This window comes from Tranquillimonas alkanivorans (genome assembly GCF_900115595.1).
GTDB lineage: Bacteria > Pseudomonadota > Alphaproteobacteria > Rhodobacterales > Rhodobacteraceae > Tranquillimonas > Tranquillimonas alkanivorans.
The window spans coordinates 1-50,254 of sequence record NZ_FOXA01000018.1; the positions used below are offsets into that span (position 1 = coordinate 1).

The following is a 50,254-nucleotide window of genomic DNA, read 5'->3' on the forward strand; positions in this document are numbered from 1 at the left end:
GCAGCTTCTGGAACCTGATGGTGGAAACGGGGCAGATCACCGTGTCCGTCCTGTTCCTGATCATGGCGGCGACGTTCTTCTCGCGCATGCTCGCGCTGTCGGGCCTGCCCAATGCGCTGGCCGACACTTTCCTGTCCGGGCCGATCGGGCCGTACGGCTTCCTCTTCGTCTTCCTGGCGCTGGTGATCGTCATGGGATGCCTGATCGACTCGATCTCGATCATGCTGATCCTGCTGCCGATTGCCCTGCCGATCGCAAATGCAGCCGGGTTTGACATGATCTGGTTCGGAGTGCTCACGGTCGTGGCCGTCGAGATCGGACTGCTCACGCCACCCTTCGGCCTGTCCGTCTATACCATCCGCTCGGCGATGAATGACTCGGACCTCGCCGTGGGCGACATCTTCCGAGGCGCGTTTCCGTTCGTGCTGACCATGATCCTGTCGCTCGTCGTGATCGTTGCCTTCCCGGGCATCGCCACCTACCTCGCCCGTCTCTGACCGCGAAAGTTCACATGACCAAGCTACTCTTCGTCTCCGGCAGCCTGCGCGCCGCCTCCTCCTCCACCGCCACCTGCCGCGCGTTCATCGAGGCCCTTGGCGCGCGGGCTGACTGCAACCTCGCAGAGATCGGGTCGCTTCCGCTCTACAACGCCGACCACGACGGCGGCGCGCCGGTGGCGGCGTGGAAGGATGCGGTCGAGGCGGCTGGCGGGCTCGTCTTCGTCACGCCGGAATACAACTACTCGGTGCCCGGCGTCCTGAAGAACGCGATCGACTGGGCTTCGCGTCCGGCCTACGAGTCTGTGTTCAAGGGCAAGCCGTGCCTCGTCGTTTCGGTCTCGGGCGGCGCTTTGGGCGGCGTGCGCGCGCAGTCGCACCTGAAGTACATCCTGCACGGCATGCTCGCCGACGTGTTCCCCTGCCAGGAGGTCGTGATCCCGCACGCGCCGAAGAAGGTCGAAAACGGGGTGCTGGCGGACGAGGCGGCGGTGTCGTTCGGAACGCGAGCGCTTGAGACCTTCATCGCGAGGGTGTCGGATGACGTTCGCCCCGGCGTTAGATCTCAAAAACCCGCCGGGGGCCAGTTTCCCGGTTCCGTCCGCGAAATTCCACGGATGGCAGAGCGCCGGGCATAAGCTAGCGCCTCGGAAGCGCTCTAGGCGACAGTCCGCTCGTCAGACGCCCCGCCATCGTAAGCGGGATAGACTGGTTGGACCGCGGCATTTGCGGCGGGGGTACCAAACGCCGCGTTCTGGTGCAAGCGTCACTCCGCCTCGCCTAAGGCTTCATGCCAAGCGGATGGCGTCGCTAGCCAACGGGCCTTTTCCGTGGAGTCAAAGCGCGCGAACGCGCGCCACGATGTGTGCATGCTGGCGAGTTTGACAGCCCCAACATTAGCGATCTAAAATTTCTAATCAAGTGGCGCGTCCAGTCCAAGGGAGAAGATTGTCATGCCAAGCTTTTGCACTCTACGGCGCTCCTGCCGCCTCGCTAGTTTCACAATGGTTTTACTTTCGGCAGTAAGCCAGGGCTCCGCAGCGGGCGCCCAAGGTGAAGCCGGCTATGATGAACACGAGGGCACCTTGCCCGACGGAACGTCTTGGCTAATTCGTGTCCCGGAAAACTGGAACGGGATTCTCCTTCGCGATCTGGACTTTGCCAGCTTTATCAATGTGGACAGCTATGCGCCGCGTTATGACGATTTAATGGACCGCGGCTACGCCTTCGCTGGACTTGCGCGGCATCCGCTCCGGCTCTGGCAGTACGATCCCCAGCAGGAGATCAAAAACTTAGAGCAGGTTCAGGAGATCTTTCTTGAGCGGTTGGGGGAGCCCGAACTGATCCTGCAATACGGTTGTTCGGGAGGCGGATTGGATAGCTTGGCGTCGGCCGAGGCATTCGCGGGCCCAATCGACGGCTCGGTGGTCTTGGCGGCACACACCCCGGTTTGGATCATGAGTAGCTTTCTCGACGGCTGGTTTGTCATGCAGGCTCTGTTGAGTGAAGAGTACGAGGCGCGCGGCCTCGGAGACGCCTCTGACCTGCAGATCGTGGGGCTGCCCAATGCCGGAGCAAGCGGTTCACGCAGCCTGGAGGATATCCAGTCGGCTTGGCGCGCTGCGGTGGAGGTCGCTGGCGAGACAGCGGAGGGTCGTGCACGGCTCGCTTTGGCCTTCGCCGTGGGACAGTGGTCTCCTTGGATGGTCGAAGGGACAGAGTTGCCTGATGTGGAAAACGCTGACGCCATGGGTGATATGATCGCAGCTTCCGCAGCGAGGATCTCTGGGAACGTAGGTGGTAGTTCGCGACTTCTGTTCGAGAACGCAGCATCTGGCCAGCAACTCTCAGGCAACGAGGAGATCGATTACCGATCACTCTTCGACAACGCGGCGCCAGCGATGAAGCGGATCGTTCAAGAGCTTTACGAGGAGGCCGGAATTGACTTGGATTCCGATCTCGAGAAGGTCAATTCTTCGCCCCGAATTAATGCTTCGGAATATGCTCTGGAATTCTGGTCCCAGCCGGGCCGGACAACGACCGGCGCATTGGAGGTTCCGGCAATTAGGATTCACATGCTGGGCGACTGGGCGATTCCCTACTCTCTGATGCAGGGCTACGAGGCGCTCGTTGACGAGGCAGGCACAGCGGAGCTTTACCGAAAGGCGCTCGTGCAGGGCACAGGTCATTGTGAATTCACCCCGGCCGAGAGTACTGCGGTCGTGGAGATCCTCGTCGACAGGATAAATTCAGGGACTTGGCCTGACGCTTCTCCCAGTGCATTGAACGCTGTGGCCGAATCGCTCCACACTGGAACAGAAGCCCGTTTCATCCCATTCGGCGAATGGCAGGTGGAAGAGTACAACCGTGCTTGGGTGCCGGATCGCGAGTAGAAACGTCTGATAACTGGCGGTTAAGGAGCCGCCGGTTGCTCTGCTCAACTTTCCAGTGTCGCACGTCTGTGAGCGCGTAGTCACCCACGGCCTTGTACGCCGAAACCTTGTGTCGTTCGACCAACGGGCGATGGCACGGAAAGAGTGTGCCGGTACCGCGTTGGCGGCAGATGCATCGTGGTTGCTCCAGCTGGGTGACCCTTCAGCGTATCGATAACCTTCTTTTCGCTGAACCTCCTTCGCTTCGGTTGCGGCGGCGATGGCGATGGCGCCAAAGTCAGCAGCATGGTTGCTGGCACCAGTTCCAGCATACGAAAGCGGTGCAGAGGGAGGTTGTCGGCGTTCGAACGGACGCCTCCTTCCTGACGAGCTAATCCGCGCTGTAACGGCTGGATGCGACCGAGAACTCTGTGCGGCAGCTTGTATCGGATGTACTGCCCGGGTGGAACTGGCTTCCAATCTCGTTTGAGAAGCCAGCTTATTCGAGCGCCACCAATACGACACCAACTGTAGCCAGGAGTGTTGCAAGTACGAGCCCTACACTTGGCGGCGGCTCCGTTCGGAACAGGAACGCGGCGAGGTAGGCGCCGATATAGAGTTCAGTCGTACCGATGATCGCGACAACAGCGACTTCGGCATGCTTCAGGGCGAAGAAAAGCAGGATTTGGCCCATGGACAGGGAGGCGGCTGCCACCCATTGCCAAGGCCCTGACTTCGACAGGAGCCCGGTCAACGCATCTCGATAGCGAAGGCTGAATTGTGCCGCAGCGGCGTACCAAACAATCCCCGTCACGGCGCCAACGAAGGCCCCGAAAGCCGCATCGGGAACGTAATCCATCGCGAGCTTGCGCGCGACATAAGCTGCGGCATAGCAAAAGGCGCAGACCGCTCCGAATATTGCGCCGAGGCGCAGGTCGGTCGGAGGGAGGATATTTGGCCTTGCCGCCGCCGGAACCCGTTCGCGAAGAGTCATCGCGACGCTGCCGAGAATGAGTATCATTCCGCTAACTGCGACAAGGCCGTAGCGTTCGCCTAGGAGCGTAAATGCAAGGAGAATTGAGAAGACGGGGATCAGCCGGCGATACAGGCTCGCCCGGATTGCACCGGAAAGGGCAATGGCGCGGAAGTTTGTTATGCGGCCGAACACAGTGGCCAGCATCCCGGACGCCACGAAGAATGCGACTCCCGTCGCAATCGCCGTCGAGGCGTTTGGCCAGCGTTCCTCCCGTTCGACCACGAGCCAGATCGCGCCGGCGAAGGCCATCGTCAGGACGATGGAAAGAAAAGCCCCATTATCACCGCGGGCGCCGGGGGCACCCTTTGCAATGGCGGCGCCCGCTAGGCCAAAACAGAACGCGGAAAGCAGCGCGATGAACTCTCCGACCATACTAATTCAACCTATTGATGCGTGCTGGTCTTGGCATTACGCGGAACCCGTGGTGGCCATATTGCGTTCCGCAGCGTATTTGAATCCGCCGTCTTTGAATTTCGCGCCGATATCAGACAGCGCTTGTTCATGCGCGGCCTGCCACAGATCGCCGTCCGCCTCGCGTACGACCATGGGGCGAAGGCGGCGCTGGATCGCATCAACGGTCAGATCGGTGCCGAAGTAGCATGAGGCATATTTTCTTACGAAATAGCATTCGCGCGAAGCGCAACGCTGGCGCGCTTCGATGTCAGTCCCGTCTGTAACGAACCGAAGATCAGACTGAGAACTCAACTTCTCCGTCCAGCGGCCTGAATCTCCTAAACCGTCGCATTCGCGGCCGATGGTGGTGTACGGCACTGGTATAGCGCGTGTTCGCCAGGCGGCGATAAGCTGGTTCCACGCTGCGGTCACTTCGGATGTCTCGCTCGCCACAGGCCGCGGAGGCTCCGTAAAGGCGTGGGAAAGGCCCACCAACTGAAGCACGGGCGCACAGCCGAATCCGATGCGCCGCCCGCAGATCTTTTTTTGCCGCTCACAGGAACACTGTACCTCCGTCGACCACCAAGCTTTGACCGGTTACGAAACGGCTGTCCTCGGAGGCGAAGAAGCGGACCACGCCGGTCAGGTCGTCCGGGGTGCCCGCCCGCCGGATCGAGCGGCTCGCGATCAGCGCCTCGCGCTGCTGCGGCGACACAGTCTCTCGCTCGATCTCGGTCTCTGTGGCGCCCGGCAATACGGCATTGACCGTGATGTTCCACGCGCCCAGCTCGCGCGCCATGCCGCGGGTCAAGCCGATCACGCCCGCCTTGGACGAGACATAGTGCAAGTAGTTCGGTCGGCCCATTGGCACGACGGCAGAGGCGATATTGACAATCCGGCCGCGGCCGGCGTCCTGCATCGCCGGAACGGCGGCACGCGAGGCCAAGTAGACACCTGTCAGATTAACGTCGACCACCTTTCGCCATTCTTCGACCGGGATCTTGAAGAAAGGCCGCATCTTCAGCGACGAGAAAATCGAGGCGTTGTTGACCAGAATATCTAGCCGCCCGAAAGCGGAAAGTGCTGCGTCGCACATTTGGCTAGTCGAGGCCTCGTCGGTGACGTCCACCGCGACCGCTCTGGCGGTGCCGCCAGCCTCCTGAATCTCGCGTGCGACAGACTCGGCGGAGTCGGCGCGAATGTCGCATACGAGAACCTTCAGTCCCTCAGCTGCGAAGCGGAGGGCGAAGGCGCGGCCAAGGCCCTGTCCGCTTCCGGTGATTATAACGGCCTGATCGGCCATGGTTTCGGTCATGGGGTAACTCCTGTCAGATCAAGCTGGGCAAATAGGTGGCGATGCCCGGGAAGACGGCGATGATCACCATGCCCAGCACGAACAGCCCCACAAAGGGCCAGGCAGCGCGGAAGACCGTGCCCAAACTACCGTCGGTCCACCCGCTCTTGAGGGCGAACAGCGTGTAGCCGAATGGCGGTGTCATGCCTCCGATCGTGATGTTTACGAGGAACAGCAGCCAGAACCAGATCGGGTCGTAGCCGAGCGTCGCGATAATCGGTCCGTAGATTGGAATGACAATCAGCATGAGCGCAATCTGGTCGATGAACATGCACAGCAGGAATGGCAGGGCCATCAGTACGAGCAGCATGCCCCACGAGCCAAGGTCGAGCCCAACGACCATCTGGGTCAGTGCCGTTGCGCCGCCAGTGAAGGCTAACAGCTGGCTGAAGAGCTTTGACGACGCCATGATGATCAGGATCATCGCCGAGATGCGTGCGGTGGCACCGAGTGAATCCCGTATCATCGCAAGACCAAGACGCCGATAGATCGCCGCGGTCATCAGCGCTCCGAGGACGCCCATTGCGCCGGCCTCGGTGGGGGTGGCAACCCCCAGTAGGATGAGGCCCATCACCATCATGATCACGATCGAGAACGGGATTAGCCGGACCAGCGCGATTGCGACCTCGCCCACGCTCGGGCGAGTCGTCGTATCCTCGTCGGTAGGCGCAAGCCCAGGGTCCCGCCAGACGCGCAGAAATGAATAGGTCAGAAACAACGCTGCAAGCATCAGGCCCGGCAGGATGCCAGCGACAAGTAGCCCTGCGATGGAGACCTTGGCGATGGTACCGATGATGATGACCAGCACGCTCGGGGGGATTAGCGGCGCGAGGCTCGCACCAGCAAGGATGTTGCCGATTGACAAACCAGGGTCGTAGCCGCGCTTGATCATTGTCGGCAGCAACGACCGGCTTAGCATCGCGGCGACGCCCATCGCGGCGCCGGACAGGGTACTGAAGACCGTCGACAGCACGATCGCCAAGACGTACTGGCGCCCGCGGACCGTGCCCACCAGCGTATCAATCGACCGGAAGAGCACGTCAACTGCATTGGAACGGAACAGCACCTCCCCCATCAGAATGAAAAGCGGGATTGTGACCAGCGCACCTGTGGTCGTGGTGTCGTACACGCTGTTGATGAACATGCCGTAGCCGGCGGGGCCCATGATCGCGCCGACCGCGACTAGGTTGACCAGCATGAATGCGACGAAGACCGGCAGACCCATCGACATGAGGAACAGCAAAAGTCCAATGCCCGCAGCGACAGCGGGGATGCCGTCAAGCATGACGGGCCTCCCCATCATCAGCCGCATTCGGTCCGAAGACTGCCGCCAGCAGGAAGTAGACGCCCGAATTCACGAGGCCATACGTGATGAACACCGCGAGTGTCCATTTGGGGATGCGGATCGTGGTGAGCGTCGACGTGCCGCGGTCATAGAGCACGAAATTCTCTTGCAGGCTGATCCACCCCGACCAGAAGCAAGCGACCGCCCCGGCGAAGAAACCTAGGCGCAAGAGCGCGGTGCCAGCCCTTCGCGGCAGCAGGTCGGGCACCAAGGTGACGGCTACGTGACCGCCTTCCTTCGTCAGCCACGGTATCACCAGGAATACGGAAAGTAGCAGCAGGAAGGTCACGAGATCGCTCGCCCACGTGGTCGGCGCGATGAAGAAATAACGCATGGTGACTTCGTAGGCGTAGATGACGACGATCAGCCCCAGCGCGCCCGCGCCGCACGCGAAGCCTATGAAAGAAATTGCATCGTGGACCCGCGCAGCGCGTCTGCCCGCCCGCGTGGAGTCATTACCGCTCATGTTCATTCTCCATCGGAAAAAGGCGCCCCCGCTACTTGCGGGGACGCCGGAATTGGTGCCGGGTCTGGGCTCAGGGAGCGAGGCCGGCCTCGCGTGCCATCTCGCGAAGAGTCGCGATCGCCTCGGAGCTTTGCTCAGCAGCCAGCTCCATCACGCCGCTGTACCATGCCTCGTTTAGCTGTTCAGCATAGCTGTCTGCCAGCTCGGTCACGGTCATGCCCTCCTCGGCCAGTACAGCCTCCTCTTCCGAGACCACCTGATTGAAGTTCTCAACCGCTTCGGCCTCGTAGGCCTCGGCGGCGCGGGCGATCGTCTCCTGGGTTGAAGCATCAAGGCTGTTCCATGTGTCCAAGCTCATGAAGACAGGATGTCCGACCTGCCCGAAGGACGGCCGGATCATGTGGTCTGCAACCTCGAACCAGCGGAATCCAACGGCGCCGACGGTCGGCCATGCCGCTCCGTCGACTACACCGCGCTCGAGGGCGGGATAGATCTCGCTTCCCGGCAGGACCACTGGGGACCCGCCAAGCGCTTCGATCACCGGATGGTAGATCGGGGTGCCGCGAATACGACGACCGGAAAGCGCATCGTCGCCCAGCGGCTCCTTCAACATGATGTGATATCCGTTCAGATCGTAGAGAACTGCGATTAGCTTGAGGCCTCGGTCTTGGTAGTGCTGGTCCACGAAGTCCCAGACACCGGCCTCGCGCAGATCAGACGCAGTGCCATCAAGGGCGTCCAGTGACATGCCGACGGCCGTGTCGTTGTAGTGATAGGCTCCGTTGGTGAAGAGCATGTCGAACAGCCCGCGAGACACCGGGTCCAGTTGCTCGAAGGGCGGGACGGTTTCCGGTCCGAACCTGGTCAAGGTCATTGAGCCGCCGGATTCCTCCTCCAGCTTCTCAAGAAACGGGTCGAGCACCTCGGTTACCGGCGCGTAGCTTTCGCTCCAGCTGCTAAGCACACGCAAGTCTTGGCTGTGCGCGGCCATTGGTGCGACCGTCGCCGCGACAGCGATCCCTTGGAGCAGTTTCGTAAGTGTTTTCATTTTCTTCCTCCCGGTGGTTTAGGCAACTTTGTTCGTTGCCTCGAAAAATGGTATTGTGGTTCTTGCGCACCGCGTCGGACGGGCCTTCTGCCCGCTGCGCTTACTGCTCCGGGCTGCGCTGCGGCGGGCCGGTCTCAGCCGACTTGCGCAGGGTCACGGAGACGTCACCATGGAGCACCGACACGACCCTGCGGTTCTCGACACGGCTGAGGCGCGCCACGAGCTCGACGATCGAGTGCCCAGGCAAACTGTCCTCGGTCGGTGGGGGCAGACGCCTCACCAGATCGACCGCGTCGGCATCCACGTAGGTGCGAAGAATTAGCTCTTCGTCGCTGAGGCGTTCGCCGTACTGCCTGCGCAATTCGTCGAGACCGGGTTGCGGGTAGTCCTGTGCTGCAATTTCGCGCGCTCTGGGGCGGTCGAGGATACGGTCCCGCACGTCAGGGTCCATGTGCTCCAGGGCTTCGCGCCCCCAGAGCCCGAGTGCGTACTGGATTGAGGGATCTGTTACCTGAGCATAGCGCTGGCTCGTAATCACATTTACTACCGCCTGCGTGCCGACGAACTGGGACAGGGGCGTAATCATGATCGGGTAGCCAAAATCGGCGCGCACCCGCGCCGTTTCTTCTAGAACCTCAGGCAGCCGATGTCCCATCCCGACCTTTCGAAGCTGGTATTCGAGGTTGGATATCATTCCCCCAGGCACTTGGTGCTCATAGATGGTCGCATCGAAGGCGCGGGGCCGGCCGACGGGCATTTCCTCGATCCGGGCCACCGCCTCAAGATGAGCCTGCGCAGCTCCGATCTCGGCAATGTCAATAGGTATATCGTATCCCGCGGCCTGCAAATTCTTTGCGACTGCTATGACGGAGGGCTGCGACGATCCGTCGGCCAACGGTGGCACCGCTGTATGCACGTGCCGTACGCCCAGCTCGACGGCTTTCTGCACGTTGTAGGTGGCCAGCCCGTTATTGCAGTGCCCATGGAACTCGATTGGAATGTCGCCGGCGATGTCGGCGATGCGCGGCAATAGTTGCGCCATCCGTTCGGGCGTCATCAGCCCGCCTACGTCTTTGAGGCACAGTCGCCACGGATGCAGACTCGCCGCCTTGGCGACGCGGTCTAGGAAATACGCATCAGTATGCCGTGGAGAAACCGAGTAAACGATGTTAACGACAGATTCCATTCCCATCGCGCGCAGGCCGTCATGCTCCTCGCGCAGCAGGTCAAAATCGTTCCAAGGGTCCGAGATCCGGGCCACCGTGATCCCGTTGTCGATCACTTTCTGTACCAGCAGTTTGCCAACGGATTCGGGCACCTTACCCAACCCGCTGCGATAGCCGGCATGCAGCCGCAGCGGGGTCTTACGGGCCTTGCGTGCGCCGAGGCGGAGCCACTCGAACGGATCTTCCTTCAGGTCGCGAACCATTTTCTTGATCTGAACGACCGGAACGAAGAACTCCATTGCTTCGAAGCCTGCCCGGTCGAGATGCTCTAGCGCCGCCAACATGGTGCCGGTCCGCATATTTAGCGCCCAAAGGCTCTGCTGACCGTCCCTCAGTGTGGTGTCGATCAGGTGCACACGGCTGTCGGGCATGTCATGCCTCCGCTGGCTCCACTTCGAACAGGGGCTGGTCGAACTCCACGCTCATGCCATTCTCGACACGGCACCGGACGATGGTGCCGACGCACCCAGCCTTGACGTCGATGAAAGTTTTCATGACCTCGATGAGGCCGACAGTCGTGTCCTCCGCCACGGACTGGCCGAGCTCGACAAAGGGCCTCGCGCCTGGTTCGGGCGCCACGTAAAACGTGCCGACCACCGGTGCCTTTACGGATTTGGTACCAGCGGGCGGACCCTCCGTTAGCGGGCTCCCCGTCGGCGGCGTCTCGCCATCGCGGGAAGATGGCGAGACAGGCTGCTTGGGCTCTTTCGAGATATCCTCGGCCACTGTCGCGCGCGCCGAAGACGGCTCCGTCATCGTCGGTGCCGCACGAAGATCCGCGGTCTTGCTCGCGAAGATCCGCGTCTGACCCATCGAGATTTCGATGCTATCGAAGGCCGATCTCTCGACGAGCGACAGGATCGCTTCGATTTCAGCCTGTGTCATGACTTCGTCTGAAGAATTATCCATATGCTCCGTAACCTCAACGTACCCGTCATCCCGAAACCGGCTCTACGTCGGGTGACGTCCCCGATGGCGGACAACGACGTCTCGAAAGGTCCAATGGCCACTTGCTCTCAAGACAGACAGCTTCATCGGTAGCTCGGGCGCAGTGCCGCCGTCAAGAAATTAGATATCTTACTTCACGGTGTGCCGGACACCCTTTGGGATAGAGGAGAGTAGAGTGATCGGAGGCTTGCTGTCATCGTGCAAGCACAAGAAATCGTCCTCCCATTAAAGGCACGTCAGACGCCGTCCGAGCGACTGACCTGGCTCTGGCAGAGGTCGCCGCCCAAGGAAGTTGCTCGGACTGAACGACGGGGGCCATTCTGGTCATGAGAAAGACGACGGTCCGCGGTGGAAGCTAGGCGTGGCACCGATGCGATCAGTTTTTGCGTGTATGCCTCAGATGGGTGATCCAATACAGCTTGGGCTGGCCCGTGCTCTACGACCCGACCATCATACATGACCATTACGCGATCGCAGATGTATTCTACAACGGAGATGTCGTGCGTGATAAAAATAATCGACAGTCCGATGCGATCGCGAAGGTCAAGGATCATATTTAATATCTGCATCTGAACGGAGACATCCAGCGCTGAAACTGCTTCGTCGGCAACAAGAAACCGCGGCTCCATCACCAGAGCACGCGCGATGCAAATCCGTTGTCTCTGACCGCCGGAGAACTGGAAGGCATGCTTCTGGGAATCTGCTGCGGAAAGTCCGACCAGCGTGAGCGTCTCGGCGACCCGCCTTTCACGCTCCTCCCGTGGAACGCCCGCAATGGCGAGTCCCTCGGCCACAACGTCACCCACCTTCATCCTAGGGTTCAGGGAAGCATATGGGTCTTGGAAAACCATCTGGATGCCTCTTTGCACCGGCGGAAGCTCTGGACCGTCCGCACGAAATAGCGTCCGGCCACTGATTGAGAGGCTTCCACCATCCGCATTCTCCAAGCCGACGAGGATTCGGGCCAGGGTCGACTTTCCGCAGCCGCTTTCTCCGACAATCCCGAAGATCTCGCCTGCCTCTACGTCGAAGCTGACGCCTTTCAGTGCATGGGTCTCCGAGGCGCGGGCGAACCAGCCGTTCGACCGTACGAAAGTTTTGCGAATGTCCCGTGCGGAAAGTCTCTTTTCGTGCTTGGAGTGGATCATGACAGCGGCCTTATACAGCGAGTGAACCATCCTGCCTTAAGCTCAGTCACTGGCACTGGAGCGGCAGCACACTTGGCGTCGGCGTATTTGCAGCGGTCGCGGAAGCGGCAACCCGTCTCCCAATTCAACGGCGACGGCACGACGCCAGGGATGCCCTGTCGCCGCTCGCCATCAATGCGTCTTCGCGGCGCACAGTTCAGCAGCGCCGCCGTGTAGGGATGGGCGGAGCTGCCGATCACGTCCCGCTCGTCCCCGCATTCCATCAGCATTCCGGCATAGAGAACGCCGACCCGGTCAGCGTATTGATGAACGAGCGACAGGTCGTGCGAGATGAACAGCACCGAAAGGTCGTGTTTCTCACGCAGCCGCTGGATGATCTCCATCACCTCGCGCTGGATGGTCACGTCCAGTGCCGTTGTCGGTTCGTCTGCAATCAGCAGCTTCGGGTTGTTGGCCAGCGCCATCGCGATCATAGCACGCTGACGCATACCTCCTGAAAGTTCGTTCGGATACATCCGCGCGACCTTGGCGGGAGCGTCGAAGCGTACCTCGGAGAGTAGCTGCTCGACCCGTTCCTGCCGTTCCTTGCGGCGCAGGTCACTGTGCACTTCCATTGTCTCTTCGATCTGGCGCCCGATCTGCATGAGTGGATCGAGGGAAGTCATCGGCTCCTGGAAGATCATCGAGATCGCGCCGCCGCGCAGGCCGCGCATGCGAGCCTCAGGCAGATCGGTTAGCGGAACGCCGGAGAACGACAGTTCACCCTCGATCTCCAGCATGCGTTTCGGCAGCAGGCGCATGATGGCACGGGCCATCATCGTCTTGCCCGAACCGCTCTCACCGACCAGAGCGAAGAACTCTCCGCGGGCGATGTCAAAGGAAACGTCCGAGACGATCCGGATCCGCTTGCGGCCATCGCGCACGAAAAGGGAAAGGTTTCGTGCGGAGATAACCGGCGGTTCGGCCGCGGCGGGCGAGTCGGCCGCGTTGGCTGTATGTGGTGTCATGTCAGGTTCAGGTTCTTTTTCGGGTCAAACTGGTCGCGCAGCCAATCTCCGAGGAGGTTCAGCGCGAGGACCGTGATGAATATGCCAAGGCCGGGCATTACGGCGAGCCACCACGCGCGGGTGATGTAGGAGCGGCCTTCAGCGAGCATCCCGCCCCAGGTCGCGATCTGCGGCGGCACACCTAGGCCGAGGAAACTGAGGGACGCTTCGGCGAGGATCGCGGTGGCCATGGAGAACGTTGCGACGATGACTGCCGACGCCATGAGGTTGGGCAGGATGTGGCGTCGCATTATCCACCCCAGCCCGCCGCCCATCACCTTAGAGGCCTCCACGTAGGCCAACGACCGCAGGACCATTGCCTGCGCGCGAGTGATCCGCGAGTAGGGAATCCAGCGCTGGATGGTCAGGGCCAGAATGACGTTCGCCAAGCTTTGGCCGAAGAAGGCGAGGATCGCGATGGCCAGAAGGATTGGCGGGAAGGCCCAAAAAGACTCCACGACTTTCTGTGTGATTAGGTCTGGTGTGCCGCGGAGATAGCCCGACAGTGCCCCGACCAGTACACCCACAACGCCCGAAATCAGCACGACTGACGCGGCGATCGCCAGCGAAACCTTCGCCCCAGAAATGATCCGCGCGAGGATATCGCGGCCGAGATGGTCAGTGCCTAGGATATGACCATCGGTCAGGGGCGGCAGGAGGGAGGCGAGCAGGTTCTGGCGATTTGGATCGAATGGCGTGAGCCAAGATCCAAAAAGCGCGAGGAATAGGACGAAGCTCAGCATGGATGCGCCCAAGAGAAACTTAAGATTGAGGAGATCTAGCTTCATGGTTAGCCCTTGCTGCCGCGCAGCCGCGGGTCGACGAAAACGTAGAAAATATCGATCAGTAGGTTCAGTGTGATGAATATGATCGTATAGGAGGCAACGATTCCTGTGGTCAGCGGCATGTCCCGGACGCTGATAGCCTGAAAGAGCAGGGTGCCGATCCCGGGCCAGGAGAATACCACCTCAACGATGATCGACCCGCTGATGAGTGCGCCCAACTCAAGGCCAATGATCGTAACTACCGGTATCGCGGCATTTGGGAGAAGGTGCCGGCGAACAATCGCTCGGCGGCTCATGCCTTTGGCCACCGCAGTGAAGACGTGTTCTTCCTGCCCGGCGTCGATCACCGAGGCGCGCGTGATGCGGGATATAATCCCAATCATTGCCAACGCCAGTGTCAGCGCGGGAAGGGCCAGGTAACGAAATCCTTCGTATAGGGCATCCCAAGAGCCGGAGAGTAACGCATCTAGCGTCACGAAACCGGTGATCTCGGGCACGGTGACCCCGTAGGGCAGCTGCCCGCTGGAGGGAAACAGGTTTAGATAGCCGGAAAAGAACAGCACCAGCAGGATACCGACCCAGAAAGAGGGTGCGCTGACGCCAGAGACAGCAACGACAGAGACCACCGCGTCGACGGTTTTACCCTTTTTCAGCGCGGCTAGAACACCCAAGGGCACCGCCACGACGACCGCCAGGAGCAGGGCATAGAACGAAAGTTCCAGCGTGGCTGGTAGGCGTTCGCCGATAAGTTCAAACACGGGTGCGCGATAGCGATAGGACTCACCCAGATCAAAGCGGGCAAGATTACTCAGAAACTGCCCGTACTGAATCCAAATCGGTCGGTCGAGGCCCCATGCCTCCCGCGTTTCGGCCACCTGTTCGTCGGTAGCGTCATCGGGCAGCAGCAAATCCGCCGCGTCCCCCGGCGCCAGGCGCAGCAGGCCGAAGATGGCCATCGTAACCAGTAGAAGCACTGGTATTGCGCCTAACAGCCTCGTTGTTATCAGGTGTAGCAAGTGCCCGTTCCCCAAGGTTCTCCAACGAAATGCGAAAAAACCGGCCTGCACCCGAAACGCAGGCCGGTTTAGAGAGACGTCTTACATCTCGACGTCGGCTAGCCACACCTCGCCGTCGGCGCTGGCCTCCCAGTCAATACCCTTCTGTACGCCATGTACCAAGCGGTGCGACCACATGAAGAACATCGGCACTTCCTCGGCAATTAGCTCGGCTGCCTCTCGGACCACTTGGCAACGCTCATCGGGATCTAGGGTCTGGCGCTCCTTCTGAAGCAGTGCGTCGAGCTCCGGGTTGGAATATCCAATCCGCTGCGTCACGTCCGTCTCAAGGTACTGCGAAAGCGGCTCGGAGGGGTCGAGAAAGAGGCCGCGTCCAAGGTAGTACATCGGCAGTTCGCCGTTCCGCATCGCGGCGGTCAGGTTGGCATATTCCGGAACCTGGAGATCGACTTGGAAGCCCACCTCTGTCAGCATCTGCGTCACAATCTCCGAAACTTGGCGATCGGAGATATAGCGCCCGGATGCTGTCATGAACTCAATTTCCGGACCGCCGTCTTCGTAGCCAGCCTCGGCCAATAGGCGGCGGGACTCCTCGGGGTCATAGTCGATTATGTAGTCGAGCGGTCCCGTGTAACAGATCTGCTGCTCGCCCAGTGGACCGTCCAGCCGGTCGGCTAGTCCCATGAGAAAGCGATCGATAATCAGGTCTTTGTTGATCGCATGCGCCGCGGCCTGCCTGACCCGGACATCGGTCCAGGGCTCAAACTTTGGGTTGAACGCAAGGAACATCTGCTCAATGGATGGACTCTCTACCAGCTTGACCGAATCGTTCCCCTCCAGCCGCGATACGAGTTGCGGCGGGATGAGGCGGGCGATTTGCACCTCGCCGTTCATCAGTGCGGTGACGCGCTGTTCGGCTTCACGGATTTGGCGGTAGACCGCGGTGTCCGGCGCGGATTCGGAGGTGCCGGGGAAGTCAGCGTTCTTCTCGAGCGCGATTTCCTGATCCAGCATGTAGGATTTGAGCTTATAGGGTCCCCAGCCGTGGGCTGCTTCCTCGTCTGGATTTTCATGGGCGTCCGCCAACTCAGCACTTGTGATGATGAAGCGGTCGAAGATGTAGGAGAGGAGGGACGCTAACGGTTCCTTGGTCACGATCTCGAACGTATGGTCGTCGATCGCGCGGATCGTCTCGACCTCGCTGAAGATGTTTTTCTGGATGCTATCGGGATCGTTCATAACGCGATCGTAGGAGTGCAGAACGTCCTTCGTCGTCGGGCCCGACCCACCGTCGTGCCGGACTAGGTCTTCGCGCAAGTGAAAGCGCCAGGTGTTCGGATCGACCACCTCCCAGTCGTCCACAAGGATCCCCTGGTACTCTTTCTCGGCGTAGTTGTAGCGCCCAAGGCAACCATACGTCTGGCACCACACGGAGTACATCTGTGCGTTGCTCTCGGCATAAGGCGTCGGGGAAGTCATCGGGAAGGTACTGGTCACCATCAGCAGCTTCTCGTCCTGCGCCACGACGGGCGCGGCGAACCCGACGGCGCCGGCGGCCGCCATCATGCCGGCCAGAATACTTTTTTTCTTCAGTAGCATTGTATTTCTCCCTTTTCGTTGGTGAGGCGCGCCCGTTTAGCCGAGCATCTTTTTTGTTAGATATCTACGTTTTTGCTGTTGCTTCGCTTTGTCCGGCGCTCTGCTCGTATTTCCTCGAGCGTCCGGCCGCTCAGGCGGAGCTCGCTTCCACTCCGCCGGCAACGTTGCCGTCGGCCGCGGAAGCGGCGCCGATGTCCCAGAAAACGCCGGACATCATCGCAAGCCCGTCCTCGTACAGTTCTAACAGCCCGTGTTCGTCCGGTCCGTGCTGGCCGCATCCGCCGTAGCTCTGCGGCAGCCACATGACCGGCACGCCGAGCGTCTGCTTGAAATACTCCGAGGGTCCGGAGGCTCCGATGGTCGGAATGATATTCGGCGCCTGCGCCATGGTCTTTTCCATTGAGGAGGCGACCAGCTTAACCCAAGGGTCATCTGGATCCGTGCGCGAGGGCGGAAACATGTCGCGTTCTGAGACAAGCTCTACCGCAACCTCCGGAAAACCTTGTTCATCCAGATGCCGTCGGAGTGCGGGAGCCACGTCCTCGGCACTTGTGTCGACGGTGTGGCGCAGTTGGATCCGCGCCTTCGCCACTCCTGAGACTGCTGGCACTGGATTTTCCGGCTGGCCGCTGATCGTAGACAGAACGATCGCACTGTTCCACGCGTAGATACGTTCCGCCCGGCTCATGCCCGGTTCGCCCCACCCTTCGTCGGGCACCGGTGCGCCGGGCAGGTCCTTAACACGCACTGCCTGGCTCGCCTCGCGCACCGCCTGCGGCACATGCTTGGGCCGCCAGCCGTCAACCATGATACGTCCTTCGCGCGAGATAATGGTCGAGATCGCGTGAGATAAGACCACCGCGGGGTCCTTAAGTAGGCCGCCCCAGTGACCGGAATGATGGCTACCCTCCCGCAGGTCGACAACGAGATCGACGGACAGGCCGCCCCGGGTCCCGAGTGTGATGTCGGCGACGTCCATGTTCTGGCGCGGGCCATCGAGCGCAATAAATACGTCTGAAGCCAAAAGCGCCTTTCGATCGGTAAGAAACTGCGCAAGCCCCGGCGAACCGGCCTCCTCGCCCATCTCGATTAGAACTTTGGCGTTGAAGCCGAGGGCCCCGCGCTCCTCAATCACAGCACGGAGCGCGTCGATTGCAATTAGATGCTGGCCCTTGTTATCGACCGTGCCCCGCCCGTAGACGCGGTTTCCCTCTATTTTCATTGCCCAGGGATCCAGGTCCTCGCGCCAGCGCTCTGGCATCGCTCGCACCACGTCACCGTGACCATAGACCAGCACGGTCGGCAGGTTTTTTCCCTCAATCCGGCGGGCGACGAGGAAGGGTCCGTGCTGTGGCAACGGGTTGTCGAAGATGTCGATGGTGAAGCCCATCTTCTCCAGATACGGCCCCACGGCCTCATGGCAGTAGCGCTCCAGCTCCGACTTGCTCAGGGGCGGATGGCTCTCGCTCCGCACTGCCACGAGGCTGCGAAGCGTATCCAGAAACTCTCCTGAGGTAAGGTAGCTGCGTCCCCGCGCAATCGCCCTGTCCCGCGCCGTGTCCTGCATGTATCTTCCCTTTTTCCTTTCTGCCTCTGACGTCCCGGCGTTCGCTCCATTACCCGGAGAGGCGGAATACCAGCGGGTTCACCTTGGCTTCTGCGCTTCAATGATCTCGACCATTCGGTTGAGCGCGCGCGTTAAGTAGCTGCGGTAGACCTCCACGGCTCTTTCCGCGTCTCCCGCTTCGATTTCTTCGAGCACGGAGCGCAGCAGGCCTATGGTGTGGAAATGCTCTTCCCGTGAAGTAGTACGGTAAAGGATTACGCGGATGTAGTTGATCCGGCTTAACAGAGCCTCCAGCATCCGCGCTGCGACATGATTGCCACCGCCCTCCCAGATACGCTGTACGAAGCGGCTGAGCACGCGGGTGTAATCCTCGCCGTCGCGTATTGCTTCCCGCTGCGCCTGCTCCAAAAGTTCCGCCATCGCCTCAAGGTCGGAGGCTGCGCCTTTCTCAATGTACCGGCGTAGAAGCTCGGATTCGAGTATAAGGCGAAGGTCAAAAATATCGCGAATTTCATGGGCGGTGAGCTCCGCCACGACAAGGCCCCTGCTGCTTTCCCGCCGCACCAGTCCTTCGGCCTCCAGAAGGCGCAGCGCCTCCCGAACCGAGGTGCGACTGACGCCGGTATCCTCGCAGATACGGCGTTCAATTAGCGGCTCTCCCGGGCGATAATGCAGGGACATGATGGCTTCACGAATAACATGGGTCGCCTTGTCCCTAAGGGTCTCCCTGTCCGTCCTGACGAGCATTTCCACTGGCATCTCCTACTGCAGCGGCAAAGCGGATGTGAGCGCAGCCCGGATCAAACCACCGGCTCCATCTCGTCGCGCACAGTGTTCTTCTCCAACGCCTCAACGTCAGGCACGGGCCGCCGTGTGTGGGGGCTCTCGGCCAAGACCTGTTCCACTGCGCATGCGATGTGCAATAGCTTGAGATCCTCATTGCGGCGTCCGACGAGCTGGATACCGAAAGGCAAGCCGTGCCGATCGACGCCGCAAGGAATGGAAATTGCTGGATGATTCAGCAGAGTGATCGCGTAGGTGAGCCCCACGTATTCGAAATAGTTGGCCATCGGACGGCCATTGACCGTGGCCGGGTAGACCTCGTGCTTGGGCCAAGGCGACACGCCAACGGTCGGGGTAATCAGAATGTCGAACTCTTGGAAGAATGCTTGGGCGCGGCGATAGATCTCTGTCTGCTCTGCAAGTGCGAGGCCGACGTCGCGGATCGAGAACCGCGAAGCATGTTCAAGGTTCTGAGCCACAAGGCGACCCCACTGGCCGGGCCGCTCGCGCTCCTTCTCGGCGTACATGCCAATGTAATGCGAAGCGCGCAGCACTTCGTAGACATGCTGCACATTGCCCATGTCGGGATGAGCCTGATCGACGCTGCGAAAGACGCTGCCGAACGCACCAAGCCGCTCCCGGAACGTTCCGCGCAGGTCGTCTTCGATCGGTGCGAAGCCCAAGTCCTCGGAAATGGCGATCTTGAGTGCGGAGATGTCAACAGGCCGGTCCAGCGACCAGTCCACCAGTGAAGCGAGAGGATCTCTCGGATCCGATGTCGCCATGGCCTTGAGCATCATCAGAGCGTCTTCTGCCGTGCGGGCCATCGGCCCTTGGACAGGGAAGTGGGTCGTGCCGATGGATCGCTTGTCTGATGCCACAACACCTGCCGTCGGACGCATTCCCACTACGCCGCAATATGATGCCGGGATGCGCAAACTGCCGGCATTGTCGGATCCGTGCGCCAGTGGCATCATGCCGGTGGCCAGCGCAATGGCCGATCCGCCAGAGGACCCGCCGCAGGTGCGCGACGGCTCAAACGGGTTGCCGCTGACGCCGTAAACCGGATTAAAGGTATTGCCGCCCGCCCCGTGTTCCGGTGTGTTGGTCTTGGCGAAGATATTCGCCCCCTTGTCCCGGAGGTTGGCAACAAGCGCCTCGTCGGCCTCAGGCACATTGTGCCGGAACATTTCGGAGCCGAAGGTCGTGGTCAGGTCCTTTGTCTCTACCAGATCCTTTATGCCGACTGGGAGGCCATGCAGCGGCGGCAGCGGCGCCCCCTCCAAAACCCGCGCCTCGGCTTCCTTAGCTCGCGTCCGCGCCGCCTCGTACGCGATCGCGACGACCCCATTCACCGGAGGGTTGACCTTCTCGACCCGGGAAAGGCAGGACTCCAGCAGTTCCACTGGTGAAAGCTCCTTGGTGCCGATCTTGCGGCGCGCCTCGGAGGCAGTCAGATCACAGGCCTGCATTTGTTGGCTCCTTCCCCTTCGGACGCCGGTTCGTCCTCGTTTTGTCACGCCTGGAGCATCTTCCGGCGCTGGATCGGTCTTTGTATACATCGACCGTGCTCTAGCCTCCGATCTCGAGTCAATCATTAATTATGTTCTACGTCGATTTCTCCGTTGGCTTGCCGTTTTGACCTCCGGCGGCGGCAAAAGTGCATGCGCCTGCGCACTCGAGACCCCGGTCGAACGTGATCGAGCGGCGCGCAGGTTGCGGGAGAGGTGCCATGACATCCATCAGCCGGTTCATCAGATGCGTGGTGCTGCGGTCGTTGTTGCGGAAGAAAACCAAAAGTTTGCCACGGCGCTTGCGGATCGCAGAACCAGACGTCGGTTCCGATCCCCGGCTTGAGCTTACGCCAGTTCCGGAACTCGAGACCTCGGTCGAACGTGATCGAGCGGCGCGCGGGTTGTGGGAGAGGTGCCATGACATCCATCAGCCGGTTCATCAGATGCGTGGTGCTGCGGTCGTTGTTGCGGAAGAGGACGGCGAAACGGGTTTTGCGTTCTATGAGCGAGGCGACGTTCGCGTTGCCGTGGGCGCGCTCGAAGATCATCAAATCGCCTTCCCAGTCGCCGAACATCTCGCGCGACGAGACGTGTTTCGGACGTTCATGGATGGATCGATCTGGCGGAAAGACTTGGCCGCGCGGTCTGCGGGCATATCGCGGCTGGCGCTTCTTGCGACGGCTGGGCAGATAGCGCGCCAGTTCAGCGGATCGGCCATCGGGGCCGTAGACGTAGGCATAGATCGTCTCGTGGCTGACCCGGACAGGAAGGCCTTCATAGCCCAGGCGACCGGCGATCTGTTCCGGCGACCAGCCTTCTTTCAGTTGCGCGACCACCGCATCGCGGAGCTCTTCCAGGCGCACCAGCTTGCGCCGTCGTGTCCGCCTGGCATCTGCATACCGTTGCGCATTCACCCCGTAGTAGCCACTGAGGTAAGTCAGTTCGTCGTCTTCGAAGCGATTGCGGCGGATCTCGCGGTAGACGGTCGAACGGTGCCGCCCGATTTCAGCGGCGATCCTGCTAACCGGAATCTTCGCGTTCAACATTTCCTCGATGGCGCGCCTCTCGCGCAGGTCCAGCTCTATGTGGGCCACTGTCCGTTCTCCTTGCTTTTCCAGCAGGATAGGGGAAATGTCGCAACGCAGTTTAGAATGTGCCCCTCAGCGCGCCGAGCTTCGCGTAAGCTGTGTTATGTTTCGCGAAGGATGAGCCCATGCCGAGGTCGCGCGAGGGAGACGGATCAATGCCGCCGGCAAAGGCGCGCAAGCGCGGCAGGACCGTCGTGATCCTCGAGAGCGACTTCATTGAGGCCGAGGATCTCCGCGAACGCTGCGAGGAGTTGGGGTTCACGGTGCTCCGGGTGGCCTCGCGCCCGGCCGATGCCTTCGAGTCGATCCTCCGTCTTCGCCCCGATTACGCCCTGATCGACTGCCAGCTCGGGGCCGGGCTCGACGGAATGATGATTGTCCGGCTCGCCGAGTCTCGCGTGCCGGAGACCCGCTTCCTGATCATCGGCGAGATGAAGACATCGGATAGTCCAGGGGTAACCCGCCTCGTCCTGGCGAAACCGGTCACCGATACAGGTCTCCGGCTGGCGATGGGGGCCGAGGCCTGAGGGCGTGCGGCACGCTCAGGCCAGCCCGCAGCACGCCAGGGGAGCGCCGTCGAGGCGGTGCACCAGCAGGAACGCGAAGTTGCGCTTGGGCTGGTCCGGATGCCGCCGCACCTGGAGCGCCAGTCCGTCCCTGTCCGGCGCACCGCGGCCGAGGAACGCCAGCACGTCCCGCAGGTCCTGTTCGAGATGAGGGTCCATCGGATGCTGTCCCAAGCGCCGGCCGTCGCGAGACGTCTGCCACGTCCGGCCGGTGTGCGCGACCCCGCCTACCGCGTCAGGGCGGCGAGCGCGTCTCGAAGATCGGACACCCGAAGCGGCTTGCGCAGGAGCCGGTCGGGGCCGCTCCCGGCGATGCGCCGCAGCTTCTCGGATGACGTGGTGGCGGCAAGGAAGATGACGCCGATCCCGGGATGGCTCCGCCGCAGGGTCTCGGTCACCTCGACGCCGTCCGAGCCGTCCGCGAGCTCCATGTCGGTGATCAGGACCATCGGGTCGAGGTCCGCGAACTTCCGGCGGGCCTCGGCCGCGCTCGTCGCGGTGCCCAACACCCGGCACCCACACTCCCGGCAGATGTCCTCGAGGTCGAGCGCCAGGAGCGCTTCGTCTTCAACGATTACGACGTTCGGTTCGGTCATTTCGGCTGCTCGCTTCCGATAGGCAACGGGAAATCTGCTCCTGTCGTTCCCGGCCTCGGCGCGAACGTGATCGCGCGTGGCACATTCGTTGCTGCTCCGCCCGAACTTGATCCAGGTCAGGGCACCCCGGCGGCCCGCCCGCCAGTCTGGCCGCGAAAGGCATCCTCATGAAGCTGTTGATCATCCTGGCACTTTTTGCCGCGGTCGCCGGCGGCGCCTTGGGCGTCTGGCGTGCGGCGGATTATCGGGCGGACAGGACCGAATGGGCGCGCCTGACCGCGGCGCAGCCGGCCGCGCCGAAGCAGTTCGATCCGGCCATGGTGGCGGAGCTTCCCGACCCTGCCCGACGCTACTTCACCTGCACTATCCGGCCGGGCACGCCGCTTTTCACCGTGGCCGAGATCGAGATGACCGGCCGGTTCAGTCTCGGAAGCAAGGAGGCGCCGAACTACCTCGACATGCGGGCGCGCCAAATCCTTGCGGCACCCGAGGGCTTCGTCTGGGCCATGGAGGCAAGCGGCGGCGCCATGCGCGTGGCTGGCTCCGACAGCGGCCGCTGGACCCGGTTCTGGCTCTGGGGGATCGCGCCGGTCGCGCGGGGCGACGGCGAGGACCACCGCCGATCCGCCTTCGGCCGCACTGTGGCGGAGGCCGCCATCTGGACCCCGGCGGCGCTGCTGCCCAGCCCCGGTGTGCGCTGGGACGCGGTGAGCGCGGACCGGGCACGGGTGACCGTGACCCATGAGGGGCTGGAGCAGGCGGTCGAGATCACGATCGACGACGAGGGCTGCCCCCACGAGATCCGGCTGGAGCGCTGGAGCGACGTCAATTCCGAGAAGACCTTCCGTCTCCAGCCATTCGGAGGCCGCCTGCTCGACTTCGCCTGGTTCGACGGGTTTCGGCTGCCAACCCGCGTGGAGGCGGGCAACCACTTCGGCACCGAGAGGTACTACCCCTTCTTCATCGCCGATGTCGCGAAAATCCGGTTCCCCAAGCGGTTGCAATTGACGTCCGGGAACTTCTCTGTAGGGAGACCGTCCCGTCCCGTTGCCGGTTCGGAGTCCTCATGTCACTGCTTGCCACGACCGCCACAATCCTCACGATCTTCGGCTTCTTCGCGAGCTTGACCGTGTTCCGCGTGGTCGTCAGCCGCCGGCGCGGCCGCGCAACAAGCACACCTTCTTCGCTTGGCCGGAACGCTCCTAAAGGTTCCGGCGACAACCAGCCCGACGAAAACTCTCCATCCTGACCCCACGCTCCGGGCCGCCTCAGTGAGACCGGCTCGACCGGTGGGAGGTGCCTTTCCACGCGTGATTGGAGGTGTCCCCGAACGGCGCTTCCCAATGCTGCGCCGGAACGGGAAGGACTTCATGGCGCCTCCTCCATGCAGGCGCGGTCTGTCGCCCGGAGGAGAACGCGTGTAGGCATCGCGCGCGGTAGCGAGTCGATCGTGGGGCAGGCCCACCCGGAGAAGACTTGGCCGTCGTGGTCGTCGAGGGTGGCTGCATTGCAGCCGAAGGTGGCCTCCCGCCCGGCCGACGTCTTCGAGGCGATCCTCTGCGCCCAGGCTACGCCCTGATCGATTGCAAGCCGGGGCCGGTCCCGACGCGATGATGATCGTGCGGCTGGCGGCGACGCGGGTGCCGGAGACGTGGTTCCTGATCCTCGGCGCGGCGGATGCGTCAGGCGGCTCGGAGCCGTACGCTGTCATGCAAAGCCTCTCACAATGCGCACCTACGTCTGGTGTAGGATCTTGAGAGCAGCGTTCAGGCCGCCCCATCGGGTAGATCAAAACGCGCCAGCGCGCGTTGGCGCGCCTCCGGAGTGAGGCCGCCGTCGCTTATCAGCGGCAGCGTCTCTGCCGGCAGATCAGGGCGATAGATGACGCGATAGCCGAGATGCCTCAGCGCGGCCTTGGTTGCTCGCCGCTCCGATCCGGCGAGAGGGCTGCCGTCAGGCGATGAACCAGGACGAGTGCGAGTTCGCGCGTGGGTCGATCAGGGTGTCGCCGCACCTGGAGCGCCAGTCCGGCGCGTCCATGATGGAGGCCAAGATACGCCAGCACGTCCCGCAGATCCCGCTCGAGTTGGACGTCCATCCGTTGTTCTCCCTCTGGGCTCCCAGACCATAGATCACGGAGGCTACACACGCGATCCCGGATGCCGCGAGCGAACCATTCGGATTGACAGGCGGCGTGCCGCCGGCGCCACAGTCTGACGTGCCCGAAATTTAGGCAGGTCGAGGAAAACCCTTTGCCACTGTAGGGTTGCCTCTCTCGGATGCTACCTGTCCCACAGCTTGTCCACAGAATCCGGGGACAGATCGGACGCCCCGCTGTTCGTCTCTCGTCTCCCGCATCCCGGAAGGTCCCGCCTGGCACCGGATAGAAGGCCCGCGAATGTGGCTTCGCAGCACATCCGCAGGCTTAACTTTCATCTTGGGTCCATACCTACGGGAAGGGACGTCGCTCAAGGGGGAACGCAGGCTTCAGATCGCCTACGCCAGCACCGCAATCGGGCCGCAATTAACCGGGAGCATCGGGGCGTTGCTGAAGGTCTCACGGGCCAACAATGCGCGGGACAGCATCACTGGGCTGCTCATCAACAATGATCGGCTGTTCTTTCAGGTGCTTGAGGGGCCGGAGGACCGTGTCACGGCATGTTTCAGCGGATCGAACGCAATCCCCGGCATAGCGAGACGTTACCGAGCGCAGTTTGCCCGAGTGGCAGATGGGCTTCGCAAGGTCAGAGGAGCTGAGCAACGGCGCGCAGAGATCTGTGCACTCGTTCCTGACGCTGCGGGCCGGCGAGGACGAGGCGCTGGGTTCTGATCCGGCAGATCAGAGCCTTTCGCAGAGCGCTCTCGCGACGCTGCGCTGAGCGGCGAGATACTCGGACAGGCCGCCGGGTAGATTGGCGAGATCATTGCCCTGAACCCCTCGGGCAAAAGTTTGCGGCGATGGGCGGAGGAGACTTTTGATCGCTCCCGCCTGTTGGACTGACGGTCCGGTTGGCACCGCCCCACATCCGGCAAAGGACTTGCCTCTCGGCCTCATCCTTTCCCCTCCGCGGCGGCGGCCCAGAGTTGAACATTGTCGCGGATATAATCAAAGATCGACCGCGAGGGGTGGCCGAGCATGCGCTCGAGATCGGGCGCGACCTCCGCGGCTTGGCCAAAGCTCAGCCCCACATGCAACAGGGTCTGCACCGTCACGAGGCCGGCCGGGGCACCGCGGGCCCGCAAGTGGCGAACATATCCCGGCACTGAAGCGCGCTCATAGACAATTTTGCGTCCCGTCGCGCGGCTCAGCGCCGCGGCCACCGCGTCGAACGTGACCGCGTCGGGACCGGTCAATGTATAGCTCCGGCCGAGATGCGCCTCGGGGTGCGACAGGCACAGTGCCGCAGCCGCGCCAAGATCCCGTAGATCGAGAAAGGCCACCCGACCGTGCCCCGCCGGCACGTAGAGGCGGTTTTCCTCCCGGATGTCGCGAAGATAGGCGTCTTCGAGGTTCTGTGCGAAGAAACCAGGCCGCAGGATCGTCCAGTCGCCGGGTCTCGCCCTCAACCGCCGCTCCACGGCGGCATGCGGCAGAAGCGGGTTCCGCTCCGCCCCGGCGACCGACAGGAACACGATGTGTCCGATGCCGAGGCGCCGAGCCATGTCGATGAATGGGCCGAGGGTCTCGTCGATGTCGGCAATTGCCGGAGGGCGGAGCAGGAAGACGCCCTGCGCCCCGTCGAGCGCCGGCTCCCAGGTACGGGGGTTGCGGAAATCCAACCGAACCTCCCCCGGGCGGCGCGGCTCTCGCACTCCGGCCCGCGAGGGCGCGCCGGCCGAATACAGGGCGCGGCGGACCTCTCGCCCCGATTTGCCCGAGGCCCCGGTGATCAGGAAAGGATTCTTGATCGCCATTGGCATGAAGTAGCGCGTCACTGTGATGCGTCGAAGCGCGATTTGCCGCTTTCCGGCTGCGATCCCCTGCCTTTGGCGGCTTCGCGGTGGCATGTCGGATCTTAATCGGCATAATTGCGGCACGACATGATAGCATGGGCAGGAACATCTTTGCCCGGAGGGACGTATGCATTGGGCAGAGCACGACACGGAGCATCTCGACCGGATCGGCGGCTGCGGCACCTACGAGTGGCGCGTGGCGGAGAACCGGCTGACTTGGTCGGCGGGCCTGGTGCAGCTCTACGGCCTCGACCGCGCGCCGACGGCCGAGGAGGGCTTCACGCGGCTGGTGCACCCGGACGACCGCATGCGGGTCGAGGCGGAAACCTCCTGCTTTCTGGAGCGCGGCGGCAGCTACGAGCACGAGTTCCGTATCGTCCGGCCCGACGGCGAAGTCCGGCACATCCACGACCGGGGCGCGATCGAACGCGCGGCCGACGGCACACCGCTGGTGCTGCGCGGGCTCAATGTCGATGTCACGCGAGAGCGCCAAGCCCAGGCATCGCGGCACGACGCCCGGCTGAACACCGCCCCGGGCGTAGGCTTCTACGAGTTCGACATCGCCCGGGGGCGCTCCTGGTGGTCTGGCGAGATGTTCCGCATCCTGGACCTGGACCGCGCCGAGGCGGTCGACCCCGACGCCGTGACCCGGGCGCGGGTCGTCAAGGAGGACCAGGCGCGCTTGCGCGCGCTCCAGGAGGCCGCCAGCCGCCGGCTCGGCCCCTTCGAGATCGAGTATCGCATTCGCCGCCGCGACGGCAAAATCCGCTGGCTGCGCGACCGCGGTGAAACGCTTGGACCGCTCGACCCGGTGACAGGTCTGGCCTGGCAAGTCAAAGGGACCGTTATGGACATCACCGAGCAGAGGAGCGACGCTCCGGGGACGCCCGCCGGATCGGAAACCTTTCGCCAGGTGATCGAGGCGGCGCCCTTCGGGATCTGCGTCATCGACGCCGAGTTCCGGCTGATCCAGGTCAGCGCCGGCGCGGCCCCCGTCTTCGCGGGGATCGAGCCGCTGATCGGGCGCGATCTCGGCGAACTTCTGCGGATCATCTGGCCCGAGCCCTTTGCCTCCGAGGCCATCGCGCAATTCCGGCGCACGCTGGAAACCGGAGAGCCCTACCACGCTTCGGCGACGCGGGAGCGACGCCACGACCGGGACGCGGTCGAGACCTACGAGTGGAAGCTGGAGCAGATCCACCTGCCCGACGGCCGGCCCGGCGTCGTCTGCTACTTTTACGATCTCACCGCGCGCGCCACGCAGGAGGCCGAATTGCGGGAAAACGAGGAGCGTCTGGAGCTGGCCTACGAGGCCGCCGGCATGGGCGCCTGGGATCTCGACCTGACCACCGGCGGAGCCATCTGGACGCCGCAGCTCTACGCGCTCCTCGGTCTCGACCCCGACCGGCCGGCCTCCTCCGAGCTCTTCTTCGAGCATGTTCATCCCGACGACAGGGACCAGCTCCGCGCCGCGTTCGAGCGCGCGATCGAGACCGGCGGGATCTTCGAGGCCGGCTTCCGGATCAGGCGCGCAGACGGAGCGCTGCGTCACGTCGCCGGGCGCGGCCGGATCGTGGCCCGGCAGGCCGGGCGCCCGGTGCGCATGATCGGGGTCAATTTCGACATCACCGACCGGCGCCGGATGGAGCGCAAGGTGCGCGACAACGAGCGGCAGCTCCGGCTGATCCTCGACAACGCGGTCGCCTTCATCGGCGTGCTCGATCTCGATGGCACGCTGCGCGAGGCCAACGCGACCGCACTGAAGGCCGGCGGCCTCTCCCGCAAGGAGGTGATCGGCAAGCCTTTTTGGGAGACTTATTGGTGGTCGCACGACCCTGAGGTCGCGGAGCGGCTGCGCGGAGCGGTCGCCACGGCGGCCCGCGGCGAGGCCGTGCGATACGACGAGGTCGTCCGAATGCGCGGCGAGAGCCGCATGACGATCGACGTGTTGCTATCGCCGATCTTCGACGACGATGGCGGCGTCCGGCAGATCGTGGCCTCCGGCTTCGACATCACCGAGCGCGAGAAGGCCATGAGCCACGTCCAGCTTTTGATGCGCGAGATCAACCATCGCTCCAAGAACACGATCGCCCTGATCCAGGCGATCGCGCGGCAGATCTGGCGCGCCACGCCAGAGGATTTCTTCCCGCGCTTCGAGAGCCGCTTACGGGCGCTGGCCGCCGCGCACGACCTCCTGGTCAACGACGACTGGGACGGCGCGCTCCTCGAGGATCTCGTCCGCGCGCAGCTCGCGCATTTCGGCGACCTGATTGGCACGCGGATACACCTGAGCGGTCCCCGGGTCGGCGTGACCGCCGATGCCGCGCAGGCCCTCGGCATGGCCTTCCACGAGCTCGCGACCAACGCCGGAAAATACGGCGCGCTCGCCAACGAGGAGGGGCAGATCGACATCGCTTGGTCGGTCGACGGCGAGGCCGAGGAGGGCGGGATTCTCACCCTTTCCTGGACCGAGCGGGGCGGCCCCCCGGTCGCCGCGCCGGAGCGGAAGGGCTTCGGCAGCATCGTCCTCGATGCAATCGTCCGCAGCACGCTTGCCGGCGAGGTGGAGATCGCCTATCCGCCGGAGGGGCTGCGCTGGCGGCTCACTTGTTCGGACAAGTGCCTGCTGTCGTGACGGACCCGGGCGCACCTGCGGCGCTGCGCTCTGTGGCAGCCTCGCCCCCCTCGGACGCCCGCTCCCTGTGGAAGACATAGGCGCTCGAGGCCAGGATGATCGCCGTGCCGAGACAGGTCAGCGCGTCGGGCAGGTCCCCGAAGACCAGGAATCCCATCGCAGTCGCGCCCACGATCTCGAGATACTGCACCGGTGCAAGGCGGCTCGCCTCCTCGCGGCCGAAGGCATAGGCGATCATCAGGAAGGTCGCGGCTGCGAGCGCGCCGGCCGCCGCGAGCGCGCCCCAGGCCCAGGCCGGGGCGGCCGCGATCCGCGGGGTTGGCCAGCCGAGGGTTGGGGCGGCGGCCATGGCGAGGGCGAGCAGGCCCGCCCCGCAAAGCGAGGCCCCGAGCTGAAGCGTCAGCGGCGAGCGCGTCCGCGTCGCGCGGCGCATGACGATCATGTTGAGCGCGTACGCCAGCGCGGCCAAGGCCGGCAGCAGGGCCGCGAGGCCGAACTCCGACATCCCAGGACGGATCACGATCAGGGCGCCCACCAGTCCCACGCCGACGGCGATGTAGCGGCGCGGGCCGACCCTCTCGCCGAGCAGGGGCCGGGCCAGCAGGGTCAACAGGAGCGGCTCGACGAAGAAGATCGCGATCGCGGTGGCGATCGGCATGACGTGGAAGGCCGAGATCAAGGAAACCAGCGTCACCGACACGAGCAGGCCTGAGAGCGCCACCAGCGGCGAGATCATCCTGCCGCGCAGCCGGTGCCGCAGGAGAAGCGCCAGCCCGCCGAGGAGCGCAGCCTGGGCCAGGGTCCGCCACAGGGTGATCTCCAGCGGCGATATCACCTCCGTCAGAAGCTTCGAGAGCGTGTCGCCCACCGGCAGCAGGGCCATGGCGAGGCACATCGCCAAAAGGCCTGATCGGCCTGCGGCCAGGCGCAGACGGTGGCTTGGGAAGCGGGCGGCACGAGGCAAGGCGGACCTGAAAAGGCGCTCCACCATCAATACATCTCCGTCACATGGGTGGCCGCCGTCTCGACAACCGGCCCCTGTCCGGGCGTGCAGGACTGTCAGCGAGAGAGGCTGGCGGCCGAGGCGGCCGACGCGACGCCATCGCGTGCCTCACGGGCTCCCTATGCGCCACGGGGCCGCCGGGTCAAGCCCCCTGGCCGGTGAGAGCACCGCTCGCGCACGATGCCGAAGGCGTGACCGGGTCGGACGTTGCGGCAGTGTCGCAAGGCGAGGCCTTCGATGATCTTTCTTTGCAACGCGCCGGAGAAACTCCACCTTCCGACGCGACGCGAGAACAGGGAGTTGGGAGCGCATGCATGGGGATATGCCGGTCTGTGGTCATCGTCGAGGACAATGTCCTGATCGCGCTCGACCTGGCCGATCATTGCGAGGAGCTGGGTCTGCATGTCATGGCGGTCGCGCATTCGGCGGCGCAGGCGCGCGAGCGGTTCGCGGGGCTGCGACCGGACGCGGTTCTGAGCGACCTGGAGTTGGGCGCGGGCCCCGACGGGGCCGATGCCGTGCGTGAGCTGCGCGCGGAACTGCCGGAGATCCGTGTCGTCTTCATCACCGCGGCGACCCGCCGCGCGAGCCTTGAGCGGATGATGGCCCTGCGGCCCGATGCGGTCCTGAGAAAGCCCGTACGGCGGGCGGAGCTGGCCGAGGCGCTCGGCGTGACGCTCCTCCGTCCGTCCCGGTGAGTGGCCCGTCTGCGCGGCCGGTCAGGTCGGAGGCTTCTCGGCCGCCCCGCCCCCGGGAAGGCCCGCACCCGAGATGGCGGGACGCGCCGGCAGGGGCATCGTCATGGCGAAGGTGACGGTGCCGTCGTTCGAATGCGCAGTGAGTTCGCCGCCATGCGCCTTGGCGATTTCCGAGGCGATGTAGAGCCCGAGGCCTAAGCCTTCCCCGCTCGAGCCGGCTTGGCCGCGGTTGAAGGGCTGGAACAGCGAGCGCAGAATCTTGCGCGGGAGCGGGCCGCCGGCATTGGTGACCGAGACCACGAAGCGGCTGTCCCGCTCGGTGGCCCGCACATGGATCGGCGCGTCCGGCGTCCCATGAGTGACGGCGTTGCCGAGCAGGTTCGACAGGAGCTGGCCCATCCTGGCGGGATCGCAGGGCAGCTTTCCGCAGGCGAACTCGGCTTGGATCGTCCGACCGGACGCCGTCTCCGTTTCCGCGACGACCTCCTCGAAGGCGTTGCGGATATCGGCCTCGGGATCGATCTCGACCGGGATGCCGCCGCCAAGCCGGCCGCGCGCGAGGTCGAGGAGGTTGCGGATGAGATCCTCCATGCGCGCCGCGCTCGAGTCGATCTGCTCCACGACCGCGGCGCTGCGCGCGTCGAGTGGCGTGCGCTTGAGCAGTCGCGCGCCAGCCTGGATGGCGGAGACCGGGTTGCGCAGATCGTGGCCCAGCATGGCCAGGAACTCCTCGCGGACGCGGCCGAAGGACCGCTCCCTCCTGAGCTCGCGCCCCTGCGTGGCCAACGCCCGGTGGGTGCCGAGCTGTGCCGCGATGAGATCGGCGAAAAGCGCGAAGGTTTCGAGCACCTCGGGGCTGTTGAGCGGGCGCATCTCCGTGTCGAGGCCGCACAGCGTGCCGAAGAATTCGCCTTCCTCGTCGGCGATCGGCACCGAGATGTAGCTCGTGATGCCGAATTGGCGCAGCTTCCAGTGGTCGCGGTAAAGCGGGTCGGTCGCGACGTCGTCGACGATGATCGTCCGGCCGCAGCCGCGCACCTCGATGCAGAGCGTCGAATTGACGTCGAGCTCGTCGCCGGGCCCGAGGCCGAAACCAAGCCGGTCGAGAGAGGCGCAGGTGATCCAGCGCTCCGGCGTCACTCGCGCGATCGCGGCGAAGCGCACGCCCGTCAGCGCGCAGACGGCTTTCAGAATGCGCGATGTGGACGGCAGGCCGAGGACCGCCGTCACGTCGTCCTGCAGTACTTCGCCTTCCGGCACGATCTCCTTCCCCTCATGGAGAGACTTCGCTCGGTTCCTAAGAGCCGACGGCTCCCGGAAGGAGCTTATCGCGAGACAGCATGTACCCGCAATGAAGCGCTGGAAGATCGGAATAAGCCCGAAGCTGCGCACCAGAGGCGTGCGGCCGGAGAACTCCCGGTGGGGAGCCGCTCTGGAGGCACGAGAGCCGAGGATGCTCGAAGAGCAGCGGGCCCGGCCGGAGGGATATCGCAGTGACGCCGCCCCGGGTCAGGCCTCCTGGTCGTTCATCCTCGTCCACACGGAGTGCAGGGAGGCGGCGAGACGATGCAGGAACTCGGGATCCGCATTCTCCGGATCCGCCAGCTCGTTCTCGGCCAGCACGCTGTCCTCGTCCAGCACCTTGCCCGGCGAGAAGCGACGTAGGGTTCTGCCGGAGCCGATCAGTGCGTCGATCGTCGGGATCAGGTGGCCATCTTGACGGTCGAGTTCCGCACGCAACTTCTCAACGTCAACGTCGAGATGCTCGGCGACCAGGTCGTCGCGGATGTCGAGCACCCGCGCGCGGAACCCGCCGCGCCGGTGCTCGGGCAACATTTCCGCTTCCACGATGAGGTCGCACTCGGTGTCAAAGCCCATCGAGCGGTTGTTCAGGTTGGACGACCCGACGCGCAGCAGCGTGTCATCCGCGACGAGCACCTTGGCGTGGACGTAAATCAAGTTCCCCGCCTCGGTGACGGGATAGTAGGCGCGAAACCGCCCGTGCCGGTCGGCGTGCCACAGCATGTTCAGAAGCTTGCGCCGTGCGCCGTCCATGGGCAGGCGCTGCAGCCAGCCTTCCGCATTCTCCGGCAGGACGAGCACAATTTCCGGCCCGTCAGCCTCGCGGAGGCGCCGCACCAGCGCCTCCGCAAGGGTACGTGAGGCGAGGTACTGGGACTCGATATAGAGCGTGCGCTGTGTGCTCTCAATGGCGGCGAGATAGAGCGCCTCGATCTCTCGAATTTGCTCGTCCTCGTCGAAGGCGGGGGCGGAGCGTGCGATGCCGACCGGGATATTTTCGAAGTCGGGCTCCAGCCCCTCGGGCCAGAGGTCGCGTGGCTGGAGATAATCCTTCGGCACCTCGCGGGTGGCGCGACGCCAGCGATGCCGGGCGATGCCGCCCAGGGCTTGTGCCGCCGGACCGGAGACCAGGGTGGTCGCATCGTGCCAGGCTTTGTAGGAGGCGCCGTTCGGATCCGTACGGCGCGGATCCTCATCAAGGTGCTCGCGCGTGTCCCAGCGGGAGGTCGTCATGTCGATCCCGCCGCAGAAGGCCAGGCTGTCGTCGATCACGATGATCTTCGAGTGATGCGCGGCGCCCTGGGGGTGCACGCCGTCGAGGTGGAAGTGGAGCCGTGGGTCGGTGAGGTAGTTCTTCACGAAGAACGGCATCTGTTTGCGCCCGATCATCTGCAGGCCGCCAAGGTCCCACTTGAGCAGGTAAACGTCGAGGTCCGGACGCTGCCTCGGCAGCCAGTCCAGGAAGGCGCCGAGCGTGACCGGCCCCTCCAGCGTCTGGTGCTCGGGCTCGAACTCGATGCGTGTGTCGAAGTCCCAGCCGATGAGCATGATCGAGTGCTCCGCCAGGAGCATCGCCTGCTTGGCGATGCGGAAAAAATCGGCGGCGTCGACGATGACGCGGAAACGATCCGCCTGCGCGACGCGCCAGCACGTCTCTCCGGGTTCGAGCACCATCAGGTCCGCCTCTCGTTCACGATCGCCCCGCCCGATATCGGACTCGACCCGAGGCTGATGAGCGGCGCGGGTCCGCCTGCCGTTCGGGAAGCCGCGCGCGCCGGGTCTCCACACGACGTGAAAGGCGCACCTCCCCAGCAACGATGTTTCCGCAAATGGCGCCGGCCTTGATCGACCCTCCAATGTCCAGCGTCCTCGACATCTCGTTCCGCGTCTCGCCTCGCTGCCATAAACACGCTCTCCTGCAGGAAAAGAAGCTCTCGATAGTTCTCCCGGTTCCGGCGCCAGAACCCCTCGAAGCGCCCGAATACTCTCGCCCGATCCCGTTCTATCTGCTCGCAATGCAGCGGAGGGCGAGCATGCGGGGAAGACGTGCGAGCTCTTCTCGAAGCGGTGGAGCCCGCGCTTCAGGAGGCCGCGAGCTTGAGCCTGAAGCCCGGCATCTCGGTAACGATCCTGAAGGACCACGTGGTCACCGGCTGCGGCGGGAATGCAGTTGATCCCGACGAGGGCGCGGCAATCGAAAATTGACGCGGAAGCGAAGTAGCGCAGCGACGGCTCGCCGCCCCAGAAAAACTACCAGGACGGTCAGCGATATACATGCCGACTACGGCAGAGGCGACGCGGGAAGCCTTCACCGGACCCGAGGTCGGCCAAATGGCGAGGTGTGCCAAGAAAAGCCCGCGGTGCACCAGACACCGCGGGCGGGGAGGATCTCAGCATGAACGCATGAACACGTCCCCAACCTCCCGGCTTCTCGAAAGTTCCGCCAATCTGCGAGGGCGGTCCGAGCGACCCGCACGGAAAAAGCGTCCGCAGGCACCCTTTCCAGCGGCTTTTCAGCTTATGCTACTGCACGTCGGCCATGTTCTCGAGCTGCTCTTCCGTGGTGTCGACATAGGCGCGCACCATGTCGCCCACCTCGGAGCGCTGCAGCGAGACGCGGTCCTTCGGCAGGGCGACCTCTTTCTCGCCCAACCCCAGAAAACCGCCGACCTCGATGATTAGCTCATCACTCATGACCCGCTCGATCTCGCCGATGCGGTCGCCGGTCCGGTCGTAGACGCCGGTGCCTTCGATTTCGACCGGGTCCAGATCCTCGATGGCGATGATGACGAAGCCGTCCGCCGCGGCCATCTCGGCCTCCGTCTGGACCTGCTGGTCGCGGCTGATTTCCGCCGTCTGCTCTTCCTCGACGACATTCACGTCGGCTTCCGCCTGCTCGACGGCCACGTTGGCGCCTTCGGCGGGCTCCACGCGCACCTTCGCGTCTGCCTGGCTGACGGTGACATCGGCGTCACCGGCCGTGCGCATGTCCACGTTCGGCTCGCCCTGGTCGATGGCGACCTGTGCCTGGTCGGCGGTGGTGACGTTCACCTGAGCTTCGGCCTCGCTTACGCGGACCTGCGCCTCGGCGTCCTCGATCACGATGTTCGGCTCGGGACGCTCGAAGCGCACCACCGGCTCAGGCTGCTGCACCTGGACGTTCGGCTGCTGCTGCGCCACGTTCACGTCCGGCTCCGGCATCTGGATCGTTACCACCGGCTCAGGAATGTCCACCGAGACGGTCGGCTGCGCCTGCTCCACGGTCACGACCGGCGCTTGCTGCTCGACCATGACATCGGGCTTCGACTGGGTCACGGTGATCGTCGGCTCAGGCTGTTCGACGGTGACTTCGGGCGCATTCTGGCTCACCGAGACCTGCGGGTCCGGCACGTCCACCGTCACTTTCGGCTCGGCCTGCTCCACGACGAACTGACCACCGGCCGTCTGAACCGTCTCGGTGCTCACGTTCTCCTCGCCGGCGGCGACGGCACCACGACGCTCGACCTCGCGGAAGGCCATCTCGAACGTGGCCTCGTCATGAATGCGGTTCGCCCCCTCGATGTCGGCCATGCTGGCGTTGCGGATGTCGGCCGCGTCCACGTCTGCCACGAAGCCATCGCCCTCGTAGCGCATGTCCTCCAGACGAATGGGCACCGGATTGCCCTCGGCGGCGATGACGATGACGTAGAGCTGGTCGTCCTGGATCGCGAAATCGCTGATCTTACCCAGCGGCTCGCCGGTCTCCAGTACCACGCGCTGGCCAGCCGCCTCCTGCATCTGCATCGACGAGGCGTCGCCGAATTCCTCTTCCCAGGTCTGGGCAATCGCCGGAGTGCCGAGCAGCGCGATCGCGGCTACGCCAGCCATCAGCTTCGTCTTCGCATTACCCATGGTCTACCTCCTTTTGCCGATATCATCTTCCGCGCACATGACGCAGGAGGATGTGGAAGGGTTCCACGCGTCCTACGTGGAAGTTCATTCCGAACCTTCTTCCAACTCCTGCACAGCATCCGGAGAGAGATTGGTGACGAAGGCGAAATTCGCCATCGCAGCTCTCCCCAGGCCGTTGCGTTCCGCCGTTCCAATCAAAACCTGCCCGCCATGAACCTTCACTTTGCCCTCGTCCGCCACGATGCGGATATTGTCCTTCGGGAGTTCGACCTCCCGCTCCGCGAGGCCGAGGACGCCCCCGATCCCGAAGATGAGCGCGGACATCGTCCCCTCTGGCGCGAGGCTGATATCCTCCACCTCACCGATAGCCTTCCACTCCGATCCGATACCCTTGAAGTACCGCGTCTCGTGCCAGCGGCGGCGGACGTCATCGGCCCCGTCATGCAGCACGTAAAGCGTGCGGCCCACGACATCTTCTGCGTTCACGGCGTCGTGCCAGTGCTGGGAAACAGCGACGGAACCAACCGTGAATGGCAGCGCCAGCAAAATGAGGAGGCTGATCCGGGTCATAAGGCGCTTCTCCATCCTCGTTTCGCCGAACGCGTACAATTCATTCGGGCCGAAAGCCGTTCCAAACCTCCCGCTCCTGCTGGACACGCTCGCGCGGGCTCAGGATTTGAACGCGTCTTCCCAAGCGGAATAGATAAAGGTCGCGGACCAGGTGAGGATCATGAACCCGCCGAGAGATTGCATCATGTTGATCATTCTGATCGGTCCCTCGGCGTCTATCTGGGTGTAGCCGAGCGTGATGAAATTGATGCCGGAGAAATAGATGAGCCCACTCCAGGTCTCTGCGTCTGCCGCGGAGAGGTCGCCCATCGCCGGCCACGTCAGAAGCGCGGCGTAGGCCGCGGCGAACAGGACGATCTCCAACGTGTGGATCGTGAGCAGCCCGATGAAGGTAAGCAGGATGGTCCGGTTCGGACGCCGACCCACGGCACCCTTGAGAAGGTCCAGTCCGCGCAGGCTGACGTGATGGATGGCGCCGAGCAGCGCGACGAGCAAAAAGCCGATCGTGAAGGCCATGAGGTAACGGAGTAGGTGGAGAAAGGGACTTGCCGGCCAGGCTCCGACATGGACGAGTGAAGGAGGCGGCGCCATCTTGTGAAGCGCAGGCGCCGTCAATCTCCTTTACGGCTTCTTCTCGGTGCTGCCCTTGGCCGGTGCTCGGGGTGCCGAGCTTGGAGACGTGCTTTCGTGCGGTGCGGCCCCGGGAGCGGCGAGCTTGGGACCCGTCCGCGGCTCGCTGTGTGGTGCATCGAGCCCAGATGCTCGGTTCGTCGGCGAAGCCCCCGGTGTCGCAGCATCGCCTTTCGGAGGCGTGGTCTTTCCGGGCGCGGTCGGTTCGCTCGACGGTGGTCCGGCGGGACGCCCGGCACCGACCCCGGTGGTGGACGGCGAGGGAACTGTGCCTTGCTCTGTCGCACGAGAGCCGCGGGCGTGCGCGCCTGTCGCTGATCCCGTATGAGATGATCCGGTGCGCGCCGCGTCCGACGGCGGCCGCGCCGGCGCGGTGGGCGAGGCATACGCGGATCGCGCGGCCGGCTGACCCGCGACCGGATCGCGCTGCCGTGCCAGGGGGTCAGCGCCAAAGTCCCGTGGATCGCGCTCATGGCGGCCGTAGCGGACCCGGCGCGGCTCGACATTCGACTTCGGCCCAAAGAACAACCAAGCCAAGCCGATCGCGGTCAGCGCCACGCCCACGGGGCGCTCCCGCATGACTGCGCCGAGCGTCTGTCCGAACTCGGCACGGTTGTCGCGCATGTAGAGGCCGGCGCGGTTCCACGCGTCTTCGAAGGTGAGGCGGTTGAATGCTTCATCCACCGTCTCGCGCAGCCGCGCGCGTTCGGCTTCGATATCTCGCTCAATCTCGCGAGGGGAACGGCTTTCAGTGGCCATGGCTCACCTCCTTCACCGTGTGGGCGTCGCGCTGCACGTTCTTCGCGGTGCGCTTCGGGGCAAGGTTGACGAGCTTGAGCTTGTTCTTACCGGTCAGAAGCAGGATCAGAGCCAGGATCGCCAGCGCGCCGCCGACAATGACCGAGGACCAGCCCGGCCCGACGCCCGCTTGCGTAAGCCACGCCACGAAAGCGGCTGCGAAAACGTTCAGCGCCACGAGGATCAGCACCACTCCGGCGACCATCATTCCGATCGCGGCCATGGCTTGGTTCATGCTTTGCTGCATCTCTGCCCGGAAGAGGTCCATCTCACCGCGCACCATGCTGGTGACGTGCGACATCGCCTCCGTCAGCAACTCCGGCGTACTGCTCCGCGCGCGCGCCTCTCCTGGTTCGTCATGTCGGTTCTCCGCCATCTCGTCCTCCGTTTCAGCGGGTGTCCTCGGCAGTTCAAGACGGAGATCCTGCTATTCGTTCCGCGCCGATCCTGCCGCTCCGGCGCGGCAGGCTTGGACTACGGCTTTAGGGATCGGCTTGCCCTACCCCTACCGGCTTGCCGAGCTCCGGCCAGCCTGCTCCTTCAGGAGAGCCCGCACGGCCTGAGCTACTTCATCGGGATGGTCTTCCGGCGTGAAATGCTTTCCGCCCTCGATGCGCGTCAGCGGCGCCCTCAGATCGCGGGCCAGCCGCTCGCCGTACGCGATCTTCTGGAACTGGTCGGCTGCCCCCCACACCACGCGCGCGGGCAGATCGAGATTGGGAAGCGACGGAGCGACATCAAGCGTGTCGGTCGCGGACAACCCTGCGACCTGGCGCGCCAAGGCAAGGCCGGCGCCGTTCTGAGAATAATGGCGCCAATGTACGTGAAGCGCAGACTCCCCAGTGTCGCGCTGGTCGTGGCCACGGTAAAACAGCATTGCGATCATTTTCCGCAGCATGCGTTCAGGCACGTGCGGCAGGAGACCGCGCATCTTCTGCATCGCCACCACACTCGGGATCGGCCACGAATCGTAGCAGATGGAGTTCGTCAGAAGGAGGCCGGAGCAGCGCTTGGGGTACCGCGTGGCCGCGATCTGCGCCACTCCGCCACCAAGGTCGTGCCCGACAAGGATCGCCTGGTCGATGCCGATCTCGCGCAGCCACGCAACCAGGTAATCGGCCTGCTTTGCCACCGAGAGGTCGCGTCCCTCGCCCTCCGGGATCGATGCACCGTACCCGACCATCTCCCATGCCAGACACCGCGCTTCGGGCAGGCGACTCACGACCCGCCGCCAAAGATCGGGCGAGGTCGGTATTCCATGAAGAAACACGACAGGCGGGCCGTCGCCGGAGCGGCCCCAGCGCATCCTGATCCCTTCCACCTCCCGGCTCTCGAAGTCCATGATGTCTCTCCCTTCACCTCGCCCGCTGTGATCGGAAGAACCGGCGAGCATGACCGAAGGTTTCCAGTCGCCGTTCCCATCGCATCACCTTTCGCCGAAGCAGGGTGCCAGTTCGGACCGCCACTCACCACGTTCGAACGACCAGCCGTAATGTCCGGCCCCCTAAGTCTTCGCCGCAGCCGGAGTGCTGTGGCCGCTGCGGACATCACGCCGGCGTCGCCGCGATGTCCACGAGTGACTGCCCGGCTTACTCAAGTCAGGCGAGCGGGTAGATGAGCGCCGCAGGCATCAGGCTTCAATCCGGCCGTGCTCGGAGAGGCACTCCTCATGATCTCGCAGGACCTCAAGCACGCGACAGTCGGCCACACGGTCGCGGTCGCATTCGCTGAGCATGCGCCGCAGCTCGATCCTCAGTGCCTCGAGGCGGGCGATCCGTGCCTCGACCTCGCGCAACTGTCGCTGGGCGATCGTGTCCACATCGGCGCAGGAGCGTTCGGGATTGTCCGAAAGATCCAGCAGCTCCCGGATCGCGTCCAGCGTAAACCCGAGTTGCCGCGCGTGGCGGATGAAGGCCAGCCGATCAAGCTCGGCATCGCCGTAACGGCGCTGCCCGCCCACGGTGCGGCCAGGCTCCGGCATGAGGCCGATCTGTTCGTAGTAGCGGATCGTCTGCACCTTGGTGCCGGTCCGTCGCGCAAGCATGCCGATGGCGAGCATTGGCAGGTCCCTCCATATCTACCGTCGCTGTAGATTTGCTCCAGCAGCATGACAAGCGGTCACGAAGCCGGGAACATCGGGTCAACCCGACCGAAAGTGCTCGAACCTCTACCCACTGTAGCTTGTATCCGGCCGCCAAAGATTGGTCGAGAAAGGCAATGCTCATGAAGCCAACGCGAAGCTTGCTGTTGCTGCCCGGCCTTGCCGTCGTGGCCTTTGCGGGCGGGCTGTTGTGGCAGCGTGGCACCTCGGCAAGCGTGGTCGCCGAGGCGGAGCCGGCCATCGTCGCGGACTTCGAGTTGACCGGACACGACGGCATGCTGCGCACCGAGGAAGACTTCCGCGGTCAGTGGACATTGGTTTTCTTCCGCTTCACCCATTGCCCGGATGTCTGCCCCACAACGCTGGCCGACATGGCGCAGGTGATGGACGACCTCGGACCGCAGGCGGACGCCGTTCAGCCCCTCTTCGTCTCGGTCGATTCTGAACGTGACGACGTCGAGGCGCTTGCGGAATACGTGCCGCAGTTCCACCCGGAGATCATCGGGCTGGCCGGCACGTCCGAGCAGATCGAGAAGACCGCGGAGACTTTCAAGATCTACCACGAAAAGGTCGAAGCGGAGCAGGCGCCCGACGGCTACACCATGGGCCACAGCTCGCAGATCTTCCTCTTCAATCCCGAAGGTGAGTTGGTGGAGCTGTTCAGCTATGGCACGCCAGCGGCCGAAATCACGGCGGGTCTCAGATCGCGGATTGCTGCTGATGGCTGAGCTTCGAGGCGAGGCGGCCCTCTTTCTCGCCTGGGGACTCGCACTGGCGGCATCGCTGACCGTGCTGTTCATAGGGGAGGTGTTGGGTCAGGCGCCCTGCACCCTCTGCTGGTTTCAGCGCGCCTTCATGTTCCCGCTCGCTGTCCTGCTGGGGCTCGGGCTCTGGTGGCAGGATCGGTCGGTCGCCCGCTATGCGATCGCGCTCGCAGGTCTCGGCGCTGTCTTCGCGCTCTGGCACCTGGCGCTCTTCGTCCGCCTTGTGCCGGAACAGGTGCAGCCCTGCACCGCTACCGGACCGTCCTGCACGGACCAGAACCAGCTCCTGTTTGGCGTGCCGATCCCGGCCCTCTCGCTCCTGTCCTTCGGCCTGATCGCTGCCCTGTCCGCCATATCTCGCAAGGAAACGCCCGCATGACCCGCAGACACCTTCTCTTGGCTGTTTTGGCCGTGGCTGTCGCCATTTTCGCGGCCGCGTCCTGGATCGTCACCCGTCCTGCGCCGCAGGCAATGTCGGTCGCGGCGGAGACTGCCGAGATCCTCGTCAGGCCCCATTCACCGGTCCTCGGGACTGAGGATGCGCCGGTGACAATCGTGGAGTTCTTCGATCCGGCCTGCGAGTCGTGCCGGGCATTCTATCCGATCGTGAAGGACATCATGGCCGAGCACGGCGATGCTGTCCGGGTGGTGATCCGCTACACGCCGTTTCACGGCGACGTATCCGAACAGGCGATCAAGGTGCTCGAAGCCGCGCGGGCGCAAGGCGTTTTCGAACCTGTTCTCCAGGCGCTCATGGAGACGCAGCCGGAGTGGGCCTCGCACGCCGATCCTGCGCCGGATCTGATACTTCCGATCGTCGCAGAGGCGGGACTCGACCCCGATGAGGCCAAGGCGCAACTTCTCAGCCCCATGGTCCTCGGCATTCTCAACCAGGACCGCGCCGACGTCCAAGCGATTGGAGTCCGAGCAACGCCGACGTTCTTCGTGAACGAAAGGCCGCTGGCATCCTTCGGCGAAGCTCAGCTCCGGGATCTTGTCGCAGCCGAGGTGCGGGCCGCCGGCTCCTGACTTTCGCACTCCCAGAAAGCAACGAAAGGACACCCATGAAACTTCCCTTCGCCTCCCTCGCAGTGGCGCTCGCGCTCGGGATGCCTTCAGCCCTTTTCGCCGGTTCCCAGGATGTGGTGGCCGAGAACGCGTGGGCGCGCGCCTCGATCGGCACCAGCCGGCCAGGCGCGGCATACATGACGCTCCGCAATACCGGCGAGGAGCCGGTAGTCCTGACCGGCCTCAGCACGGACCTGGCAATGATGCCGGACATTCACCGCACCACGACCGACGCCCAGGGCATGACCTCGATGGCGCCGGCCGGCGAGCTGGAGATCGCATCCGGCGAGGCGATCGCGCTCGAGCCAGGCGGACTGCACGTGATGCTGATGCAGCTCCAGCGCCCGATGGTCGAGGGCGAAAGCTTTGCGCTGACGCTCGAGTTCGCCGACGGCGGCGAGATGCAGGTCGACGTGCCGATTCTGGGCATTGCCGCGCGGGGCCCGGAGGAGTGATGCGGCGCCGAAAACTCCTCGGCTACGGCGCTGCCGGTCTGGGCGCGGCGGCACTGACGCTTTTCGCTGGCTGGTGGCAGGTGGATGGCCCCGGCGCGTCCGTGGCAGCCGGCCAGCGCCCGCTACCGCTCGGCGAGATGGCGTTTCGCCTGACCGACCATGAAGGCCGGATGGTCGGACCGGAAATGCTGATCGGTCGGCCGTCCCTGGTGTTCTTCGGCTTCACCTACTGTCCTGAAGTCTGCCCCACGACGCTGTCGGATATTTCGCTCTGGCTCGATGGGCTCGGAGAGGATGCGGGCCGATTGAACGTCGTGCTCATCACGGTCGATCCCGAGCGGGACACGATGGAAGCGCTGTCGAACTACGTGGAATACTTCCACCCCGCGATCCAAGGCTGGACCGGCACGGACCACGAGATCGCCCAAGCCGTCGAGGGCTTCCGCGCCCGATACGAGAAGGTGCCCCTCGAGGGCGGCGGCTATACCATGAATCACACGGCTGGCGTCTTCCTGTTCGACGCCGGAGGGCGGCACGTGAGCATCATCGACTATCACGAGCCTCGAGAGTTCGCGCTACCCAAGATCCGTCGCGCGATGGAGGCGAGCGCAACAGGTTCGAGCTGAGCAAGCGGTTCCAGGGCCGCACCCAGGAACACCAGCAAGAATCCCGAAGAAGGTCCTTGAAGCTACAGTGGCTGGAGATCGTATCTCCTTGAGGCGAGACAGCGAGCAGGAGAGTGACATGGCGGACAGCAAGTCCAGACAGATGGAATGGCGCGTGACCGGCATGGATTGCGGTGCCTGCGCCACGAAGGTGCGCGGCGCGGTGGAGCGGCTGCCCGGCGTCGCCGACGTCGATGTGGCCTTCCTCGCAGAACGGTTGCGCCTGACGCTCGACGAGAGCCGGACCGGGTCCGAGCGGATCGAGGGGGCCGTGCGTGCGCTCGGTTTCGGCATTGCGCCGAAGGGCGCCGCCCCGGAAAAACCGAAAGGCGGCTTCATCTTGCCGGAGGGCGCTTTCCCACCCGCCGAGACTGAGGCAAGCGCCGTTGGAGCGGACGAAAGTGAAGCTGCAACGGCAACGACAGCGGCTGCTGCCGATGAGCCCGCACCGGCTTGGCACGCGACGGCCAAGGGTCGCCTCGTGATCGGCACCGGTGCGCTGCTCGCGGCTGCGTGGGTCGTGCGGCTCGCCTTTTCGGTCGAGATCGCGCACTGGGCGTTTGCGCTGGCCACGTTGATCGGTCTCGTGCCCATTTCGCGGCGTGCCGTCGCGATGGCGCGGGTGGGCATGCCCTTCACCATCGAGATGCTGATGACCATCGCCGCCGCGGGCGCGCTGGTGATCGGCGCGGCCGAGGAGGCAGCGCTCGTCGTCTTCCTATTCGCGGTGGGCGAGATGCTGGAAGGGCTCGCCGCGAACAAGGCGCGGGACAACATCAGGGCGCTGGCGCGCTTCGTGCCCAAGACAGCCTTGGTAGAGGTCGGCAGCCGGACGCGGGAAGTTCCCGCCGAGAGCCTGAGGATTGGAAACGTCGTGCTGGTCCGGCCGGGCGACCGCGTCCCCGCCGACGGGGAGGTGATCGAGGGCGTCTCCGGCGTCGACGAAAGCCCGGTGACGGGCGAGAGCGTGCCCAGCCTGAAGGAGCCCGGCGCGGACGTCTTCGCCGGCTCCATAAATGCCGAGGCGGCACTGCGCGTTCGCGTCAGCCGAACGGCTGAGGACAACACCATCGCACGGATCATCCGCCTCGTCGAAGAGGCCGAGAGCGCCCGTGCGCCGACCGAGCGCTTCATCGACCGGTTCAGTCGCGTCTACATGCCCCTTGTCGTCGGCATGGCGCTGCTCGTGGCCGTGGTCCCGCCGCTCGCTTTCGGTCAGGCTTGGGGCGAGTGGATTTACCGTGCGCTCGCGCTCCTGCTCATCGGCTGCCCCTGCGCGCTGGTGATCTCGGTGCCGGCCTCCATTGCCTCTGCGCTCTCCGCGGGGGCCCGCAACGGTCTCCTGATGAAAGGCGGCGCCGTCATCGAGGCGGCGGCAAGGATCACGCGTGTCGCCTTTGACAAGACCGGCACGTTGACCCACGGGCGTCCGCGCGTGACCGACTTCGTTACCTTCGCAGACACCGAGGCGGAGCTTCTGGCAACGGCGGCGGCTGTCGAGAACGGCGCGAGCCACCCAGTTGGCAAGGCGATCTGCGCTCGCGCCGAAGCGGATGGGATCGACACGCCGTCTGCCTCGGGCGCGCGGGCGATCCCCGGCAAAGGCGCGGAGGCGGTGATCGACGGCCAGGTCGCGACAGTCGGCTCGCCGCGCCTGGCCGAAGAGGCCGGCATGATGACCGAGGGAGCCCGAGCGCGCATTGCCGCGCTCGAAGAGGAAGGCAAGACCGTGGTCGCGGTCTGGCGCGTCGAGACGTTGCTCGGCCTGATCGCCCTTCGTGACGAGCCGCGGGAGGATGCCGCCGAGGCAGTGCGCCAGCTCCGCTCGATGGGGATCGTCCCGGTCATGTTGACCGGGGACAATGCCCGCACCGCGACTGCGATCTCGAGGGGGCTGGACATCGAGCACCGCGCGGGACTGCTGCCCGAGGACAAGGTGGATGAGATCCGACGGTTTGCTCGCGAGGCGCAGGTGATGATGGTCGGCGACGGGATCAACGACGCGCCGGCGCTCGCCGCGGCGCATGTGGGCGTGGCCATGGGCTCGGGCACCGACGTGGCGCTCGAGACGGCTCATGCCGCGATCCTGCGGGATCGCGTGACCGATGTGGCGGGCCAGATCCGACTTGCCCGCGCCGCGATGGTCAACATCCGCCAGAACGTCGCCATTGCGCTCGGGCTCAAGGGCGTGTTCCTCGTCTCCACCATCCTCGGCATCACCGGCCTGTGGATTGCGATCCTCGCCGATACGGGAGCGACCGTGCTCGTGACCTTGAACGCGCTTCGACTGCTCGTCTTCCGCCCGGAGAGCGAGACCTTGGCTATCCGCCGCTCACTTTCCGCCACTGTGCAGGGAGGCCCACAAGTCCGCCTCTCTACCGAACCGAAGTGATCAGATCAGGAGGAACGTCTTGATGACCGACATGACCCGCCGCCGCCTGCTCGTTGGCATTGCGAGCCTCGCCGTAGTTCTGCCGACCGCCTCCGCCGCGCAAGGCGAGACGCCTGCGATACATGTTCTGAAGGACAGGAACTGCGGCTGCTGCGAGGCTTGGGTGCGCGTTCTGCGGGATCACGGTTTCGGTGTGACGACCGAAGCGAGCTTTGGAACCCTCCTGATCCGGCACAAGCTGGAGAACGGAATCCCGCAGGAGATGCATTCCTGCCATACCGGCGAGATCGACGGCTACATGATCGAAGGGCATGTACCGCCCGCTGACATCCGCCGGCTGCTGGGCGAGCGACCAGACGCTATCGGCCTTGCTGTCCCCGGCATGCCCTACGGCTCGCCCGGCATGGGGCCGGAGGACGAGCGCGAGGCCTATGACGTGTTCCTCGTCCATCACGACGGCAGTTCGCAAGTGTTCTCGAGCTACGACGCTGCTTGACGACGGTCAGCCTTGGCTGCCGGCCGCATTGAACAAGCCGTGGCTCCAGGCCTTGTGTCCGAACCGGACCCTCAAGCCGTGGCGATCGAAAGCATCACGACGCTGCATCTGGTGTCATGGCTGGCTGGCCTTCAGGAAGCCCATGTCGATGCTGACGGCGTCCAGGTGATCTGCCATGGCCTGATACGCCCCCGGTGCGTCTCCGGCGGCGATCGCCTCTACGATGCAGCCATGTTGCTTGCTGTGCACGCGCGTGAACTCCACGACCCCGACGCGGCGATAGGTGCGATCCCACTCCCGCTGCCAGACCGCACGACAGCGCGCGCTCGAAAAGTGGCGCAGGAGGGCAACAAGGAGCGGGTTTCGAGCCACCTGCGCGATAGCCTGATGAAAAGCATCGTCGGCTCGCTCGCAGGCGGCACGGTCGCGTGCGGATCGCCCCTCCTCCACCCGCCTGCGCAGGAGGACAAGATCGTCGTCGATTCGGCGATCGGCCGCGGCGGCCGCCACTTGGGGTTCGAGCAGCCGCCGGGCATCCATCAACTCCGCTGGCGTCGTCGCCTCGAGCAATAGGGTGTCCTTCACCGGACGCCCCAACGGCGCGCGGCCGCGGAAGGTGCCCTGGCCGACATGCCGCCATATCTCGCCCTCCGCCTCGATCGTCGCGAGAGCCGCGCGCAGCGTCTCGCGGCTGCATCCGATCAGGTCCTTTAGCACGCGCTCGGGCGGCAGCCGGTCACCCGGCGCCGGCGCCCGCTCCTCGAGAACGAGCCACAGCTTCTTCCGGGCCTCATCCTTGGTCATTCGCACTACAAGCCTCCAGTCCGAACCAATTTGCGGTCCAATCCCGTTCTCTGGCAAGAGGCGTCGGTACTGCCGGAGACGCCGATGCTTTCTCTTGTCATTCTCACAATCGCAGGCCTTCTGGCGGGCGGGCTGAACGCCGTCGCTGGCGGCGGTACGTTCCTGAGCTTTCCCGCGCTCGTCTGGCTGGGAGTGCCACCGATCATGGCCAACGCCACTGCGACGCTGACGGCCATGCCCGGCTACATCGGCAGCGCCTGGGCCTACCGCCACGACGTCGTCGCCGAGGGAACGCTACGCCTCCGCGCGATCATTCTTGTGGCTATCGTCGGAGGACTGGCCGGCGCAGCACTGCTTCTGGTGACGCCTGGCGAGGCCTTCGTCGGTATCGTTCCATGGCTGCTCTTGTCGGCGACCTGCCTCTTTGCCGCCGGTCCGCAGGTTCTCGCAGCCGTCCGCGCTGGCGGCCGCCGCGCCGCGGGGCCGCTCCTCTCGGCTGCCGCCATCTTTGGGGTCTCGACCTACGGCGGCTACTTCAACGGCGGGCTCGGCATCATGCTGCTCGCGGTCCTGGGGCTCATCGGGTTCACCAACCTGCACGGGATGAACGGGCTGAAGAACCTACTGTCGGCAATCCTGTCCATTGTGTCGGTCGCGACCTACGCGACTGCGGGCCTCATCGCCTGGGACTCCGCCCTCGTCCTCGCGGTCGCGACCACGGTTGGCGGCTACGTCGGCGCCTCGCAGGCGCGGCGCATTCAGCGGACCGATCTGTTGCGCACCGGAATCGTCGCAATCGGTGTCATCATGACCGTTATCTTCTTCGCTGTCTGACGTCAGGCCCGATGTTGCACGGTGCCGTCCGTCAAGATGACGCTGTGCATCGGGACGTCCCAAGGCATCGGGTAGATACGTCCGGGCGCATTTCCTCTCCGTCCGCGGGCACCGGAATGTTCCAGATCCCGCGCTTCATCGCGCAGCCGGGCGCCCAGGCGCGAAAGACCAGCGGCGCCGTCTTACTCATGACGACCGGGCAGGAGGACGATCGCCCCGGCTTCGTGGGCGCGGGCCATCCAGCCGCGCAGGTCCGGCTCACCCCGGATCGGCCAGTAAAGGGCGATCCGCACACCTGCTTCTGGTGCGATGACCTCGTCGAGTGCGCTCGCGAGCGTCTGCGCCGCGATGGCGCGGTCGGAGCGGGAGACATGTCGGCGCGCCTCGATCATGCGGGCGCGCTCGGCCTTGCGGAAGCGGGCGACATCCCTCGCCGTCTCGGGGTCGACAGGCTGTCCATCGACCAGCTCGTGCGCGAAGCAGGCGGGCGAGCCGCCTCTCTCTTCCTCCATCAGCCCCTCCCGTCAGCCATTGCCGCCACCCGGTCCGGCGGGAAGATCGCGTCATAGGCCCAGGTGAAGGCAAACGCGTAGAGAGCGTAGAAGGCGGCGAAGGAGAAATCCATCAGCAGCGCCTCGAGCAGTGTAATACCGAGCCACCAGGCGAAGAGCGGCAACAGCAGCAGGAGAAGTGTCGCCTCAAATAGGAGCGCGTGCACAACGCGGATCGGCAGCGTCTTCTGCAAAGCGCCAGTCGTGCGCCGCAGGAGGTGGTCGAAACCGAGATTGTAAAGATAATTCCAGATCGTGGCCGCCGTCGCACCGAGCACGGCGAGTACGCCCATCTCGTCCAGCGGGTGGTCGAAGACCCAGGCGAATAGTGGCGTGGCGATCAGCAGGCCAAAGGTCTCGAAGCAGATGGCCTGCCGGATGCGGTCGGAGGTTGTGCGCATGGAGCGGCTCCCGTCTCATTCCCGGGCCGTCCCGAATGCTGTCTCGGTCACCGAGCGAGGTCGTCCTCTGCCCCAAAGACGTATGCTTGGCGGCAATCGCTTCAAGCGGAGCCCTTTAGCCCGCTGAGCCTGGTGCGTCAATTCCGGCTCGTTGACTGCTGCCAGCGCGGGCGCGGCAATCCAAATTCCCTACCGACCCTCGGGGCCGCGACCAGCATCATCGATCCTGAGACGTCTCGCCTCCCGGTGGCCTCAACAGCTTCCCACGCGACGTGAGGAACAATTGCCACGGGCGGCGACGGGATCGGCCCGCCACCAGCCCATGATCTGGTCAGGATCAGCCTGGTGAAGCGAACTTGGGTCTTTGTCCGACGACCTCAGAGCACATCGCGTGGCGCTTGCAGATTGCGACCTCTCCGCCTTCCGATGCGGTGACCTCGACACGCTGCTGACCCAGGCCGCGGAACTCGTATCCGACGCGCTTGGATCGAGCTGGTCAAGGTACTGGAGCACCGGCCGGACCGCCGCAAATTTCTGTTTAGCGGCGAAAGCGGCCGCACGCCTTTCCGCAGACGGCTGGTTTCATCGAACCTCACATTGTGAAGTGCGGCGTGGGAACGGCTGAAGGGCCGCCCCGCTTGGTCAAGAAAGAGAGCAGTCGGGATGAGCAGATTGAACATCATCATCGCGGAGGACGAGGCGCTGATCGCGCTCGACCTGCGCTGCATGTGCGAGGATGCGGGCCACCGTGTTCTGTCCGAGGCGCGATCGGCCGGCGAGGCGCGGCAGGTGTTCTCGGCCCTTGTCCCGGATCTTCTCCTGACGGACATGGACCTCGCTGAAGGGTCGGACGGTGTAGAAGTCGTGCGGGATCTTCGCAGGCACGCGCCGGACACGTGCATCGTTTTCGTCACCGCCACCAGCGATCAGTCGACCTTGGACAGGATCAGTGCAGTTCAGCCGGACATGGTGCTCGCCAAGCCGGTCACCGAGCTGGACCTCGAGAGAGCTTTCCGCCTGGCGCAAGGGGCCGTGGCACAATCCGCTACGCACGGGGCTCTTCGGCACCGGCAGCCCCATCAAGGCGCCAAGTGAGGCCCTCCGGGGCGTATTCCACGCTGGTCGCTCCGCCCAAGGCGCCGCGCAGCATCGCGTCGGTCAGGGTCGTGCCGAAGCCCTTCCTCGTGGGCGTCGCGACCGGCGGCCCGCCCCGTTCGACCCAGGAGACGCTCAGGAGGCGCTTGCTGTCGGCGGCGGGCGCGAGATCCCAGGAGATGCGGACTTCTCCTGTTTCGGTAGACAGGCTGCCGTACTTTCCCGCATTCATGGCGAGCTCATGGAAGGCCATGCCGAGGCTCTGAGCCGCCGCCTCCGCGAGCGCCTTCTCCTTGCGCGCCAGTTCCCGTTCCAGCGCCTTGATCCGCTTCTTGTCGTCCTTCGTCTCACGCGCGGCCCGCGTCGCCGCCGCACGCTCCCAGTCGTTCGCCCGCTCGCAAGCCTCGCGCCAGACCCGGAGCTGCTCCGGATAGAGGCCCCGGCGGCGGCAGTATTCGCCAAGCTCGGTCTCGTTCATCGCGGCCGTCTCGATCACTGCCGCGAGCTTATCGGTTGAGGTCCAACCCTCGGGACCCGTCTTCGCATCGGGCAGGAACTGGCCTTTCGCCCGCGCCTCTTCACGCCATTTGGCGAGCGTGCCCCGCGAAATCCCTTCCTCCTGCGATAGCTGCCGCAGCGGCCTGTTGTTCGGTGGCAGCATCTTCGTCAGAACCGCCGCCTTCCTCTCCGGTGAGTATGCCAATCCATCATCCTGTCCGCCCGCCTCAGGGTACACTTTTCAGATTAGTACGGG

Annotated in this window: 50 protein-coding genes and 2 pseudogenes; 18 read left to right on the forward strand and 34 right to left on the reverse strand. The window is 64.2% G+C overall.

From position 1 onward, the window contains the following. From BM162_RS16810 to BM162_RS16820, 3 genes are all read left to right on the forward strand, one after another. On the forward strand, positions 1–497 hold a 497-nt coding region (locus tag BM162_RS16810; protein WP_143096189.1), incomplete at its 5' end, for a TRAP transporter large permease subunit. Between the two features lie 14 nt (positions 498–511). After that, complete coding sequence (locus BM162_RS16815) at positions 512–1,135, forward strand: NADPH-dependent FMN reductase (RefSeq protein WP_093424498.1); 624 nt, start codon at positions 512–514, stop codon at positions 1,133–1,135. A 447-nt stretch (positions 1,136–1,582) separates the two neighbouring features. Then, positions 1,583–2,890 carry a hypothetical protein gene (locus tag BM162_RS16820; RefSeq protein WP_245759310.1) on the forward strand — a complete coding sequence of 436 codons (1,308 nt, stop codon included), beginning with the start codon at positions 1,583–1,585 and terminating at the stop codon, positions 2,888–2,890. Positions 2,891–3,368: 478 nt separating this feature from the next. Here BM162_RS16820 and BM162_RS16825 read toward each other — a convergent pair whose 3' ends face one another. From BM162_RS16825 to BM162_RS16905, 17 genes and pseudogenes are all read right to left on the reverse strand, one after another. Beyond that, a complete protein-coding gene (locus BM162_RS16825) occupies positions 3,369–4,277 on the reverse strand; it encodes an EamA family transporter (protein ID WP_093424500.1) in 909 nt (302 codons plus the stop codon). A 36-nt stretch (positions 4,278–4,313) separates the two neighbouring features. Then, positions 4,314–4,751 (reverse strand): cysteine hydrolase family protein, encoded by a 438-nt coding sequence (locus BM162_RS16830; RefSeq protein ID WP_143096190.1) that lies wholly within the window; start codon positions 4,749–4,751, stop codon positions 4,314–4,316. 100 nt (positions 4,752–4,851) lie between these two features. Continuing rightward, a complete protein-coding gene (locus BM162_RS16835) occupies positions 4,852–5,613 on the reverse strand; it encodes an SDR family NAD(P)-dependent oxidoreductase (protein WP_093424503.1) in 762 nt (253 codons plus the stop codon). A gap of 13 nt (positions 5,614–5,626) precedes the next feature. Next, positions 5,627–6,937, reverse strand: coding sequence for a TRAP transporter large permease (locus BM162_RS16840; protein ID WP_093424560.1), 1,311 nt, complete (start codon positions 6,935–6,937; stop codon positions 5,627–5,629). Then, the gene (locus tag BM162_RS16845; protein ID WP_177215213.1) at positions 6,930–7,463 is read right to left on the reverse strand and encodes a TRAP transporter small permease; all 534 of its coding nucleotides are present in this window, start codon (positions 7,461–7,463) and stop codon (positions 6,930–6,932) included. Before BM162_RS16845 ends, BM162_RS16840 begins: the two co-directional genes overlap by 8 nt. A gap of 70 nt (positions 7,464–7,533) precedes the next feature. Then, positions 7,534–8,511 carry a TRAP transporter substrate-binding protein DctP gene (dctP, locus tag BM162_RS16850; protein ID WP_093424506.1) on the reverse strand — a complete coding sequence of 326 codons (978 nt, stop codon included), beginning with the start codon at positions 8,509–8,511 and terminating at the stop codon, positions 7,534–7,536. A 100-nt stretch (positions 8,512–8,611) separates the two neighbouring features. Next, positions 8,612–10,108, reverse strand: a complete 1,497-nt coding sequence (locus BM162_RS16855) for a hydroxymethylglutaryl-CoA lyase-like TIM-barrel protein (protein ID WP_093424507.1) — start codon at positions 10,106–10,108, stop codon at positions 8,612–8,614. Between the two features lies 1 nt (position 10,109). Then, a complete protein-coding gene (locus BM162_RS16860; protein WP_218153112.1) occupies positions 10,110–10,622 on the reverse strand; it encodes an acetyl-CoA carboxylase biotin carboxyl carrier protein in 513 nt (170 codons plus the stop codon). 299 nt (positions 10,623–10,921) lie between these two features. Beyond that, the gene (locus BM162_RS16865; protein WP_177215214.1) at positions 10,922–11,833 is read right to left on the reverse strand and encodes an ATP-binding cassette domain-containing protein; all 912 of its coding nucleotides are present in this window, start codon (positions 11,831–11,833) and stop codon (positions 10,922–10,924) included. Further along, positions 11,830–12,840: an ABC transporter ATP-binding protein gene (locus tag BM162_RS16870; protein ID WP_093424512.1), complete on the reverse strand. Its 1,011-nt coding sequence runs from the start codon at positions 12,838–12,840 to the stop codon at positions 11,830–11,832. The genes BM162_RS16865 and BM162_RS16870 overlap by 4 nt, the downstream gene beginning before the upstream one ends. Next, complete coding sequence (locus BM162_RS16875) at positions 12,837–13,667, reverse strand: ABC transporter permease (RefSeq protein WP_093424513.1); 831 nt, start codon at positions 13,665–13,667, stop codon at positions 12,837–12,839. The genes BM162_RS16870 and BM162_RS16875 overlap by 4 nt, the downstream gene beginning before the upstream one ends. A gap of 2 nt (positions 13,668–13,669) precedes the next feature. Further along, positions 13,670–14,695 (reverse strand): ABC transporter permease, encoded by a 1,026-nt coding sequence (locus tag BM162_RS16880; protein ID WP_342741179.1) that lies wholly within the window; start codon positions 14,693–14,695, stop codon positions 13,670–13,672. 66 nt (positions 14,696–14,761) lie between these two features. Then, positions 14,762–16,279 (reverse strand): ABC transporter substrate-binding protein, encoded by a 1,518-nt coding sequence (locus BM162_RS16885; RefSeq protein WP_093424515.1) that lies wholly within the window; start codon positions 16,277–16,279, stop codon positions 14,762–14,764. Between the two features lie 130 nt (positions 16,280–16,409). Beyond that, positions 16,410–17,846, reverse strand: coding sequence for a M20/M25/M40 family metallo-hydrolase (locus BM162_RS16890; RefSeq protein WP_093424517.1), 1,437 nt, complete (start codon positions 17,844–17,846; stop codon positions 16,410–16,412). 78 nt (positions 17,847–17,924) lie between these two features. Next, positions 17,925–18,593, reverse strand: a complete 669-nt coding sequence (locus tag BM162_RS16895; RefSeq protein WP_245759316.1) for a GntR family transcriptional regulator — start codon at positions 18,591–18,593, stop codon at positions 17,925–17,927. A gap of 53 nt (positions 18,594–18,646) precedes the next feature. Continuing rightward, positions 18,647–20,101, reverse strand: a complete 1,455-nt coding sequence (locus tag BM162_RS16900; protein WP_177215216.1) for an amidase — start codon at positions 20,099–20,101, stop codon at positions 18,647–18,649. Positions 20,102–20,430: 329 nt separating this feature from the next. Further along, a pseudogene (locus tag BM162_RS16905) lies at positions 20,431–21,237 on the reverse strand (IS30 family transposase); the annotation flags it as partial. Positions 21,238–21,386: 149 nt separating this feature from the next. Here BM162_RS16905 and BM162_RS16910 point away from each other — a divergent pair. Then, positions 21,387–21,758 (forward strand): response regulator, encoded by a 372-nt coding sequence (locus BM162_RS16910; protein WP_177215217.1) that lies wholly within the window; start codon positions 21,387–21,389, stop codon positions 21,756–21,758. Positions 21,759–21,773: 15 nt separating this feature from the next. Here BM162_RS16910 and BM162_RS16915 read toward each other — a convergent pair whose 3' ends face one another. Both BM162_RS16915 and BM162_RS16920 read right to left on the reverse strand, forming a co-directional pair. Beyond that, on the reverse strand, positions 21,774–21,956 hold the full coding sequence (locus BM162_RS16915) for a hypothetical protein (RefSeq protein WP_093424523.1): 183 nt from the start codon (positions 21,954–21,956) through the stop codon (positions 21,774–21,776). 68 nt (positions 21,957–22,024) lie between these two features. Next, the gene (locus BM162_RS16920) at positions 22,025–22,393 is read right to left on the reverse strand and encodes a response regulator (RefSeq protein ID WP_093424524.1); all 369 of its coding nucleotides are present in this window, start codon (positions 22,391–22,393) and stop codon (positions 22,025–22,027) included. A gap of 167 nt (positions 22,394–22,560) precedes the next feature. Here BM162_RS16920 and BM162_RS16925 point away from each other — a divergent pair, with 167 nt between their 5' ends. From BM162_RS16925 to BM162_RS23310, 3 genes and pseudogenes are all read left to right on the forward strand, one after another. After that, on the forward strand, positions 22,561–23,520 hold the full coding sequence (locus tag BM162_RS16925; RefSeq protein WP_218153113.1) for a DUF6544 family protein: 960 nt from the start codon (positions 22,561–22,563) through the stop codon (positions 23,518–23,520). A 1,271-nt stretch (positions 23,521–24,791) separates the two neighbouring features. After that, positions 24,792–25,049 (forward strand): annotated as a pseudogene (locus tag BM162_RS23560) (BLUF domain-containing protein); the annotation flags it as partial. 58 nt (positions 25,050–25,107) lie between these two features. Next, on the forward strand, positions 25,108–25,272 hold the full coding sequence (locus BM162_RS23310; RefSeq protein ID WP_245759312.1) for a hypothetical protein: 165 nt from the start codon (positions 25,108–25,110) through the stop codon (positions 25,270–25,272). A 172-nt stretch (positions 25,273–25,444) separates the two neighbouring features. On the opposite strand, the gene BM162_RS16940 is transcribed toward BM162_RS23310, so the two are convergent. Next, positions 25,445–26,401 (reverse strand): NmrA family NAD(P)-binding protein, encoded by a 957-nt coding sequence (locus tag BM162_RS16940; RefSeq protein ID WP_342741180.1) that lies wholly within the window; start codon positions 26,399–26,401, stop codon positions 25,445–25,447. 73 nt (positions 26,402–26,474) lie between these two features. On the opposite strand from BM162_RS16940, the gene BM162_RS16945 reads away from it, so the two are divergent. Continuing rightward, a complete protein-coding gene (locus BM162_RS16945; protein WP_093424528.1) occupies positions 26,475–28,982 on the forward strand; it encodes a PAS domain-containing protein in 2,508 nt (835 codons plus the stop codon). Here the strand turns inward: BM162_RS16945 and BM162_RS16950 are convergent. Then, on the reverse strand, positions 28,951–29,865 hold the full coding sequence (locus BM162_RS16950; RefSeq protein ID WP_245759313.1) for a DMT family transporter: 915 nt from the start codon (positions 29,863–29,865) through the stop codon (positions 28,951–28,953). The two genes, BM162_RS16945 and BM162_RS16950, sit on opposite strands and share 32 nt — an antisense overlap. A gap of 452 nt (positions 29,866–30,317) precedes the next feature. Here BM162_RS16950 and BM162_RS22915 point away from each other — a divergent pair, with 452 nt between their 5' ends. After that, positions 30,318–30,683, forward strand: coding sequence for a response regulator (locus BM162_RS22915; protein ID WP_177215219.1), 366 nt, complete (start codon positions 30,318–30,320; stop codon positions 30,681–30,683). Between the two features lie 21 nt (positions 30,684–30,704). On the opposite strand, the gene BM162_RS16960 is transcribed toward BM162_RS22915, so the two are convergent. The 9 genes from BM162_RS16960 to BM162_RS17000 form a co-directional block, all read right to left on the reverse strand. Next, positions 30,705–31,943: a GAF domain-containing sensor histidine kinase gene (locus tag BM162_RS16960; RefSeq protein WP_143096191.1), complete on the reverse strand. Its 1,239-nt coding sequence runs from the start codon at positions 31,941–31,943 to the stop codon at positions 30,705–30,707. Positions 31,944–32,192: 249 nt separating this feature from the next. Then, entirely contained in the window at positions 32,193–33,659 is a 1,467-nt protein-coding gene (locus BM162_RS16965) for a phospholipase D-like domain-containing protein (protein ID WP_093424532.1), read from the reverse strand. 849 nt (positions 33,660–34,508) lie between these two features. Then, positions 34,509–35,876: a PRC-barrel domain-containing protein gene (locus BM162_RS16970; protein WP_093424534.1), complete on the reverse strand. Its 1,368-nt coding sequence runs from the start codon at positions 35,874–35,876 to the stop codon at positions 34,509–34,511. Positions 35,877–35,960: 84 nt separating this feature from the next. Further along, on the reverse strand, positions 35,961–36,446 hold the full coding sequence (locus BM162_RS16975; protein WP_177215220.1) for a PRC-barrel domain-containing protein: 486 nt from the start codon (positions 36,444–36,446) through the stop codon (positions 35,961–35,963). A 99-nt stretch (positions 36,447–36,545) separates the two neighbouring features. Beyond that, positions 36,546–36,962 carry an ion channel gene (locus tag BM162_RS16980; protein ID WP_093424537.1) on the reverse strand — a complete coding sequence of 139 codons (417 nt, stop codon included), beginning with the start codon at positions 36,960–36,962 and terminating at the stop codon, positions 36,546–36,548. Between the two features lie 105 nt (positions 36,963–37,067). Continuing rightward, a complete protein-coding gene (locus BM162_RS16985) occupies positions 37,068–37,835 on the reverse strand; it encodes a DUF3618 domain-containing protein (RefSeq protein WP_093424538.1) in 768 nt (255 codons plus the stop codon). Then, positions 37,825–38,250, reverse strand: a complete 426-nt coding sequence (locus tag BM162_RS16990) for a phage holin family protein (RefSeq protein ID WP_093424540.1) — start codon at positions 38,248–38,250, stop codon at positions 37,825–37,827. Before BM162_RS16990 ends, BM162_RS16985 begins: the two co-directional genes overlap by 11 nt. A gap of 129 nt (positions 38,251–38,379) precedes the next feature. Then, on the reverse strand, positions 38,380–39,216 hold the full coding sequence (locus BM162_RS16995) for an alpha/beta fold hydrolase (protein WP_093424541.1): 837 nt from the start codon (positions 39,214–39,216) through the stop codon (positions 38,380–38,382). A 288-nt stretch (positions 39,217–39,504) separates the two neighbouring features. Further along, positions 39,505–39,933, reverse strand: a complete 429-nt coding sequence (locus BM162_RS17000; RefSeq protein ID WP_093424543.1) for a MerR family transcriptional regulator — start codon at positions 39,931–39,933, stop codon at positions 39,505–39,507. 164 nt (positions 39,934–40,097) lie between these two features. On the opposite strand from BM162_RS17000, the gene BM162_RS17005 reads away from it, so the two are divergent. The 7 genes from BM162_RS17005 (at position 40,098) to BM162_RS17035 (ending at position 45,815) form a co-directional block, all read left to right on the forward strand. After that, on the forward strand, positions 40,098–40,703 hold the full coding sequence (locus tag BM162_RS17005) for an SCO family protein (protein ID WP_177215221.1): 606 nt from the start codon (positions 40,098–40,100) through the stop codon (positions 40,701–40,703). Continuing rightward, positions 40,696–41,118, forward strand: coding sequence for a disulfide bond formation protein B (locus BM162_RS17010; RefSeq protein ID WP_093424544.1), 423 nt, complete (start codon positions 40,696–40,698; stop codon positions 41,116–41,118). The genes BM162_RS17005 and BM162_RS17010 overlap by 8 nt, the downstream gene beginning before the upstream one ends. After that, positions 41,115–41,768, forward strand: a complete 654-nt coding sequence (locus tag BM162_RS17015; protein WP_093424545.1) for a DsbA family protein — start codon at positions 41,115–41,117, stop codon at positions 41,766–41,768. Before BM162_RS17010 ends, BM162_RS17015 begins: the two co-directional genes overlap by 4 nt. 35 nt (positions 41,769–41,803) lie before the next feature. Further along, positions 41,804–42,262 carry a copper chaperone PCu(A)C gene (locus BM162_RS17020; RefSeq protein ID WP_093424547.1) on the forward strand — a complete coding sequence of 153 codons (459 nt, stop codon included), beginning with the start codon at positions 41,804–41,806 and terminating at the stop codon, positions 42,260–42,262. Further along, positions 42,262–42,888, forward strand: a complete 627-nt coding sequence (locus BM162_RS17025; protein ID WP_093424548.1) for an SCO family protein — start codon at positions 42,262–42,264, stop codon at positions 42,886–42,888. The genes BM162_RS17020 and BM162_RS17025 overlap by 1 nt, the downstream gene beginning before the upstream one ends. 118 nt (positions 42,889–43,006) lie before the next feature. Next, positions 43,007–45,319 carry a heavy metal translocating P-type ATPase gene (locus tag BM162_RS17030; protein ID WP_093424550.1) on the forward strand — a complete coding sequence of 771 codons (2,313 nt, stop codon included), beginning with the start codon at positions 43,007–43,009 and terminating at the stop codon, positions 45,317–45,319. A 22-nt stretch (positions 45,320–45,341) separates the two neighbouring features. Further along, on the forward strand, positions 45,342–45,815 hold the full coding sequence (locus tag BM162_RS17035) for a DUF411 domain-containing protein (protein ID WP_093424551.1): 474 nt from the start codon (positions 45,342–45,344) through the stop codon (positions 45,813–45,815). A gap of 114 nt (positions 45,816–45,929) precedes the next feature. Here BM162_RS17035 and BM162_RS17040 read toward each other — a convergent pair whose 3' ends face one another. Continuing rightward, positions 45,930–46,625: a FadR/GntR family transcriptional regulator gene (locus tag BM162_RS17040; RefSeq protein WP_093424552.1), complete on the reverse strand. Its 696-nt coding sequence runs from the start codon at positions 46,623–46,625 to the stop codon at positions 45,930–45,932. A 78-nt stretch (positions 46,626–46,703) separates the two neighbouring features. On the opposite strand from BM162_RS17040, the gene BM162_RS17045 reads away from it, so the two are divergent. Then, positions 46,704–47,453, forward strand: coding sequence for a sulfite exporter TauE/SafE family protein (locus BM162_RS17045; protein WP_093424553.1), 750 nt, complete (start codon positions 46,704–46,706; stop codon positions 47,451–47,453). Between the two features lie 182 nt (positions 47,454–47,635). Here the strand turns inward: BM162_RS17045 and BM162_RS23315 are convergent, their stop codons facing one another. Together BM162_RS23315 and BM162_RS17055 are read right to left on the reverse strand one after the other, a co-directional pair. After that, on the reverse strand, positions 47,636–47,965 hold the full coding sequence (locus BM162_RS23315; RefSeq protein WP_245759315.1) for a 5-formyltetrahydrofolate cyclo-ligase: 330 nt from the start codon (positions 47,963–47,965) through the stop codon (positions 47,636–47,638). Then, the gene (locus tag BM162_RS17055; RefSeq protein WP_093424555.1) at positions 47,965–48,405 is read right to left on the reverse strand and encodes a PACE efflux transporter; all 441 of its coding nucleotides are present in this window, start codon (positions 48,403–48,405) and stop codon (positions 47,965–47,967) included. Before BM162_RS17055 ends, BM162_RS23315 begins: the two co-directional genes overlap by 1 nt. A gap of 663 nt (positions 48,406–49,068) precedes the next feature. Between BM162_RS17055 and BM162_RS17060 the strand changes: the two genes are divergently transcribed. Then, positions 49,069–49,500, forward strand: coding sequence for a response regulator (locus tag BM162_RS17060; RefSeq protein ID WP_093424556.1), 432 nt, complete (start codon positions 49,069–49,071; stop codon positions 49,498–49,500). On the opposite strand, the gene BM162_RS17065 is transcribed toward BM162_RS17060, so the two are convergent. Then, positions 49,451–50,203, reverse strand: a complete 753-nt coding sequence (locus BM162_RS17065; RefSeq protein WP_143096193.1) for a sensor histidine kinase — start codon at positions 50,201–50,203, stop codon at positions 49,451–49,453. The two genes, BM162_RS17060 and BM162_RS17065, sit on opposite strands and share 50 nt — an antisense overlap. Positions 50,204–50,254: the final 51 nt, after the last annotated feature.

Coding starts and splice junctions, on each gene's coding strand:
- BM162_RS16980 (WP_093424537.1), bottom strand. CDS start 36,962: ATGGCCTTCACGATCGGCTTTTTGCTCGTCGCGCTGCTCGGCGCCATC.
- BM162_RS16885 (WP_093424515.1), bottom strand. CDS start 16,279: ATGCTACTGAAGAAAAAAAGTATTCTGGCCGGCATGATGGCGGCCGCC.
- BM162_RS16825 (WP_093424500.1), bottom strand. CDS start 4,277: ATGGTCGGAGAGTTCATCGCGCTGCTTTCCGCGTTCTGTTTTGGCCTA.
- BM162_RS17060 (WP_093424556.1), top strand. CDS start 49,069: ATGAGCAGATTGAACATCATCATCGCGGAGGACGAGGCGCTGATCGCG.
- BM162_RS16965 (WP_093424532.1), bottom strand. CDS start 33,659: ATGGTGCTCGAACCCGGAGAGACGTGCTGGCGCGTCGCGCAGGCGGAT.
- BM162_RS16865 (WP_177215214.1), bottom strand. CDS start 11,833: ATGATCCACTCCAAGCACGAAAAGAGACTTTCCGCACGGGACATTCGC.
- BM162_RS16925 (WP_218153113.1), top strand. CDS start 22,561: ATGAAGCTGTTGATCATCCTGGCACTTTTTGCCGCGGTCGCCGGCGGC.
- BM162_RS17035 (WP_093424551.1), top strand. CDS start 45,342: ATGACCGACATGACCCGCCGCCGCCTGCTCGTTGGCATTGCGAGCCTC.
- BM162_RS16895 (WP_245759316.1), bottom strand. CDS start 18,593: ATGCTCGTCAGGACGGACAGGGAGACCCTTAGGGACAAGGCGACCCAT.
- dctP (WP_093424506.1), bottom strand. CDS start 8,511: ATGAAAACACTTACGAAACTGCTCCAAGGGATCGCTGTCGCGGCGACG.
- BM162_RS16950 (WP_245759313.1), bottom strand. CDS start 29,865: ATGGCCCTGCTGCCGGTGGGCGACACGCTCTCGAAGCTTCTGACGGAG.
- BM162_RS17055 (WP_093424555.1), bottom strand. CDS start 48,405: ATGCGCACAACCTCCGACCGCATCCGGCAGGCCATCTGCTTCGAGACC.
- BM162_RS16970 (WP_093424534.1), bottom strand. CDS start 35,876: ATGGGTAATGCGAAGACGAAGCTGATGGCTGGCGTAGCCGCGATCGCG.
- BM162_RS16940 (WP_342741180.1), bottom strand. CDS start 26,401: ATGCCACCGCGAAGCCGCCAAAGGCAGGGGATCGCAGCCGGAAAGCGG.
- BM162_RS17020 (WP_093424547.1), top strand. CDS start 41,804: ATGAAACTTCCCTTCGCCTCCCTCGCAGTGGCGCTCGCGCTCGGGATG.
- BM162_RS16870 (WP_093424512.1), bottom strand. CDS start 12,840: ATGACACCACATACAGCCAACGCGGCCGACTCGCCCGCCGCGGCCGAA.
- BM162_RS16995 (WP_093424541.1), bottom strand. CDS start 39,216: ATGGACTTCGAGAGCCGGGAGGTGGAAGGGATCAGGATGCGCTGGGGC.
- BM162_RS16835 (WP_093424503.1), bottom strand. CDS start 5,613: ATGACCGAAACCATGGCCGATCAGGCCGTTATAATCACCGGAAGCGGA.
- BM162_RS16890 (WP_093424517.1), bottom strand. CDS start 17,846: ATGCAGGACACGGCGCGGGACAGGGCGATTGCGCGGGGACGCAGCTAC.
- BM162_RS17025 (WP_093424548.1), top strand. CDS start 42,262: ATGCGGCGCCGAAAACTCCTCGGCTACGGCGCTGCCGGTCTGGGCGCG.
- BM162_RS23315 (WP_245759315.1), bottom strand. CDS start 47,965: ATGGAGGAAGAGAGAGGCGGCTCGCCCGCCTGCTTCGCGCACGAGCTG.
- BM162_RS16815 (WP_093424498.1), top strand. CDS start 512: ATGACCAAGCTACTCTTCGTCTCCGGCAGCCTGCGCGCCGCCTCCTCC.
- BM162_RS16975 (WP_177215220.1), bottom strand. CDS start 36,446: ATGACCCGGATCAGCCTCCTCATTTTGCTGGCGCTGCCATTCACGGTT.
- BM162_RS16985 (WP_093424538.1), bottom strand. CDS start 37,835: ATGGCCACTGAAAGCCGTTCCCCTCGCGAGATTGAGCGAGATATCGAA.
- BM162_RS16915 (WP_093424523.1), bottom strand. CDS start 21,956: ATGGACCCTCATCTCGAACAGGACCTGCGGGACGTGCTGGCGTTCCTC.
- BM162_RS16840 (WP_093424560.1), bottom strand. CDS start 6,937: ATGCTTGACGGCATCCCCGCTGTCGCTGCGGGCATTGGACTTTTGCTG.
- BM162_RS16920 (WP_093424524.1), bottom strand. CDS start 22,393: ATGACCGAACCGAACGTCGTAATCGTTGAAGACGAAGCGCTCCTGGCG.
- BM162_RS16875 (WP_093424513.1), bottom strand. CDS start 13,667: ATGAAGCTAGATCTCCTCAATCTTAAGTTTCTCTTGGGCGCATCCATG.
- BM162_RS17005 (WP_177215221.1), top strand. CDS start 40,098: ATGAAGCCAACGCGAAGCTTGCTGTTGCTGCCCGGCCTTGCCGTCGTG.
- BM162_RS16910 (WP_177215217.1), top strand. CDS start 21,387: ATGCCGCCGGCAAAGGCGCGCAAGCGCGGCAGGACCGTCGTGATCCTC.
- BM162_RS16990 (WP_093424540.1), bottom strand. CDS start 38,250: ATGGCGGAGAACCGACATGACGAACCAGGAGAGGCGCGCGCGCGGAGC.
- BM162_RS16860 (WP_218153112.1), bottom strand. CDS start 10,622: ATGACACAGGCTGAAATCGAAGCGATCCTGTCGCTCGTCGAGAGATCG.
- BM162_RS17045 (WP_093424553.1), top strand. CDS start 46,704: ATGCTTTCTCTTGTCATTCTCACAATCGCAGGCCTTCTGGCGGGCGGG.
- BM162_RS16945 (WP_093424528.1), top strand. CDS start 26,475: ATGCATTGGGCAGAGCACGACACGGAGCATCTCGACCGGATCGGCGGC.
- BM162_RS16845 (WP_177215213.1), bottom strand. CDS start 7,463: ATGAGCGGTAATGACTCCACGCGGGCGGGCAGACGCGCTGCGCGGGTC.
- BM162_RS17015 (WP_093424545.1), top strand. CDS start 41,115: ATGACCCGCAGACACCTTCTCTTGGCTGTTTTGGCCGTGGCTGTCGCC.
- BM162_RS16900 (WP_177215216.1), bottom strand. CDS start 20,101: ATGCAGGCCTGTGATCTGACTGCCTCCGAGGCGCGCCGCAAGATCGGC.
- BM162_RS17030 (WP_093424550.1), top strand. CDS start 43,007: ATGGCGGACAGCAAGTCCAGACAGATGGAATGGCGCGTGACCGGCATG.
- BM162_RS16855 (WP_093424507.1), bottom strand. CDS start 10,108: ATGCCCGACAGCCGTGTGCACCTGATCGACACCACACTGAGGGACGGT.
- BM162_RS17000 (WP_093424543.1), bottom strand. CDS start 39,933: ATGCTCGCCATCGGCATGCTTGCGCGACGGACCGGCACCAAGGTGCAG.
- BM162_RS17010 (WP_093424544.1), top strand. CDS start 40,696: ATGGCTGAGCTTCGAGGCGAGGCGGCCCTCTTTCTCGCCTGGGGACTC.